The organism is Methylobacterium sp. GC_Met_3 (genome assembly GCF_026540775.1).
In the GTDB taxonomy this organism is placed as follows: Bacteria; Pseudomonadota; Alphaproteobacteria; order Rhizobiales; family Beijerinckiaceae; genus Methylobacterium.
In genome coordinates this window covers 1-43,260 of sequence record NZ_JALNUL010000036.1, presented here as the reverse complement: position 1 = coordinate 43,260, position 43,260 = coordinate 1, and the positions used below count along the sequence as shown (strand labels likewise).

At 68.0% G+C, this 43,260-nt stretch carries 45 protein-coding genes; 11 read left to right on the top strand and 34 right to left on the bottom strand.

Annotated features, from left to right (window positions below):
- The 4 genes from OXS27_RS25440 to OXS27_RS25425 all read right to left on the bottom strand — a co-directional run bounded on the left by OXS27_RS25440 (position 1) and on the right by OXS27_RS25425 (position 3,361).
- Positions 1–396: a DUF4149 domain-containing protein gene (locus OXS27_RS25440; RefSeq protein ID WP_267359702.1), complete on the bottom strand. Its 396-nt coding sequence runs from the start codon at positions 394–396 to the stop codon at positions 1–3.
- A 128-nt stretch (positions 397–524) separates the two neighbouring features.
- Entirely contained in the window at positions 525–803 is a 279-nt protein-coding gene (locus tag OXS27_RS25435) for a hypothetical protein (RefSeq protein WP_267359698.1), read from the bottom strand.
- Between the two features lie 379 nt (positions 804–1,182).
- On the bottom strand, positions 1,183–2,442 hold the full coding sequence (locus OXS27_RS25430) for an SPFH domain-containing protein (RefSeq protein WP_267359696.1): 1,260 nt from the start codon (positions 2,440–2,442) through the stop codon (positions 1,183–1,185).
- 556 nt (positions 2,443–2,998) lie between these two features.
- Complete coding sequence (locus tag OXS27_RS25425; RefSeq protein WP_243926178.1) at positions 2,999–3,361, bottom strand: DUF4186 domain-containing protein; 363 nt, start codon at positions 3,359–3,361, stop codon at positions 2,999–3,001.
- A 67-nt stretch (positions 3,362–3,428) separates the two neighbouring features.
- Between OXS27_RS25425 and OXS27_RS25420 the strand changes: the two genes are divergently transcribed.
- Complete coding sequence (locus OXS27_RS25420) at positions 3,429–4,199, top strand: DUF72 domain-containing protein (RefSeq protein ID WP_267359700.1); 771 nt, start codon at positions 3,429–3,431, stop codon at positions 4,197–4,199.
- A gap of 162 nt (positions 4,200–4,361) precedes the next feature.
- Here the strand turns inward: OXS27_RS25420 and OXS27_RS25415 are convergent, their stop codons facing one another.
- The 13 genes from OXS27_RS25415 to OXS27_RS25355 form a co-directional block, all read right to left on the bottom strand.
- Positions 4,362–5,300 carry a DMT family transporter gene (locus tag OXS27_RS25415; RefSeq protein ID WP_267359693.1) on the bottom strand — a complete coding sequence of 313 codons (939 nt, stop codon included), beginning with the start codon at positions 5,298–5,300 and terminating at the stop codon, positions 4,362–4,364.
- A 15-nt stretch (positions 5,301–5,315) separates the two neighbouring features.
- A complete protein-coding gene (locus OXS27_RS25410; protein ID WP_267359691.1) occupies positions 5,316–6,089 on the bottom strand; it encodes a ferredoxin--NADP reductase in 774 nt (257 codons plus the stop codon).
- Positions 6,090–6,106: 17 nt separating this feature from the next.
- Positions 6,107–6,445: a ferredoxin FdxA gene (gene fdxA, locus OXS27_RS25405; RefSeq protein WP_243953614.1), complete on the bottom strand. Its 339-nt coding sequence runs from the start codon at positions 6,443–6,445 to the stop codon at positions 6,107–6,109.
- Between the two features lie 23 nt (positions 6,446–6,468).
- Positions 6,469–7,329: an ABC transporter ATP-binding protein gene (locus tag OXS27_RS25400; protein WP_267359689.1), complete on the bottom strand. Its 861-nt coding sequence runs from the start codon at positions 7,327–7,329 to the stop codon at positions 6,469–6,471.
- A 90-nt stretch (positions 7,330–7,419) separates the two neighbouring features.
- Positions 7,420–8,310: an ABC transporter permease gene (locus OXS27_RS25395; RefSeq protein WP_243953612.1), complete on the bottom strand. Its 891-nt coding sequence runs from the start codon at positions 8,308–8,310 to the stop codon at positions 7,420–7,422.
- 6 nt (positions 8,311–8,316) lie between these two features.
- A complete protein-coding gene (locus OXS27_RS25390; protein ID WP_267359687.1) occupies positions 8,317–9,741 on the bottom strand; it encodes an ABC transporter substrate-binding protein in 1,425 nt (474 codons plus the stop codon).
- Positions 9,742–9,905: 164 nt separating this feature from the next.
- Positions 9,906–10,682 carry a Crp/Fnr family transcriptional regulator gene (locus tag OXS27_RS25385; RefSeq protein WP_267359685.1) on the bottom strand — a complete coding sequence of 259 codons (777 nt, stop codon included), beginning with the start codon at positions 10,680–10,682 and terminating at the stop codon, positions 9,906–9,908.
- A 166-nt stretch (positions 10,683–10,848) separates the two neighbouring features.
- A complete protein-coding gene (locus OXS27_RS25380; RefSeq protein ID WP_267359683.1) occupies positions 10,849–11,814 on the bottom strand; it encodes a HEAT repeat domain-containing protein in 966 nt (321 codons plus the stop codon).
- An 8-nt stretch (positions 11,815–11,822) separates the two neighbouring features.
- Complete coding sequence (locus OXS27_RS25375; RefSeq protein WP_149312599.1) at positions 11,823–12,056, bottom strand: ferredoxin family protein; 234 nt, start codon at positions 12,054–12,056, stop codon at positions 11,823–11,825.
- Positions 12,057–12,082: 26 nt separating this feature from the next.
- Positions 12,083–13,834 (bottom strand): fumarate reductase/succinate dehydrogenase flavoprotein subunit, encoded by a 1,752-nt coding sequence (locus OXS27_RS25370; protein ID WP_267359679.1) that lies wholly within the window; start codon positions 13,832–13,834, stop codon positions 12,083–12,085.
- A gap of 64 nt (positions 13,835–13,898) precedes the next feature.
- Positions 13,899–14,270 (bottom strand): DUF971 domain-containing protein, encoded by a 372-nt coding sequence (locus OXS27_RS25365; RefSeq protein WP_267359677.1) that lies wholly within the window; start codon positions 14,268–14,270, stop codon positions 13,899–13,901.
- A gap of 1,101 nt (positions 14,271–15,371) precedes the next feature.
- On the bottom strand, positions 15,372–15,755 hold the full coding sequence (locus OXS27_RS25360; protein ID WP_267359675.1) for a polyhydroxyalkanoic acid system family protein: 384 nt from the start codon (positions 15,753–15,755) through the stop codon (positions 15,372–15,374).
- Between the two features lie 123 nt (positions 15,756–15,878).
- On the bottom strand, positions 15,879–16,250 hold the full coding sequence (locus OXS27_RS25355; RefSeq protein ID WP_267359673.1) for a hypothetical protein: 372 nt from the start codon (positions 16,248–16,250) through the stop codon (positions 15,879–15,881).
- A gap of 16 nt (positions 16,251–16,266) precedes the next feature.
- Between OXS27_RS25355 and OXS27_RS25350 the strand changes: the two genes are divergently transcribed.
- Complete coding sequence (locus OXS27_RS25350) at positions 16,267–16,485, top strand: hypothetical protein (RefSeq protein ID WP_267359671.1); 219 nt, start codon at positions 16,267–16,269, stop codon at positions 16,483–16,485.
- Positions 16,486–16,682: 197 nt separating this feature from the next.
- On the opposite strand, the gene OXS27_RS25345 is transcribed toward OXS27_RS25350, so the two are convergent.
- Together OXS27_RS25345 and OXS27_RS25340 are read right to left on the bottom strand one after the other, a co-directional pair.
- Positions 16,683–17,984, bottom strand: a complete 1,302-nt coding sequence (locus OXS27_RS25345; protein WP_267359669.1) for a DUF5666 domain-containing protein — start codon at positions 17,982–17,984, stop codon at positions 16,683–16,685.
- Positions 17,985–17,995: 11 nt separating this feature from the next.
- Positions 17,996–18,853: a DUF6502 family protein gene (locus OXS27_RS25340; RefSeq protein WP_267359667.1), complete on the bottom strand. Its 858-nt coding sequence runs from the start codon at positions 18,851–18,853 to the stop codon at positions 17,996–17,998.
- A gap of 151 nt (positions 18,854–19,004) precedes the next feature.
- On the opposite strand from OXS27_RS25340, the gene OXS27_RS25335 reads away from it, so the two are divergent.
- The 4 genes from OXS27_RS25335 to OXS27_RS25320 all read left to right on the top strand — a co-directional run bounded on the left by OXS27_RS25335 (position 19,005) and on the right by OXS27_RS25320 (position 23,458).
- The gene (locus tag OXS27_RS25335; RefSeq protein WP_267359665.1) at positions 19,005–19,334 is read left to right on the top strand and encodes a hypothetical protein; all 330 of its coding nucleotides are present in this window, start codon (positions 19,005–19,007) and stop codon (positions 19,332–19,334) included.
- A 166-nt stretch (positions 19,335–19,500) separates the two neighbouring features.
- A complete protein-coding gene (locus OXS27_RS25330; protein WP_267359663.1) occupies positions 19,501–20,238 on the top strand; it encodes an outer membrane beta-barrel protein in 738 nt (245 codons plus the stop codon).
- 408 nt (positions 20,239–20,646) lie between these two features.
- Positions 20,647–21,309: an SGNH/GDSL hydrolase family protein gene (locus tag OXS27_RS25325; protein ID WP_267359661.1), complete on the top strand. Its 663-nt coding sequence runs from the start codon at positions 20,647–20,649 to the stop codon at positions 21,307–21,309.
- Between the two features lie 643 nt (positions 21,310–21,952).
- On the top strand, positions 21,953–23,458 hold the full coding sequence (locus tag OXS27_RS25320) for a PLP-dependent aminotransferase family protein (RefSeq protein WP_267359659.1): 1,506 nt from the start codon (positions 21,953–21,955) through the stop codon (positions 23,456–23,458).
- Here OXS27_RS25320 and OXS27_RS25315 read toward each other — a convergent pair.
- The 5 genes from OXS27_RS25315 to tauA all read right to left on the bottom strand — a co-directional run bounded on the left by OXS27_RS25315 (position 23,432) and on the right by tauA (position 28,536).
- A complete protein-coding gene (locus OXS27_RS25315; protein ID WP_267359657.1) occupies positions 23,432–24,187 on the bottom strand; it encodes a sulfite exporter TauE/SafE family protein in 756 nt (251 codons plus the stop codon). The genes OXS27_RS25320 and OXS27_RS25315 overlap by 27 nt on opposite strands.
- A 22-nt stretch (positions 24,188–24,209) precedes the next feature.
- On the bottom strand, positions 24,210–25,730 hold the full coding sequence (locus OXS27_RS25310; protein ID WP_267359656.1) for an aldehyde dehydrogenase family protein: 1,521 nt from the start codon (positions 25,728–25,730) through the stop codon (positions 24,210–24,212).
- A 112-nt stretch (positions 25,731–25,842) separates the two neighbouring features.
- Positions 25,843–26,685 carry an ABC transporter permease subunit gene (locus tag OXS27_RS25305; protein WP_267359654.1) on the bottom strand — a complete coding sequence of 281 codons (843 nt, stop codon included), beginning with the start codon at positions 26,683–26,685 and terminating at the stop codon, positions 25,843–25,845.
- Positions 26,682–27,473, bottom strand: a complete 792-nt coding sequence (locus OXS27_RS25300) for an ATP-binding cassette domain-containing protein (protein ID WP_267359652.1) — start codon at positions 27,471–27,473, stop codon at positions 26,682–26,684. Before OXS27_RS25300 ends, OXS27_RS25305 begins: the two co-directional genes overlap by 4 nt.
- Positions 27,474–27,495: 22 nt before the next feature.
- The gene (gene tauA, locus OXS27_RS25295) at positions 27,496–28,536 is read right to left on the bottom strand and encodes a taurine ABC transporter substrate-binding protein (protein ID WP_243926189.1); all 1,041 of its coding nucleotides are present in this window, start codon (positions 28,534–28,536) and stop codon (positions 27,496–27,498) included.
- Positions 28,537–28,787: 251 nt separating this feature from the next.
- On the opposite strand from tauA, the gene OXS27_RS25290 reads away from it, so the two are divergent.
- Both OXS27_RS25290 and OXS27_RS25285 read left to right on the top strand, forming a co-directional pair.
- Entirely contained in the window at positions 28,788–29,186 is a 399-nt protein-coding gene (locus OXS27_RS25290; protein ID WP_267359650.1) for a nuclear transport factor 2 family protein, read from the top strand.
- A gap of 12 nt (positions 29,187–29,198) precedes the next feature.
- Positions 29,199–30,587, top strand: coding sequence for an FAD-binding oxidoreductase (locus OXS27_RS25285; RefSeq protein WP_243926193.1), 1,389 nt, complete (start codon positions 29,199–29,201; stop codon positions 30,585–30,587).
- Positions 30,588–30,663: 76 nt separating this feature from the next.
- Here OXS27_RS25285 and OXS27_RS25280 read toward each other — a convergent pair whose 3' ends face one another.
- The 7 genes from OXS27_RS25280 to OXS27_RS25250 are packed head-to-tail and all read right to left on the bottom strand — an operon-like array spanning position 30,664 to position 38,818.
- On the bottom strand, positions 30,664–31,686 hold the full coding sequence (locus tag OXS27_RS25280; protein WP_267359648.1) for an ABC transporter ATP-binding protein: 1,023 nt from the start codon (positions 31,684–31,686) through the stop codon (positions 30,664–30,666).
- Positions 31,683–32,678 carry an ABC transporter ATP-binding protein gene (locus OXS27_RS25275; protein WP_267359646.1) on the bottom strand — a complete coding sequence of 332 codons (996 nt, stop codon included), beginning with the start codon at positions 32,676–32,678 and terminating at the stop codon, positions 31,683–31,685. Before OXS27_RS25275 ends, OXS27_RS25280 begins: the two co-directional genes overlap by 4 nt.
- 3 nt (positions 32,679–32,681) lie before the next feature.
- Positions 32,682–33,605 carry an ABC transporter permease gene (locus OXS27_RS25270; protein WP_267359644.1) on the bottom strand — a complete coding sequence of 308 codons (924 nt, stop codon included), beginning with the start codon at positions 33,603–33,605 and terminating at the stop codon, positions 32,682–32,684.
- A complete protein-coding gene (locus OXS27_RS25265; RefSeq protein ID WP_267359642.1) occupies positions 33,602–34,585 on the bottom strand; it encodes an ABC transporter permease in 984 nt (327 codons plus the stop codon). The genes OXS27_RS25270 and OXS27_RS25265 overlap by 4 nt, the downstream gene beginning before the upstream one ends.
- Positions 34,582–36,201 (bottom strand): ABC transporter substrate-binding protein, encoded by a 1,620-nt coding sequence (locus tag OXS27_RS25260; protein ID WP_267359640.1) that lies wholly within the window; start codon positions 36,199–36,201, stop codon positions 34,582–34,584. The genes OXS27_RS25265 and OXS27_RS25260 overlap by 4 nt, the downstream gene beginning before the upstream one ends.
- On the bottom strand, positions 36,192–37,184 hold the full coding sequence (locus tag OXS27_RS25255; RefSeq protein WP_267359638.1) for a GTP-binding protein: 993 nt from the start codon (positions 37,182–37,184) through the stop codon (positions 36,192–36,194). Before OXS27_RS25255 ends, OXS27_RS25260 begins: the two co-directional genes overlap by 10 nt.
- Positions 37,181–38,818, bottom strand: a complete 1,638-nt coding sequence (locus tag OXS27_RS25250) for an amidohydrolase (protein ID WP_267359636.1) — start codon at positions 38,816–38,818, stop codon at positions 37,181–37,183. The genes OXS27_RS25255 and OXS27_RS25250 overlap by 4 nt, the downstream gene beginning before the upstream one ends.
- Positions 38,819–39,772: 954 nt before the next feature.
- Between OXS27_RS25250 and OXS27_RS25245 the strand changes: the two genes are divergently transcribed.
- Both OXS27_RS25245 and OXS27_RS25240 read left to right on the top strand, forming a co-directional pair.
- Positions 39,773–39,952, top strand: coding sequence for a hypothetical protein (locus OXS27_RS25245; RefSeq protein WP_243926215.1), 180 nt, complete (start codon positions 39,773–39,775; stop codon positions 39,950–39,952).
- 536 nt (positions 39,953–40,488) lie between these two features.
- On the top strand, positions 40,489–40,626 hold the full coding sequence (locus tag OXS27_RS25240) for a hypothetical protein (protein WP_243926219.1): 138 nt from the start codon (positions 40,489–40,491) through the stop codon (positions 40,624–40,626).
- A 56-nt stretch (positions 40,627–40,682) separates the two neighbouring features.
- Here the strand turns inward: OXS27_RS25240 and OXS27_RS25235 are convergent, their stop codons facing one another.
- The gene (locus OXS27_RS25235; protein WP_243926221.1) at positions 40,683–40,880 is read right to left on the bottom strand and encodes a hypothetical protein; all 198 of its coding nucleotides are present in this window, start codon (positions 40,878–40,880) and stop codon (positions 40,683–40,685) included.
- Between the two features lie 423 nt (positions 40,881–41,303).
- On the opposite strand from OXS27_RS25235, the gene OXS27_RS25230 reads away from it, so the two are divergent.
- Positions 41,304–41,501 (top strand): hypothetical protein, encoded by a 198-nt coding sequence (locus OXS27_RS25230; RefSeq protein ID WP_267359632.1) that lies wholly within the window; start codon positions 41,304–41,306, stop codon positions 41,499–41,501.
- A gap of 43 nt (positions 41,502–41,544) precedes the next feature.
- On the opposite strand, the gene OXS27_RS25225 is transcribed toward OXS27_RS25230, so the two are convergent.
- The gene (locus tag OXS27_RS25225; RefSeq protein ID WP_267359630.1) at positions 41,545–42,456 is read right to left on the bottom strand and encodes a GGDEF domain-containing protein; all 912 of its coding nucleotides are present in this window, start codon (positions 42,454–42,456) and stop codon (positions 41,545–41,547) included.
- 148 nt (positions 42,457–42,604) lie between these two features.
- A complete protein-coding gene (locus OXS27_RS25220; protein WP_267359629.1) occupies positions 42,605–43,150 on the bottom strand; it encodes a PAS domain-containing protein in 546 nt (181 codons plus the stop codon).
- Positions 43,151–43,260: the final 110 nt, after the last annotated feature.

Genomic DNA, 43,260 nt, shown 5'->3' with positions numbered 1-43,260 from the left:
CTAGGCGGAAAGCCTCAGGATCACCGCGGACGATCCGGCGATGTGAGCCAAGGTGACCAGCACCGACCCGGTATGAAGCACGCCGAAACGTCTACGATTGCCCATGTCGGTCGCCCCGTTGATGGCCGGCATGAGGATTTGGCGCGCGAGGAGTGCCGTGACGGCGATGAGCCCCAAAATGAGAGCGGAGGTCCTATCGATGCTGGCTGTCAGCGCTGCGCCGAAGAGGGCGCACCCTATGACGAAAACGTAGAAGTGCGGGAAGGCGCGGCGCAGGAGCGGGCCTGCCGCGTCGGCGGGCAGGGCGCTAAACAAGAACGCGGCGAAGCCGAATGAGTACAGGATCATCCCGCCGAACAGGAGGGCGGTCAGGAGGATAGCTGTTTGCGAGAGCATCGGTTTCAAGCCTTATGATTTTCTGATCGCCCTTGCGGGTGGCGTTCGGTTCCCTCGGCCCCATCGATGCCGTGCTCCTTCCTCGGGAGAATACTCCCTTGCTTCACGAGCGAGGTGGGGGGCGACGCTCAGATCGAGTCTTTCAGTGTCTGTTTAGTGCAGGCAGTGAACACGTCGCTGATCGCCAAGTTGGCATGCGCGTCCATGCCCGAAGCGGCATTTAGGCAGGACAACACATCCTTGCGCGGAGCACCTCCTCCGCCGGATTTCTCCAACTGCTGCATAAGGCGGTCCCGGTCGACGCCCGGTGCGGCGCTCCAATCACGCAAAGTATCCTGCGGTTGCAAGGCCAGGGCTGGCGTTGCAACCGACGTCAGTATCAAAATCACTAAAGAGCGAACCGGCATCTTCGAGGCCCCTCGGTTAGGGTGGTCCAAGAACAATCAAAGTCCCCAACATTTGTTTGCATCACAGGGCGTAGTGACTAAGCATTGCTGAGGCGGGTTAGAACGAGAAACAATTTCTTCGCTAGCATCACCGGTGGCGAAGAGTGACTCGCCCTGGTCCTCCCTGGACAGTGAGCCATATTCCAGGTCGTGCCTGCACTATCTGTGAAGCCGAACCGCATTGACTATGCGCCTTGGCAGCGCACGTGACCTGCACGGGTACCCGGACCTATGACCGCTTTCGCGCAGCGCTGGCAGCAATCTGTAGGCCTACGTTGGGTCGAAAGCAGCTCCCCCCTTACGGATATCAAGCGCTCGGCTTGTAATCATAGCTTGGCTATCAGCCCTTCGTTGTAAAAGTCGTCGCCGGCTTCTGCTCACCACCGCCTAACCAACCGCGGACGGTGCCGAGGATATCGCTTGGAATTACCACCCACGACGGCAGGAAGCCCGATGCGCTGCCGTTCCAGCGGCCAGCGAGCGTCTGCCTTGCCTGCGCGTCCGACCGGCGGATCTCCATGTCGAGGATCCGCTCCTGGATCGGCAGCGTGGCAAGCTGCGCCTGGGCCGACTGCGCCCGCTTGTTGGCCATAAACGTATCGTCGATCGCCGCCTGGATCGCGGTATTCTCGAAGTTCAGCTCGTCGGCAAAGCCCAGCGTTGTCACGGTGATGCCCATCGGCGCGAACTGGTCGATTACAGCCTTCTCGACGGCGGCCATGATCTCGGCCTTCTGACGGATCGCGTCATCGGTCGAGCGACGGCCAAACTCCCGCGCGAGCGCTGCCTGCACAGTGCGATGGACGTTGCCGTCGACCACCTCGGCTAGCGATCGGCCGTAGAGGACCGAGGCGAAGCGCGCCTCGTCCGTGTCCTGGGCCGAGGGCTTGGTACCGAACCAGTACAGGAACTTGGCTGCGTCCTCTTCCTTTACGAAGGCGGAGATCACCACCGAGGTCGAGAGCCCGATCGAGTCGGCGGTCTCGAAGCGGAAGCCCTGATCGGCGGCCGAAGTGCCCCGGTTGGACGAGGTCGTCCACTCGCGCGAGACGGGCGTTCGGTCGACGATGATCAAACGCGCGGCTGGCACATAATAGTCTGACAGCGTGCCGGTGTTGGGCAGCTTGGTGTGCGGGATCTGGACACGCTTGGCCGCGACCTTGCTCTCGGAGAGGAAGCGCTCCGAGCCAAACTGCGCCTGCGTTGTCTTCGTGTCCCCGCTCTCCGGGATCACAAAGGCTGATTGGTTCGGTAGGATCTCGATGTACTCGCCGTAGTCGTACTTGCTGAAGTAGGCGCGCGCGGGCTCGGGCGCTGCGGCAGAGGCAAGGCCCAGGACCAAGACGGCGAGTGGCACCCGGCGGGCGGGAGCCAGCCAGATCACTGCTAGAACGGCGAGGAGTGCCAGGAACGGCAGCGTGGAGCCGCCGGCGAGGTCGGCCGCGATCTGCGTCTTCAACGGAGCGATGTCGCTGTCGGACAGCTGATCGACGGCGATGCGACCCGCGGTCATGGCGGCCTCGGTCGAGGCGAGCCGAGGCAGGCCGGCGAAAATGGCCAGGGCGCCGAGCGAGAGGCCGGCGCGGATGAGGGTGGACATGAGAAGTCTCGATCGTTCAATGCCCATGACGGGCGACGGCAATATCAGTGTTCGGGATACGCTTGCTCAGTGGGGCTTCAACGAAGCTCGGCCTTGAGCCGAGCGAGCGTCGCATGGAACTTTTCGCACCTGCGTAAAGGTTGCCGAGCGGGTCTGGTCAGGCTAGTCGCTCGCGGGTTGCAGCCCAGTCCCTCGGGTCGATCTTCCTGACATCCGGTAAGATCGGACTTTCATGCGTCCGCTTCTGGTGACCGAGGAAGATCAACCTTACGACAGAATTGGGTTGGTTGGAGAGCGTCTGCTTTCGTGGTCGCCCGCCTCCGAAGCGGACCGGCAGCTTTCGGCCAGACTCCGCCATGCCAGATCCCCGATGATCGCAAAAGCGGTCGTTCGGCTCTGCGCCCTTTGCCGCCGCTCTGCTGCCTTCAAACGCTGCTCCGAAGCGGATATACGATCCGACCACAAATGGGCAGCCCTGGAAAGCTGGCTGCAAGCGCGGCGCCGAGCGAGCGCTTAAACTACATTGGGTCTCAGTGCAGTTTGGAACCGCGGCACGTCACGTGCCTTCGACGCTCTGAGAACGCAGCCAGCGCGCGATCGCCTCGATCACATGAGCCTGCTCGGAACCGGTTAATTCCCGCCCCGTCGGAATGCCGTACCACTTGGCCAAACAGCCACGGCAGCACGTCGCCGTCGCATGCTGCGCCGTGAAGACCGGATGACCGCGAAAGGACGTCTGCTTGCCATCATTCGTCGGCGCGGCTGGCGCGAGGCGCCGTTTGACGAAGTCCCGTGCATGCTCGAGAACCGTCGGGAGACCCTTGTCGCGCAGGTAGTTCTGGTCGGCAGTCGCCAGCCGAAATCGCTGACGGAAGGCGGATTGCGGCAGGCGATCGAAAACGTCTTCAAGCGCTCGCATGCGCAACTACACTCGTTCAACCGCCGCGCATCTGACCGGCACGGCTCATCAGCCTACGCAGCAACCGATGCGCACACCAGAGTCTATCATGATTGGCACCGCGGGCTGGAGCCTGGCGAAAGCCTACGCGCCTCATTTCCCGCGAGACGGCAGCCATCTGGAGCGGTACGCGCAGCGCTTCTCGACCGTCGAGATCAACACGTCCTTCTACCGGCCGCATCGCATTGCGACCTACGAGAAATGGGCTGCTGCGGTACCGGCCGGATTTCGGTTCGCCGTGAAGGTGCCACGGGCAATCACGCATGAGCGGCGCCTGATCGATGTGGAAGAGGTCCTGGCCCGCTTCCTGGCTGAGGTGGCGGGCCTCGGACCGAAGCTCGGGCCGCTGCTGCTTCAGCTTCCGCCGAGTCTAGCGTTCGACAGGGCGTCTGCCGATCCGTTCCTGGCGACCTTCAGGCGGAGCTTTGCCGGCGACATCGTCTGTGAACCACGCCACGCGACTTGGTTTACGCAGGACGTCGATGAAGTCCTTTGCGAACTTGCGATTGCCCGGGTCGCTGCCGATCCCGCTCCCATCCCGGATGCAGGCAGGCCTGGCGGTTGGCTGGATCTCGCCTATTACCGGCTCCATGGCTCTCCGAGCATGTACCGTTCAGCATATGAGCCGCCCGTTCTCATCCAGATCGCCGAGCGCCTGCATCAGAAGAACGTCCAAGGAGGTCGGGCGTGGTGTATTTTCGACAACACCGCAGAGTTCGCGGCCATTGGTAATGCTTTAGAGACACTTGCGCTCTCTAAATCGGGCGAGCCACCACCAACGTCAATTATGGGTCGATAGGAGGTCGTCCGCTTTTCCGGCTGGCCGGCTCCGAAGCGGACTGGCTGCTTTCGGCCAAACCCTGCCATTCTAGACCGCGGCTTCGCGCCCAACCCGGACATCCTGCCGCAATGAAGTGCTTCCCGGAAGCGGACGTCTCGCTCGTCCGCGTGCATCTGCGCGTCAGCGTACCAGGCCCGCGCTCGACGACGCGCAGGCCGTTGGGGACGTTGGCACCACCTTCCTCTGCAGAGCCAGGCCGACGCCGCTCAGCGTCAGGACAAAGGCGAGCATCTGTCGAGATCCGATCGTCTCATGTAGCACCAGCGCAGCCGCGGCCGTGCCGATAATCGGCACCAACAGCATGCCCGTCGTCGCCATACTGGTCGGCAGCCGGCGTAGGGCGGCCTGCCAGCTAAGGTAGCAGAGCGCGAGCGGGCCGATCGCCATGTAGCTGATGCCGGCCAGGCTCGGCAGGCTCAGGCCCTTGATGTCGGAAGCCTCGGTGAACAAGCTGATTAGCGTCATCGCCAGGCAGCCGAGCCCGACCTGCCACGCGGTGAGTGCGATCGGTGGTAAGCCGATCGGCCTTCGCTCAAGGATCGTTCCCAGCGCGAACAGGATGGCAGCGGCCAGGGCGAGGGCGATGCCGGGCGCCTTCCGAAGGATCAGACCGGTTCCGATGCCGTCGACGAGGACGCAGATACCGAGGATGCCGAGTGCCAGGGCTGCGAACCCGCGCTGGTCCGGACGCTCGCCGCGCAGAACCCAGGCGAGAAGCACGGCCCAGACCGGCATTGAGTACGCCAGGAGCGCCCCCTCCGGCACGGTGAGCCATCTCAGGGACAGACCGGTGAAACCCATCCAGGCGAAGACGTTGATCGCGGCGGCGAGACCGAGCCGTCCGAAAAGAACGCGCGGCACCGTCAGGCGCTCACCGCGCCTGTAGGCGAGAAGGCCCAGTCCGGAGGCCGCAATGAGACCGGCGACGCCCCGCGCGAACAGCGGCGGCCAGTCCTGAAGGACCAGCTTGAGCACCGGCCAGTTCAGGCCCCAGCCCGTCGCCGTAGCAAGGAGGAAGAGCCGTCCGGCCTGCGTGCGTGTCAGATGAGGGAGTCGCACGAGGTCCGGGCTTCCTTATTTCTCGACGAAGGCCTTCTCGATCACGTAGTGGGCCGCCTCGCCGTGGTTACCTTCTTCGTAACCGCGGGAGGTCAGGAGCTCCCGGGTGTCGCGGATCATGTCGGGGCTGCCGCAGAGCATGAAGCGGTCGTTCTCGATCGCCATCTCCGGCAGGCCGATGTCGGAGAAGAGCTTGCCCGAGACCATCAAGTCGGTGATCCGGCCGCGGTTGCGGAACGGCTCGCGGGTCACGGTCGGGTAGTAGATCAGCTGCTGCGCGATCATCTCGCCCAGGAACTCATGGCGGGGCAGCGTCTCCGTGATGGTCTCGCCGTAGGCGAGCTCCTGCACCTGCCGGCAGCCATGGACCAGCACGACCTTCTTGAACCGGTCGTAGGTCTCGGGATCCTTGATGATCGACAGGAAGGGCGCCAGCCCCGTGCCGGTGCCGAGCAGGTAGAGGTGCCGGCCGGGCAGCAGGTTGTCGAGCACCAGGGTGCCGGTGGGCTTCTTGCCGATGATGATCGGGTCGCCAACCTTGAGGTGCTGGAGCTTCGAGGTCAGCGGCCCGTCCTGGACCTTGATCGAGAAGAACTCCAGCTCCTCCTCGTAATTGGCCGAGACCACCGAATAGGCGCGCAGCAGCGGCCGCCCCTCGACCTCAAGGCCGATCATGGTGAACTCGCCGTTGCGGAAACGGAACGCCGGATCACGGGTGGTGCGGAACGAGAACAGGTTGTTGGTCCAGTGGTGGACCGACAGGACGCGCTCCTCGTGAAACTTGCTCATGACTCTTTCGTCCTTACTCAGGCGACCGCCGGATCCGCATTCCCGAACGCTTCGAGCAGCTTGCCGTCGCGGCCGTCCCACGCCGCCGCGTCGCCGGCCGGCTCGGTCTTCTCGGAGATGTTGGGCCAGAGGTCGGCGTACTTGGCGTTGAAGGCCTTCCAGCCTGCCGTTCCCGGCTCCGTATCGGCCTTGATGGCATCGGCCGGGCACTCCGGCTCGCACACGCCACAGTCGATGCATTCGTCCGGCTTGATCACCAGCATTGTGTCACCGACGTAGAAGCAGTCGACCGGACAGACCTCGACGCAGTCAGTGTACTTGCAGCGGATGCAGTTCTCGGTGACGACGTAGGTCATGGCTTCACCCGTTGGCGCGGAGCTCAGAGTAGCGCGGCGAGATCCTGGCCCTCGACATCGATGGCTAGGCCCTTCATCGCCTCGGCGCTGACCTCCCCGCCCATCGCGCGGATGCTCTCCTCGCGGATCAGCGACATGAGCCCCCGGCGCAGGCCCAGGAACTCGGAGGACAGAGTCAGGGCTGGCTGCCGCGGTCGGGGCAGCGGCACCACGATCTCGGCCTTGATGCTCCCGGGACGGGCGGTCATCACGTAGACGCGGTCGGAGAGGAAGATCGCCTCGTCGATGTCGTGGGTCACGAACAGCACCGAGATCTTCAGGCGCTGCCACATGTTGGTGAGGATTTGCTGCATGATCAGCCGGGTCTGCGCGTCGAGGGCGCCGAACGGCTCGTCGAGCAGGAGGATGCGCGGACCGGTGGCCAGCGCACGCACGATGCCGACGCGCTGCTTCATCCCGCCTGACAGTCGGTCGGGGTAGTGGTTCTCGAACGGCGTGAGACCGGCGAGGCCTAGGAGCGTGCGCGCCTGTCGCTCGCGTTCGCCGCGCCTGAGTCCCTTCATCTTCAGGCCGAACTCGACGTTTTCGCGCACCGTCTTCCATGGGAAGAGTGAGTACTGCTGGAAGATCATGCCCCGGTCCGCGCTCGGCCCCGAGATCGCCTCACCGTCGACGGTCACCCGTCCCGACGATGGCTTGAGAAAACCGGCCAGGGCGTTGAGCAGCGTCGACTTCCCGCAACCGGATGGGCCGATGATCGATACGAACTCGCCGGGCTTCACCGTGAGTGACGTATTCGAGACGGCCTCGACGGCGCCTTCCATCGTCTCGTACCGCAGGCAGAAGTCGCGGACCTCGATCAGGCCCCGGCTCGGCTCGGGCATGGCAGGCTCCTCGATTGATGGGGGCGGGCATCCGCCGCGTGAGGCGACGCACCACGGAGGGAGGCGCGGTCGTCGGGCTCGTCGGGTATCCTACCGGGCGGAAGCCCAGGGCATGACGAGGCGGCCCACGAGCCGGATCGCGAAGCTCGAACCGAGCCCGAGCAACCCGATCGTGATCATGCCGAGCGCGATGTCTGGGTACTGGACCAGGGAGTAGGCCTCCCAGGTGAAGTAGCCGATGCCGAACTGGCCGGAGATCATCTCGGCGGCGATCAGCGAGACCCAGGCCACGCCCATGCCGACCGTCAGCCCGGTGAAGATCTGCGGCAATGAGGCTGGCAGGTAGACCTCGCGGAACACCGCTACTTCCCTGGCTCCGAGACACCGTGCAGCACGCACCAGCACCGGGTCGACCTGCACCATGCCCTGGAGGGTGTTGATCAGAATCGGGAAGAACGAGCCGAGGAAGGTGATGAAGATGATTGATCCCTCGTTCGTCGGCCAGAGCATGATCGCCATCGGAACCCAGGCGATGGCCGGGATCGGCCGCAGCACCTCGCAGATCGGGAAGGCAATCTCGCGCAGGAGGTGATAGCGGCCCATGAGGAGGCCGAGCGGGACGGCGACACCGCCGGCCAGGAGAAAGCCGAACAGGATCCGGCGGCAGGAGATGAGTACGTGGTCGCCGAAGACCGGGTTGTGCAGAGCGATCACCGCCCGGCCCACGACGTCCATCGGCGTGGGTATGTTCAGGAACCGCACGTAGAAGGTAACGCGGTTGGCAGTCAGATACTGCCAGAGGGCGACGAATAGGATGAGCGACGCGAGCCCGATCAGCGCGGCGCGGAACTCACCATGGTGCAGGCGAAGCCAGCGGCGGGTGCGTCCGGTCGTGGGTTGGGAAGACGCGGACGGCGGCGCGAGGGTCGCCGTCCGCGGCGGCTCGGGCTCGGCGGTGGACCGGAGGGCGACAGCTTCCATAAGGGTCTAGCCTCCCGTCACAGCGGCCTTGAGGGCCTCGTCGTAGGGCATCACCTTGCCGCCGCCCTGAGCCGCGGTTTCGGCATCCTGCTTCAGCAGGAAGGGCGCGATGCCGCCCTTGCTGTCGACCACGTAGAAGGCCTCGCGGGCGAACAGCTTGATGCCGCGGGCGGTGTCGAAGACGTAGGCGACGTCGACGGGCTGCCCCTTGGTCTTCATCTCGTTCAGCGCGCCGAGCGTGCAGGCGGCGCTGGAATAGGGCTGTATCGCGCCGCCTTTCACCCAGATCTCGCCGGCCTTACGCGGCTCGGTGATCGGCTTCTTGCAGAACGTGTCCTCGCCGCTCACCTCGTAGTTGGCGGTGCTCGCGCGCTGCTGCTCGTAGTCGAGACCGCGCTCGGCGAAGACCTTGCGCAGATACGCGTCGTCGACCCACGGGCCGACGTCGAACTCCTTGATCCGGTCGAGCTTCTGCAGGACCTTCACGTCCTCGCGTGCGGCGTCGATCAGCTGCGGCTTGATTGTGGGATCGATGGTCATGATCCCACCGGGCCCGAGGAAGATGTAGACCACCTCCTTGTCGGTGCCGGTCCACGCCGCGATCTGCTCGGCGGCGCGCTTCGGGTCTGCCTTGACCCAGGCGTCGGCGTCGAGCACCGCCTTGACGTAGGCCTCGACGATTTCGGGGTATTGCTTGGCGAAATCGGTGCGCACGACGACGCCGTGCCAGGTCGGCAGCTTGGTCTCGACACCGTCGAACACCTTACGGGCGAAGCCGCGGAACGGCAGCAGCTCGGCGAAGGGGACGAAATCGGCGTGCGCGTCGATCTTCTTCTCCTGAAGGTTGGTCGAACCGACCTCCGGGCTCTGGCTCACGAGGCGGAAGTAGGTGGCTGGGTAGCCCTTGTCCTGTAGCGCCTTCAGAACCATGCCGTGGGCGGCAGAACCGAAAGGCACGCTGACTACCTTTCCTTTCAGGTCCTCGAAGGAGAAGTATTCGGAGTCCTTGTTGACGACGATGCCATTGCCGGAACCGTAGAGGTTGTACGCCGCGACCGCGATCAGCTGCGACTTGCTCTCGGGATTGTTCTGGAAGGTGGCGCCGTTGACGACCAACGGGTAATCGCCCATGGCGCCGAACTGAAGCTTGCCGGCCATCATGCCGTTCGTGACCGGCGGCCCAGAGGTGAAGTTCTGCCAGTCGAGCTGGATGGTCTTGTCGGCGTACTTCCCGGTCCTGGGCAGGTACTTCTCGAGCAGCTTGAGCTGTCGGATAACCACCCCCACGGTCGCGGTGTTGGTCGTCGTGTCCTGCGTACCGATGCCGACAGTTAGGGTCTCAGCGCGGGCCGGCGTACCGATCCCGGTGCCGGTGAGTGCGAGAAGCGCGAGAGCGGATACTGATCCGAGCCCGGGGAACCGTCTTGCCATCGCCCGCTCCGTCATGTCGGTCCGATGCCGCAACGACATCGAGGGCATGATCGGACTTGGAGACGAGTTCGATCAAACACTGAGAGCGCGCGCGGGTCGATTAGTTGCGCAAAAAGGTTGTGTCGGCCCGGATGTGCTGTCGATTTGAGCGGGAAGCTTCGGATTTAAGCGCATTCCTCGCCGCCACGCATCTGCGCTAGGATCTCAGGGCGCAGCACGACGATCTGCGTGCGCCGTGTCGCAACGACCCCTTGCTCCGAAAGGCGCTTCAGGCTGATCGTTACCCATTGCCGGGTGGCGCCGACCATGTGTGCGAGGTCGGCGTGGGTAAAAGTCGCCGCGATTACGGTCCCGTCCTCCTCCGGCACGCCGTAGAGATCGCACAGGTGCAGGATGAGATGGGCGAGACGCTCCGTGATTGAGCGAGTCCCGAGCATCTGGGCTAGGGTCGAGTAGCAGCGGCCCTTGAAGGTCAGGCCGTCGATGACCCCGATCGCAAGCGTCGGGATCTGCGTCACGAGCTGCTTGAGGGCCTTGCCCGGCAGGTGTAGCACGCTGGAATTGCTCGCCGCCATGCCCGACCACTTGTGAAGGCCGGTGCCAAATACGTCGGGACCGCCGACGAAGTTGCCGGGGTACCAGTAGGCCAGCGTGATCTCGCGACCGGAAGGCGCCGCGTAGAAGACCCGGATGCGGCCGCTCTCGACGATCCAGATCCCGTCGTTCGGCGTCTCCTGCGTGAACAGGGTCGCGCCGCGGTAGAGTACACGGCGTCGCCCCTTCTCCATGACGAGGGCAAGCTCGCGTTCGGTCAATCCGTCGAGCAGCGGGCGCTGGCCAGCGCCAGGCCTGGGTGCCGCCTCGGACAGCAGAAGGGCGTTCGCCTGGGTGTGCAGCCCCGCCGGGGCCTGAGACGGGCGTATCGGCGCCGTGGTCTGCATCGCCATCTCCTGCGTCTTGCAGGGATGTCGCCGCAAACCCTGTACCAGCTCTAAACTATCCCTGATCGCATGCGGCGTCCCGCTGTCGGCGAGCCGTCCGTGAACGCCCTGCGGCGTCTCACCCAAAGGAGAGGGGCGCCGCATCAAACGTCGTCGGTTGGATTGGTCAGGGGCGTCCCTGGCAGCGCCCGATGGCCCATTGGATGAGCTTGCGGACGTCGGGATCTGGATCGTTGGAGGACGCCTCAAGGGCAGCGAGACCGCGTGGGTCGGCGATCTCGCCGAGGGCCGCGGCGGACTCCTTGCGCAGGTTACTCACCTCCGAAGTCAGTGCGCGCCCCAGGACTTCGACCGCAGCCGAGGCTTTGATCCGGCCCAGAGCGTTGGCGGCCTTGATACGGACCTGCCAGACGGGATCGTTCATCGCCGTGATCAGGGGGGGCGTCGCCTCGGGCAGCCGGATCTTGGCGCACGAGACTGCTGCCTCCTCGCGCACCTGCCAGTTGTCGTCAGACAAGCCAGCGATCAACGTGGAGACGCCTGGGCCACCGGGTCGCAGGAAGACCAGCGCCGCCATCGTCGCGCGCCGGACGGTCGGGTCGGGATCGCCTGCGGTGGCGATCAGCGCAGGCAGCGCTTCCTCGGCCTTGAGATAGCCGATGACGCCGAGGCCCTCGCGGCGAACCTCAGGCGCCGAACTCTGGAGCGCCTTCAATGCGGCCGACAGGGCATCCGGCAGGAGGAGCTCGCGCAGCGCCCGCAGGGCGGACGCCTGCACGAAGGGGTCAGCGTGCTCGGCGCGCTCGATCAGCAGCGGACCGCAGGTCGGCTCCTTCTTCTCGGCGAGGGTGTCGGCGGCGGTGCGCCGCACGGCCTCGTCGGCGTCCTCCAGGGAGCGCACCAGGCCCTCGACGACGTCCGCGCCGTCGTGCTCGTCCAGGGCCCTGGCGGCGGCAGCACGAACGGTGGCGTCCGGGTCGCCGAGACCCTTCAGAAGCAGGACCTTCGCCTCGGGGCCGACAGCCTCGGCGAGCTCCATCATAGCGACGCGCCGGACGACCGCATCGGCGCTGGCGCAGCGCTCGGCCACGTCATCGAGGTCGTCGTCGAAGGAATCGAATACGGGGCTCATGGTCGGCCTCAGCGCAGCAGGTACGGGATGTTGACCTTGACTGCGTTCGTCGGGCAGTCGACCTCGCACGGCATGCAGTACCAGCACTCGTCGTACTTCATGTAGGCCTTCTGCCGCGTCTCATCGATCGCGAGGATGTCGAGCGGGCAGACGTCAACGCAGACGCGGCAGCCCTTCTCGGCGATGCACTTCTCGTCGTCGATGACGACCGCGGCACTGCTGGCCTGATTGATGATCGGCATGGATCGATCTCCGGTTCTTGGGAGGGCTACTCGGCGGCGGCCGGCGTCTTGATGCGGAGCTGGTGGTAGGCGCTCATCTCCTCGGCGGCGACCGGCACGATGAACGGGTCGACCGCGCGCTTGGCGTGGGCCATCCGGCCCTGACCGTCCTTGAACAGGACGGTGTGGCAGTTCCAGTTCGCGTCGTCGGTTTCGGGGTGATCGACGCGCAGGTGGTAGAAGCCCCAGCGGCTCTCGGTGCGATAGAGCGAGGCCGCGGCAGCCATGTCGGCGCAGTCGAGGATCGTCTGCATCTCCAGAGCCCGGTGCAACTCGTGCGGGTCGCGGGCGCAGAGCAGGTCTAGGTCCTCGCGGATCTCGGCGAAGCGGCGCTGTCCAAGTTCCATCTTGGCCGTCACCTTCGGCGGCTCGAGGTAATCGTTGACGAGGCGGCGCGTCTTGAACTCCATCTCATGAGGCGTGAGGCCGTCGTCGCGCCGGGTCGGGGCCAGGACCCGCTCGCGCTCGGCGGTGATATCGGCCTCGTCATGGCCCACCAGGGTGTTGGCCGAGCAGTAGGCGGCTGCATCAGCGCCCGCGATGCCGCCGTTCACGAAGGCGCCGAGCATATAGTTATGCGGCACGCTCGCCATGTCACCAACGGCGTAGAGACCTGGAACCGTGGTGCGAGCATACTCGTCGACGAAGACGCCCGAGGCCGAGTGACCGGAGCAGAAGCCGATCTCGGAGATATGCATCTCGACTGGCCGGCGGCGATAATTGGTGCCGCGCCGTTCATGGAAGCGCCCGCGTGAGGGCCGCTCGTTCGAGTGGAGGATGGTTTCGATCTCCGAGATCGTTTCCTCGCGCAGATGGTCCATCTTTAGGAAAACCGGGCCGTTTCCGCCCTGCAGCTCACGCCAGAACTCGAGCATCATCTGGCCCGACCAGTAGTCACACTCGATAAAGCGCTCGCCCCGGTTGTTGGCCGTATATCCGCCGAACGGGCCGGTGACGTAGGCGCAGGACGGCCCGTTATAGTCCTTGATCAGCGGGTTGATCTGGTAGCACTCGAGGTTCGCGAGCTGTGCGCCGGCATGGTAGGCCATCGCGTAGCCGTCGCCGCAATTCGCCGCATTCTCGTAGGTGCCGAAAAGGTAGCCCGAGGCCGGCAGGCCGAGCCGCCCGGCTGCGCCGCAGGCAAGGATCACCGCCTTCGCCTTCACCACCAAGAATTCGCTGGTGCGGGTGTTGACCCCGATGGCGCCCGCGATGCGCCCGTCCGGACCTTTCAGCAGGCGGGTCGCCATGTAGCGGTTGGTCACGCCGATCTGGAGGCGGCGGAGCTGCCGGTAGAGAACCTTCTTGACGTTGTGCCCCTCGGGCATCGGCAGCACGTAGGTCCCCATGTGGTGGACCTTGCGCATGTTGTACTCGCCCGATCCGTCCTTCTCGAACTTGATTCCGAGCTTGTCGAGGTACTGGATCATTGGGAACGACCCCTGCGCGTAGGCCATCACCGCCTTCTGGTTGACGATGCCGTCGTTGGCGACGGTGATCTCCTTCACGTACTGCTCGGGCGTGGCGTAGCCCGGCACGACGGCGTTGTTCAGGCCGTCCATGCCCATGCTAATCGCGCCCGAGCGCTTGACGTTCGCCTTCTCCATCAGGACGACGCGGAGCTTTGGGTCGGCCTCCTTTGCCTTGATGGCGGCCATCGGGCCGCCGGTGCCGCCGCCGATCACCAGGATGTCGGTCTCGATGATCTCGGTCTTCGTCGAGGATTCGAAGGCGCTCATGGTAAGGTCTCGCGTCAACGGAGTGGCGACGCTTGCGCGTTCGCCGAGGAATCGGATCGGCAATTCAGGCGGCCTGCGCCGCGGCTGGCGGGCTGTCGACGGACTCAGCCGCGAGGGCGCGCAGGTAAGCCCACGGGAAGATCCCGCGGGCATGGCCGTCGGTGAACGCGATATGGATGGCATAGCCGCCCATGGGTTCGACGCAGGTGACCGCGATGTCGGCGAATGCGTCGGGGAAGCGTTCCACAGCCCGATCGCGGGTGCACCATGCGCACCGGCAACGAAGGCGCAGATGCTCAGCGGGCAGCGTCGCGGTCAGTCCGTCGCGCCAAATCAGTCTGAGCGAGGTTCCGCCGCGTGAGAGGGTCGCGGTGTCGGGGATTGCGTCGGGATCGAATGGAGGCGGGCTCGGAAGCTCGATCGCGCGGTTTGTCATACGCTCCTCCTCAGATCTCTTCGTCACTGAAGCTCAGGAGCGGTCTATCGGACAGCAATTAGTTGCCCGGAATTTCAGTCAGGCGGCAGCAGGAGAAGCGCATCACTCGTTCATGGTGCGCTCAGCGTGGCGTTGAGTGAGCTGTTCGCGGTCCCGGGACCAGACGCAACGCCGCCGACGCCGCTTCAGATCGGCCGGCGGAAGGATTGATCATCCTGGGAGCACTCCCCTCGACTTATCCGAGCTACGACCGACGCCTCAACCGACAAGCAGCCGTTCCGCTTTGCGCCCAATCCAGTCATTCAGCTGGATGTGACCACGTCCTGTAAGTGGACGCTACCGGATGCGATCTAACATTCGCATAAGGCCGGCTTATAGAGCGTGCTCGCGACTGATCACGTCCTAACTACAGCGCCTCACGGCTCGGCCAGCTGCCCTAAGGATACGCTTCCGTCTACGGTTTGTGCGAGCCTCATTGACGTGGGACATTTGCCCACATAAGGTTCGGGCGTGGCACGCTTTCCTTGGTCGTCTTCGCATGAACACCGGTTCGATAAAGCCCCTGACGGTTGTGAGTTTGAGGCAGTGGTCCAGCTCTCTTGGCTATCGCACGCTGACGAGAGCCCAGGTTGAAGCTAGGCTCATTGAGCATGCATTTTACAACGAGCTGATCATCGAGACGGCGTATGACCCGCCAAAGTCAGCACAGGCTGTGCGGGCTCGATTGGATCGCTGCACAGATGCACTGATGGATTTATTTGAGAGGCGGTGAAGCATAAGCTGATGAGCTCAGCGGTTTCTTCCTCACCACACCAGGATTAACTACGAAATAAAATGCGGTAGAAGCAGATGATTATGAAAAACAGAAACGGTTGTCGCCTCACAGTAGGTGAAATGTTGTGCGCCATTGCGGTCTGCGGCTGGGCAGCAGCTTTCGCCGCGCTTGATCGCCCGCCTCATCAAGCGCCGCCGATTGTTTCATACCTAACATTTACTGGATACCACGCGCGCTGATGGTAAACCCTTAGTCAGACCGGGAAGCTAGAAGAACTACGACCGCGGGCCGTTCGGACGGCTGCGGCACCGGCCAGCCGTGAGTGCCTAGCCAGCGCAGTCGCACACCTGAACCCGCCTGTCTCGGTCGGGGTGGCCACTCTCACACCAGGTGTCGCCCTCGGCGGACAACAGGCGCGCCGCGTAGCGTATGGCCACAGCCTCGATCGCCGGCGCGAACACGCCGATGATCCAGGGCATTTGCGCCTCGAACCACAAGCTGTCGTCGGCTACCGCGAAGTTGCCACTGACATGTTGCCCGAGCGCGCGAACGGTAAATGCCCGGCCATCCTGAGACCACTCTGCTACTTCGACGGCAATATGTTTCTTCCTTAGGCGCTGCAACGCCCAATCTAACTGCTCATCGAGTCGGCGGCGAACTTCAGTGGTGCCGAAATTGTGGGGGGCCGCAATGGTGATGTGCCTCGGCATCAATCTTCTCGTACTGAATGCCCACAGGCTGGTGAGCACATGTGAAGCGCTGTTCACCAAGGCCGGGCAGGCAAGAGGACATGGTGGTCGTCCCCAGCCTGCCCACTGCTCCCAGCAATGCGATCAGCTCTGAAAATCTAAGAGGAGAGCCGAGGCGTTGGAGCTGTTGTAGCTGTTGCCTTTTGCCCCATAGCTCGCGTTGCTCGTCTGAGATGCTTGGAGCTGCTGGAGGAAAGTAGAGAGAATATCGCTAGACGACGAGCCGGTCGACGATGTGCTGCTCGATGAGCTGCCGGACGCGGCATCGCCCGGCGGTGGACCGGGCGGCGGGCCTGGAGGCGGTCCATCGGTGTCGGAGACGCCACTCGTGGAGGCTGAGGCGGTCGTGCTCTGGCCATGGCTGGAGAACAGGTTTGTCAGCTCGGTAGCCTGATCGCTCGTGAGCGCACCGCTGCTGACCTGATCGGCAATCAGACTGTCGATCCGGCTCTTCATCGAGGACGGATCGAGCTTGGAACTCGTCGAACTGGTGCTGTCAGAGCCGGAGCTGCTGGAGGTCGATGACGTGCTGTCCGACGAGAGGCTCGAATGGATCGAGCTGAGCGCACTCGTCAAGGCAGTTGCGTCAGTGCTGCTGAGCGCGCCCGACGACACCTCACTGCTGATCGTCGAGGTCATCTGGTCTTGGCCGGTGCCTCGGGGCGGCGGAGGCGGCGGGCGTTGCGCGTAGAGCTGCGAGGTGGACGTGGAAGAGATACTACTCACGGATGCACTCAGGGTACGGAACTGCCGGAGGCGCCCGGCTGCGGGTCCGTGTGCAAATTACCCACGCGTCAGTTAAGACAGCGTTTCGCTGCCGGAATACACAACTGGCTTACATCCGGACCGCTGCCACGAACGACGCTGTGCTGATGGCCAACCTGAAGATTACCTCGGCCGGCCGGGTCCGCCCCCACCTGCGGCACCAGGGCCGCCCGGTCCGCCACCAGGCCCACCCGGCCCGCCACCAGGCCCCCCGGGCGCTCCGCCAGGAAAGCCCGGGCCGCCAATGCCTCGGTTGCCCAAGTTGCTAGATCCACCTCCGAGGCTGTTTGGGTTGTTGGAACCGCTCCCGCCCGGCGCATCGTCCGTCTCGGTTCGGGGGTCTACGCGAAAGACAGGTTGCTCCCCGCCCTCGGGCTTGGCACCGAAGCGCCCCGGCGCCTCCTCGGGCAGGCCGCGCAGGTCGAGCTGATCCCGCTCGCGCTCGAAGCGCGGGCCGTCCAGACGCGGTTCTTCGGGCTCCCTGCGCCCGTCGAAGCGTAGCCGGTCCACTGTGAGGCCGCCGCCCCGCGTTACGTTCGCGGTGATCACGGCGTGCACGCTGCCTGTCCGCGGCACTGAAGGCTCCGCCTTACCCGTGACAGCCAGGCCCGAACCGAGATCGAGCTTGGTACCCGCGCGACCGATATAGCCCTCGATGGATACTCGCTTCAGCCCCGGCGGGAACGGTAGCCCGACCTGGGCGAGGTTGGTCACACCGAGCACGCCATTGGCCGCAGCGCCGGTGACGACGGCGCGCTTGCCAACCGGCAGTGCTTCAGCGCCGGTCAGCCGCAGCCCGCCGATCATGACTGCGGCGCCGTCTCTGCGCACTGGACCAGCGACGCGGTCGGGCCCCGAGCTGCGCGGTTCGATCAGGCTGGCGACGATCACCCCGTCCGTCCGGCGCAGTCCGCTCACAGCGACCCGCGTGCCTGGCTTCCAGTCGCCAGTCAGCTCCGCCGTAGAAACCCGCTGGCCAAGCACGACCAGCCGCCCCGGCGCTGCCCAATCCACCGGCCCGACCACCTCGCTCGTCACCTCGATGCGCTGGGTTGCAAGACCTGCATCCTCGGGGCGAGCCACGACCTGCACGACCTGACCGATCTTCAGATCCGCTGCGGTGGCCTGCTCCCCGTCGATGCGCACGGCCACACCCGGTTGATAGGCAATGCGCAGGTCGTTCACGATGATCGAGCCGAACTGGCGGATCGTGCCGATTACCCCGGTACCACCGATGCCGCGGTCGCCTTCGCCCAGCGGAGACTCGGTTTGGGGATCCGTCCGCATCATGCCGGTACCGCCGATGCCCTGGTCGCGCGGCGCAGCCTGTCCTTGTGCCGTGCTCGCTGCGAGGGCGCTCTGCAGCAGTGGGGCCACGCCGGCGAGAAGGCGCAGGACGGACCGACGAGTAGGCGAGGTGCGCACCGGCCGGTCCCTCAGCGCTCGTCCGCAGGTTGGGCAGAGGGTGTCGCTTGAGAACTGGCCTCCGTGTAGATGTACAGGCCGAAGTTCCAGCGGTGATCGCCGCCCGGATCGGTCTGGCAGGCTGCGTGCGCTTCCCGGTTGGCCTGCTGCAGGGCCTCCATGGCGATCTCGCGCGCCCGCGCCTCGAGTTTGGTCGCGAGATCCTTGGAGAGCCCGTCGTAGTGGACGGCCCGCTCCAGGAAGCGCGGCCTGTCCCCGACGATGTTGGCCACGGCGGCCGCGATGTGGTCGTGCAGGTTGCGGCCGAAATAGTAGAGCTGCGGTCCCTCCGCGCCGTCGCCCCGCGGCACGTAGGCCGCCTCCGCCAGCACAATTCGGTCCTGCGCGTCCGTGAAGGCGAGGCCGCGGTCGAGCCATTCGTCGAGGACGGCACGCGGCCGCACGTCCCGGGTGATGCCCGAGACCAGGGTCTCGAAGGAAAACGTGCTGCCCTCGGCGGTTCGCGGCAGCGGCAGGGGATGACCCTGCGGATCGGTGAAGGCCGGGTCGGCGATCCAGCGGGCGATGATGCGGCTCGTGCGCGAGACTACGGTCGGCACGGCGCTGACCGGTGCGCCGGCACCGCGCAGACGCCGCACTTCCTTGCGGTGGATGCCGGTGAGCAGGGAGACGCGGCTGTCCGTCTGCTCCTTACCGGCGAGAGCGAAGTCGTACTCGGCGACGTTCACGTAGAGCTCACGCAGCAGGTCGGTGAGGGCCGGGAAGGTGATGCCGCGTGAGACCAGCAGGCGCACGAGCGGGCGGAGCAGCCGCGCTAGGGGCGCGTGCAGGCTGGCGCCGTTTCGCGGTATATCGGCAGTCTCGGACATGCCCTCATCGATATAGGAAGTGCTGTGGGAGACAATCCCACAGCGTGCGAGAACGCACGCACGCTCACGCTTTCCGGATTGACGTGGGATTTTTGCACACGTATCTCGTTGTCGTGGTCAAATTTCCCACGAATGCGGCGGAGCCGATGGCATGACGCTCGAAACACGCATCCTCATCGCGCAAGCGCTGCCGCCGATCAGACTCGCAGCCGTGTCCGCACGCCGCGCCGGCCATGACCAAGTCATGCTGCGGTTGCGACGCCTCATCTGCGTCGCCGCCGCCCTTGCCCTGCCCGCCCTCGGGATTACTGTCGCGGATACGGTCCACCGCGCCGGCGGAACGAGGGCGTCGCAGACCGCCGCTCCCGTCAACCCCTCAGACGGGACGGCGGTACCTTCGGGTGTCGTCACGCCCAAGCGCGCCGTGCGGGCCGTTCGGACGGCCGCGGCACCTGCCAGCCTCCCGCAGGTGCGCTCGTGATCACTCTTTCCGCGATCGGCCGCGACCCAGCGCGGCCGGCGGCAAACTGCGGCGGAGCCCCGATCCTCGATCTAGCGCTCTGCCTCATCCTCTCCGTGACCGTCGTTGGCCTGCTCCTGATGGCCCTCTGACCTCGCGGCCTGGCCGCTTTAAGACGAGATCTCTCATGACGACACCCTTCCGGGCCGCGCTCCTCGGCGCCGCGGCTGGCTTCATCGCGTTCAAGGCCCAGGCGGCGGACCTTCCCCACCGCGTGCCGCCGCCGCCCCCGCCATCGCTGCCGATCTTCACCTGGACCGGCTTCTACGCCGGCCTGAACGCCGGCTACGCCTTCCGCACGGGGAGCGGTGGCTACACCGACCCGACCTACGGGGTGGTGACGGGCGGCGGCCGGTCCGGTGGGTTCAGTGGCGGTGGCCAGGTAGGGTACAACTATCAGTTCACGCCCGGATCCGGCCTCGTGGTCGGCGTCGAGGCAGACATCCAGGGACTAGCAACCGCCAAGGCCGACGCGGCCTATCTTGGCACGACGCCCTACTACAGCGTCCGACCGAGCCTGGACTACTTCGGCACCGTGCGCGGGCGGGTCGGCTACGCCTTCGATCGGGTTCTCGTCTACGGCACCGGCGGCTTCGCCTACGGCGGTGGGTCACGATCAGCTTACGCCTCCGCCTACCCTTACACGCTGCCGGACACGACCCGGGCGGGCTACGCGGTCGGCGGCGGCATCGAGTACGCGTTCACGGAGAAACTCTCGGCCAAGGTCGAGGCGCTCTACCTCCACCTCGGGCGTGGTGCTGCGGCGGCGACGTACTACAGCGCCGGCACATCGGCCTACTACGGTACGGGGCGCGAGGATGCCGGCTTCGCCCTCGTCCGGGCCGGTCTCAATTACCGTTTCTGATCTAAAGGGACGACGTCGCCGGATCAGCCTGGACGGCCCGGTATCCTCGGAGCCGGAAGACCCCAACGCCCGCCACGTCTGTATCCGCTGGGCCGACGGAATGGTGGTCGGTCCCCGCACGGTGGTGTGTCGCAGTCGCGACATGCCCGCACAGCCGCGCAAGGGATCGACACGACCAGCCACGCGGCGGGTACGGCGAACGGCCGACCTCCCCGACAAAACCGAACACCATCCTCAACGCCTCGCGCCAAGCCGCTGAGGCGATTGTCCAGGCACGGGATAGTCATGCACGCTCGGTGGGTTCACACGCTCGTCGAAAAATGGCGAGTCAGGCGCTTGGTCCGCCGGCTTGCGGATGCGCACTGGTCCCAAATCCGGACTAATCTCGCCGCCGCCGCTGAGGGTAGCGTGCTGCTCGCCGGCAACTCGCATGCAGCGCTGATGGGCACACCGCAGATCGCTGGCCGGCCACCGTATATCAACATCGCTGCCGGAGGCCTTACCGCCCGCGGCTGCGTTGCACGGCTAGCGGGCCTCGATCCACCAGCCCGAGCAGCCGCTGTGGTGCTGTTCCTGGGTACGAATGACATCAAGCGCCGCTATCATCCGGAATGGGCGACCACAGGGCGACGGTTCGAAGCTGATGTGCGGCGCATCCTGTTAACCTTTCAGGAGTGGGCTGAGCATGTCTTCGTCGTCGCCATTCCCCCCCTAGGTCCCAGTGTGACGGATCGCGATCCTGCTGCCATAGCGACCTTCTCGGATCGCCTTGTACGGATTTGTGCGGAGGGCGATTACATCTTTTTCGACCCGTTTGCGGCAATCCGCGCTCCCGGCGGATGCCTCGCAACATCAGGGCTCTTCGCTGACGGCATACATCTCGCCGAATACTCAGTGTTGACAGCCGAAGTCGACCAGTTTGTTGGGTCCGTTCTTGATAGCAAGCGCTGTCCCAGCAGTGGGCGAGCGGTAGGCACGCTCAGCGCGGAAAATTTGTACCATAATCTGGACAGCCATATAGTGCCGCTAACGGCTGTCGGTCCGGGCACGGGTGCCTATGCTGCGCGTTAACAGGATAAGGGCGTGCTCAACCGCGCCGGCTTAAAATACAAGTTCGGCTCGTACTAAGCGACGCCGCAACCGAGCTTGGCCCAAGCATCCCCAGCCCGATCAAACTGGCCGCTTAGTCAGGAAGCGCCCCAGAACCTCTTCCGGGGGGCTTTTCGTGTGTGTCGCGGTCCTAGCTCAACCATGCCGATCCGGCGCGCTGTCGGGCGCTGCGGACGGCCGCACGGGCGCATCATTTACGAGTGACAGGTAGCGCAACTTGCTACTTACGAGAAACAACCGTTTTCCCGATAACCGTAGAGAATATATCTTGTCCGGCTAAAATGGCTGCAGCCGTGTCGAAAAACTGTGTCGACTATTTAAACGTCTACAAAACTTGTTGTCCAGGCGTCGGTAGCAAGACTGCCGCGACGTCCGGTTTCGTGCATCGCGCTACCAAAACCAGCCAGTCGGCTTTCGGCCAGGCTACGCCACGCCGGAGCGCCATGGCGCGCAGAACCGGACGTTCGGCTTTGCGCCCATATCGGCCGTCCAGAGAGCTGTGACGCCGTCCCCAAAGCGGACTTCGCGACGCGAAGCGCCGATCCTGAGCCGCTGGCGCCATCCTTGCCTCGGGTGACGTGTCCCCGAGCAGGAGCCGAACGCCGTGGCTATCACAGATCATGCTCTCGCCTGGACGCAGCTTTTCGGCGAACTCGACCGGAGCGGCTTGGCGCTGCACCTGCAGATCCGCCGGGCGATCGTCACCGCCATCGAACGGGGGCTGTTCACCGCGGAGGCCCGGCTGCCTTCGACGCGCCAACTGGCGGCCCTGCTCGGGGTCGCCCGCAACACCGTGGTGAACGCGTACCAGCAGCTCATCGACGAGGGCTTCCTAATCGCTCACGAGCGCAGCGGGATCTTTCTGGCGCCGGATCTGATCGTCTCCGAAGCGCGTGGTCCCTCGCCGCAACGGACCATCGCGTGGTCGCGGCGCTTCGCGGTCCGCCCCGCGCAGCTGCGGCAGATCACCAAGCCGCGGGACTGGCTCGACTACCCCTATCCCTTCCTGTTCGGCCAGTTCGATCCGTCCCTGTTCCCGGCCAATGACTGGCGCGAGAGCGTGCGGGCGGCCTCCGGGGTGTCCGAGATCAACGCCTGGGCGGGCGACCTGATCGACGAGGACGATGCCGATCTCGTGGAGCAGCTCCGCCTTCAGGTGCTGCCGCGGCGGGGCATCTTCGCCAGCGCCGACGAGGTGATGGTCACCATCGGCTCGCAGCAGGCGCTCTCGCTCCTGATCCAGCTGCTGGTCGGCCGCACTACGCCGGCGGGTGTCGAGGACCCCAGCTATCCCGATACCCGCAACATGCTGACCCTCGCCACCGACGACCTCGCGACGCTCGCCATCGACCGGCACGGGGTCGTGCCCGATGCCGTCTTCGCCAGCCGGGACGTGGCGTTCGTCACCGTGGGGCATCAGTGCCCGACCACCGCGGTGATGCCGCTGGAGCGACGCCGCGCCCTCCTCGCGGCCGCGCGGCGCCACGACGTCGTCCTGGTCGAGGACGATTACGAAGCCGACCTCGCCCTGGCGGACGAGATCCCGTCCCTCAAGAGCCTCGATGCGGATGGCCGCGTGATCTATGTCGGCAGCTTCTCGAAGGTGCTCGCCCCGGGCCTGCGGGTCGGCTACGTGGTGGCGCCCCGGGCCGTGATCGCGGAGCTGCGCGTGCTGCGGCGGCTGATGCTGCGCCACCCGCCCTCGAACAATCAGCGCGCGACCGCGATGTTCGTGGCGTTCGGGCATTACCGCACGCATCTGCGCCGGACCGCCGGCGTTCTGGAGGAGCGCGCCGTCCGGATCGCCGGCCTGCTACCCCGCCTCCTGCCCGCGTTCCGCTGGCGGCGCGACCCGGGGGCCACGAGCTTCTGGGTGGAGGGGCCTGTCGGCCTCGATGCCCGGGATCTCAGCGTGCGCGCTCGCGCCCGGGGCGTCCTGATCGAGCCGGGCGATATCTTCTACGCCGACCCGGAGGCCGGCCGGGCCTGCTTCCGCTTGGGCTTCGCCTCGATCCGCACCGACCGGATCGAGGCGGGCCTTACCCGCCTCGCGGAACTGGTCACGCCGGCCGGAATCCCGGCGTCACAGGGGATGCCCGAGCAGGTCTGAAACCGCCTGCACCACGCTCGTGACGGCGACGGTGCAGAGCAGCAGGATCGACAGGGCGCGATGCCCCCGTCCGGCTCCGAGCCTGAGAAGCGCCTCGCCGAGCCGGCTGCCGGCGACGATGAGCGGGATGCCGATCATCACCGGGATCGCTAGAAAGCCCCCGAAGAGCCCGGCAGTCGCGAGGCTGATGGCGCTGGCGATCGACGTCGCCAGGAAGAACACCAGCAACGAGGCGCGTCCCTGCTGCGGCGAGAGCGGCGTCGCGAGGTAGTAGGCGACCACGGGCGGACCCGGCATCGCCGCGAGCCCGTTGCACAGGCCGGCCGCCAGCCCGACCGCCAGGGTCGCGCCGCCGCGCGGAAGCCCGACGAAGCGGAAGCCGCGCAGGAGCGCGACGGTCCCGCAGCCGCAGACCAGCGCGATGCCGAGCCGGGCAGCGTCCGGGCTCGCCGCAGCCAAAGCGGCCACGCCGAGGGGCGATCCGACCACCGTGCCGGCGACGAGCCAGCGGAGCGAGGGCCAATGGCAGGTCCGGCGCGCCCGGGGCAGGTCGGATAGGCTCGCGCAGAACTGCAGGGCGACGGCGAGCGGGACGCACTGGCTCGGCGGGAGCGAGAAGCCGAGCAGCGGCACGGCCGCCAGGGCGAACCCGAAGCCCGTGAAGCCGCGGATCAGCGCCGCGGCGAAGATCGCGGCCGCGATCGCGATCAGGGATGCCGGTTCAGGCATCGGAAGAGCGGGAGTCACCACCCTAACGCATGTCGACCACGATGGTCTTCTTGCGGGTGAAGTGCTCCAGCATCGACTCCAGGGAGGCCTCCTTGCCGAGACCCGACTTCTTGAAGCCACCGTAGCTGAGGTTCGGCTGGATCGTCAGGTTCTGGTTGACCTGGACATAACCGGCATCCAGCGCGTGCGACACCCGCAGCGCCCGGCGCAGGTCCCGGGTCCAGACCGTCGCGGCGAGGCCGAATTCCCCCGCATTCGCGGCCGCCAGGACGTCCTCCTCGTCGGAGAACGGCACGATGCAGGCGACCGGACCGAAGATCTCGTCGCGCATGAGCGGGCTGTCCTCAGTTAGACCGGTGAACAGGACCGGCTCGACGAACAGGCCTTCGGCGAGATCCGGCGCGGCCGGCAGGCGCCCGCAGCGTACGGCCCGCGCGCCCGGCGTAGCCTCGCCCTGGGCGATATAGTCCATGATTTTGGCGTGCTGCCGGGCATTGATCACGGTGCCGATATCGGTGGCCTCGTCCAGGGGATCGCCCATCCGGAGGTTCGCGACGGCGGCGGCCAGCCGCTCCACGAACCGGTCGTGCAGCCCGGCGTCGACGTAGATCCGGCTCGAGGCGGTGCAGCTCTGGCCCTGGCGGGTGAAGCGCATGCCGGCCACCGCGCCCGCGACGGCCCGGTCGAGGTCCGCGTCCGCAAAGACCAGCATCGGGCTCTTGCCGCCGAGCTCCAGGCTCACCGGGATCAGCTTGTCGGCGGCCTCGCGGTAGATCGCCTCGCCCACTGCCTGCGAGCCCGTGAAGGTAACCTTGGCGACGTCGGGGTGCCGGACCAGCGGCGCCCCGCAGGCGGGACCGGTGCCGCAGATCACGTTGAGGACGCCGGGCGGCAGGAGGTCGGCCAGGAGGCGCGCCGCCTCGATCGTTGCGAAGGGGGCCTCCTCGGAGGCCTTCAGCACCACGGTGTTGCCGGCGACTAGGGCCGGTCCGATCTTGAGCGCCATCAGAACGAGGGGCACGTTCCAGGGCAGGATCGCCGCCACCACCCCCAGGGGTTCGCGGGTGGTCAGCGCGAGCATGTCCGGGCTGAACGGCAGCGTCTCGCCCTTCAGTTCCGTGGCGAGACCGCCGAACATCGCGAGGATGTCGGCCGCGGTGGCGATCTCGGGGCGGCACTCGGTGCGGATCGCCTTGCCGGTCTCGGCGGCCAGAAGCGGGGCGAGATCCGGAGCCGCCGCCGCGATCCGGCGCCCGCCCTCGGCCACCAGCCGTCCGCGCTCGCGGGCCGGGACCCGCGCCCAGGTCCGTCCGGCGGCGCGGGCCGCCGCGACCGCAGCCTGGACATCCGCCGGGCCGGCCGCCGGTGCCTCGGCCAGGGCGTGCCCGGTGGCGGGATCGAGGACGGTCAGGCAAGCGCCGTCCACCGGGCCCACCAGCGCGTTCCCGATCAGGTGGCGGCCGGCCAGCGCAGCCAGGAGGTCGCGCACGCCCCGGGGGAGGCGTGCCCGCCCGGGCGTCGGGCTCTCGGCTTCGTTCGGCATCGGCGGCTTACTCGCGGCTGGGCTGGGGCGTCCCGCCGTCGATAGGGGCGCTTCGGGCGTCGCGACAGGTCCAGCCGGCGGCGAGTGAACGGGCCAGGGCGGGCGGGTGCCCTCAGGCCTTCCCCTTCCAGGGCACCAGCACGCGCTCGAGCCGGCGGAGGCCCACCTCGAACAGGGTGGCGAACAGGCCGATCAGAAGGATCCCCATCACCACCACGTCGGTGCGCAGGAAGTTGGAGGCGTTGAGGACGAGCTGGCCGAGGCCGGCCTGGGCCGCCACCATCTCGGCGGCGACCAGGGTGGTCCAGCCCACCCCCATGCCGATCCGCAGGCCGATCAGAATCTCGGGTAGCGCGGCCGGGAGCACCACGTAGCGCAGCACCTGCGCACGGCTCGCCCCGAGGGCGCGCGCCGCGTTGATCTGGTCGGCGGAGGCCGAGAGAACGCCCGAGCGGGTCGCCAGCGCTACCGGGGCGAAGCAGGCGAGGACGATCAGCAGCACCTTCGACACTTCGCCGATGCCGAACCAGATGATCATCAGCGGCAGGTAGGCGAGCGGCGGCAGCGGCCGGTAGAACTCGATCAGCGGGTCGAGGATGCCGCAGGCGATCCGGCTCGTCCCCATGGCCAGCCCGGCCGGGACACCGAGCAGCGTGGCGAGACCGAAGGCGCCGAGGACGCGCATTAGGCTGTCGCGGACGTGGATGCCCAGGGGCGCGCCGTCCAAGTCGCCGTTCCAGGCCTGCCCGAGAGCCGACAGGATCGCCTCCGGCGGCGGCAGGAACAGCGGCTTGATCCAGCCGATATGGGTTGCGACCGCCCAGAGACCGAGACAGGCCAGCACCGTGGCGGTGCTGACGATCGGCACCAGCGCGCCGCTGCGGCGGGCAGGGCGCCCGGGACGGGTCCGCCGCGCGCCGGCAACGGCCGTCGCCTCAAGGGGCAGGCCGCTCATCGCGAGCCCCCGAGCGCGGGATCGGTCCGGTGATGGATGCGCCCGAGCACGCGCTCCCGCACGGCGATGAAGTCGGGGTCCGACTTGACCGCCCGGGCCGGCCGCCCGGCCACGACCGCGCGCGAGAACGGCAGGTCGATCGCCTCGACGATGCGGCCCGGCCGCGGGCTCATGATCAGGAGTTTCGTGGCCAAGAACACCGCCTCCTCGACGTCGTGGGTGATGAAGAAGGCCATCTTGCCGGTCCGGTGCCAGACTTGGAGGATCAGCTCTTGGACCTGCTCGCGGGTGAACGCGTCCAGGGCGCCCAGCGGCTCGTCCATCAGCAGGGCGCGCGGGTCGCCGGCCAGAGCCCGGGCGATGCCGACCCTCTGCTGCATGCCGCCGGAGAGTTCGTAGACCTTCCGGTCGGCGGATTCGGCGAGGCCCACGAGGCCCAGCATCTCCAGGGCGATCCGGCGCCGCTCGGCGCGCGGGACGCCGCGCAGCTTGGGGCCGAACGCCACGTTCTCGGCCACGCTCAGCCAGGGCATCAGGGCGTGGCGTTGGAACACCACCCCCCGGTCGGCCCCCGGCCCCCGGACCGGCACCCCGTCGAGGAGGATGCTGCCCTCGGTCGGTTCGAGGAAGCCCGCGATCGCCGAGAGCAGGGTGGTCTTGCCGCAGCCGGAGGCGCCGAGCGCGACCACGAACTCCCCGGGCCGGATCGTCAGGTTCACCTGCGAGAGGGCGACGATGCCGGCCTCGCCCTCCCCGGAATGGACGCTGACGTTGCGGATCTCGATCATGCCGCCCTCTCGAAGACACCAACTACTTCCGGGCCGCCGCCACGTAGTCCCCGGTGACGAACCGGCCGTAATCCGGCGCCAGAGCCTGCACGCGGCCCTGCGCCTTCAGGAACCCGGCGGTCTCGGTCAGCGCCTTGGTGGCACCGCCGCCGAGCCAGGCCGGGGAGGCCTGCGCGTCCAGGGCCGGGAAGCGGTAGCTCGCGAGACTCGCCGGCACCTCCGCGGGATCCGCGCCGGTGATCTTGGCCACCGCACTCACCTCGGGCGAGCCGGCGGCCCAGGGCTTGGCCGCGTAGGCGGCGTCCTCGGCGGCGATCAGCTTCACCAGGGTGACCAGGAAGTCCCGGTTCTGGGCCGCCCAGGCCCGATCGACCACCAGGCCGTCGAAGGTCGCCTTGCCCCTGCGGGCGATGTCGCCCGCCGAGAGCACCACCGTGCCGGACTTCTTCACCCGGGCCAGCACCGGATCCCAGATGAAGGTCGCGTCGATGTCGCCGCGCTCCCAGGCGGCGGCGATCTCGGGCGGGCGCATGTTGAGGATCGTCACGTCCTTCTGGCCCAGCCCGGCCTCCGCCAGGGCGGCGATCAGCTGATAGTGCGAGGTGGAGACGAACGGCACCGCGACGGTCTTACCGCGCAGGTCGGCCACGCTCCTGATGCCGCTGCCGTTGCGCGCCACGAGCTGCTCGGCGTCGGCGATCTCGTCGAGGATCCAGAACAGTTCGATGTCGAGCCCCTGCGAGGCCGCCGCCGCGATCGGGCTGGAGCCCGCCTCGCCGATCTGGACGTTGCCCGACGCCATGGCGCGGATGACGTCGCCGCCGCCGCCGAACTTGCGCCAGGTCACCGTGTAGCCGGTGGCCTTCTCGATCGCCCCCGAGGCCATCAGGGCGCGGAACGGGACCACCATGTCCTGGTGGGCGAAGGTGACCGATTTCTCGGCGGCCCGGGTGGAGTCGGGCGCGAGGATGCCCAGGATCACTGGCGTCAGCGCCGCCAGGGCGGCCAGGGTCGCTCGCCCCACGGAGCGGCGCGGGTTCGGTCGCGGTCTTACGCTGTCCATGTCCACACTCCCCCTCGGGCAACCCGAATCGATGCGACTCGGCGTGCCGGCGACAGGGTCCGATAAGGCAAGCCCCGTGCAAAGGGGCCAGGCGCCATCCAAATCCCCTCCGACTGGCCCCACCGCGCCCGACACGCCCGCCAACTGGATGCGTCTTTGGTAGCGCTCTGGATCTCGCCGGCCGGCCCGCGGCGGCGCTAGCTCGCCGCGAACGATTGCTGCCTGCGGGCGCGCGAGGGGAGTGCAGGTCCATGAATGAAGCAACGACCGAAGCGGAGCGCCACGCTGTGCTGGAGCGCCTGTTCGCGGCCTTCAACCGCCACGATGCCGACGGCGTCATGGCCTGCTTCACACCGGGGGTCGTGTTCGACACCGCGGCCGGTCCCGAGTCGCACGGGCGCCGCCTGACCGGACAGGACGCCGTGCGGGCGGCCTTCCTGGGGGTCTGGACCGACATGCCGGACGTGGCCTGGACGGTGTCGCGCCACACGCTGGCGGGGGAGCGCGCCACGTCGGAATGGCTGTTCACCGGCACCCGGGCCGATGGCGGCCGGGTCGCCGTAGAGGGGGTCGACCTATTCGTGTTCGAGGGCCGGCTGATCGCCCGCAAGAGCGCCTTCCGCAAGGACCGCCCGGTCCAGGCGGCCTGAGGGAGGCGGTTCGTGAGCCTGACCCCCGATCCCGTCCCGCGCCCGACCGGCGCGCCCTACGATCCGACCTACGACCCGCTGACCAGCGCCACCCCGGGGACGGACCGCGCCTACGCGCCGACCTACTGGGTGGCCACCGCCGGGCCGCCACCAGCGGATGACGGCCCGATCACGGGGGACGTCGATGCGGACGTGGTGATCGTCGGTTCGGGCTTCACCGGCCTGTCCTGCGCCCTCAGCCTCGCCCGCGACCACGGCATCAAGGCCACCGTGCTGGAGGCCAACCGGGTCGCCTGGGGCTGCAGCACCCGCAACGGCGGCCAGGGCCAGAACGCCTCGGGGCGGCTCAGCCGCTCGCAATGGATCGCCCGCTACGGCCGCGAGACTGCGCTCCGGATCCACGCCGAAATCCTGGAGGGCTTCGAGTATTTCACCGGTCTCGTGCGCGAGTTCGACCCCGACCCTCAGCCCGGCGGCCACATCTACGTCGCCCATCGGGCCCGTACCTTCGCCAAGCTCTCGGCCGAGTCCGCGGTTGCCAATGAGGTCTTCGGCTACGGCACGCGGATGCTCGGCGCGGACGAGCTGCGGCGGGACTGGATGGACGAGGCCGGGGCGGTCGGCGCGCTCCACGAACCGCTGGGGATCGGCATCCATCCGGCCAAGTTCGCCTTCGGCTATCTCCGCGCCGCGCGGGCGGCCGGAGCCAAGGTCCATCCCGCCAGTCCGGTGCTCGGGATCGACCGCGACGGCGGCGGCTTCCGGGTGCGGACGCCCCACGGGACCGTGCGGGCCCGCGCGGTGGCGATCGCCACGGGCGGCTATACCAGCCAGGGGCTGCATCCGCGCCTGCGCAGCCGGATCATGCCGATCCTGTCAAATTCCCTGGTCACGCGGCCCCTGACCGCCGACGAGATCGCCGCGACGCTGCGCACGACGACCTTCGTCACCGACACGCGCACCCTGCGGTTCTACTATCGCCGGCTGCCCGACGGCCGGGTGCAGATCGGCAGCCGCAGCGCGATCACGGGGGCGGACGCGACCCACCCGCGCCACCTGCGCCTGCTGGTCGACGGCCTGCACCAGAAGTTCCCGGCCCTCGAAGGCATCGCGATCGACTATTCGTGGTGGGGCTGGGTCGATGTCAGCCACGACATGATGCCCCGCATCGTCCAACCCGAACCGGGCGAGCCCCTGTTCTACGCCCTGGGCTACGGCGGCAACGGCGTCGCGTTCTCGGCCCAGGCTGGCCGCCGGCTCGCCGGGCTCGTGGCCGGGCGCAGGCCCGCGAGCCTGCCGATCTTCGAAGGGGCGCTCCCGGGCCACCCCTTCGCCCCGTTCCGGCGCATCGGGCAGCGGATGCTGTATCGCTGGTACCACCACCGCGACGAGGCGGCCTGAGCCGGCCGCAGCCAACGGACCCGACGGGCCGCCCCGAACGTTCGGGGCGGCCTTTCATATCGGGAACCGTGCGAAGTCAGGCGGCCTGAGCCCGGTCGAAGTCCGGCGCCTCGATCTCGCCGACCCGGTGACAGGCGACGTAATGGCCCGGGCCGGTCGCCAGCAGGGCGGGATCCTCGGCGCGGCAGCGCTCGACCGCGAACGGGCAGCGCCCGGCGAACCGGCAGCCGGCGGGCGGATCGATTGGGCTCGGCGGCTCGCCGCGCACGAGGTAGCGCGCCTTCAGGGCGTCCCGCGCGGGACCGGCCGGCACCGCCGCCGAGATCAGCGACCAGCTGTAGGGATGGCGCGGGGCGGAGAAGAACGTCCGCGTCGGCGCCTGCTCGACGATGCGGCCGAGATACATCACCGCGACCTCGTCGCAGAGGTGCTGCACGACGCCGAGATCGTGCGAGATGAAGATGTAGGCGAGGCCGCGCTCGGCCTGGAGCTTGGCCAGGAGGTTGAGGATCTGCGCCTGGATCGCGACGTCGAGGGCCGACACCGCCTCGTCGCAGACGATGATGTCGGGCTCGGTCGCGAGCGCCCGGGCGATGCACAGGCGCTGGCGCTGCCCGCCCGAGAACTGGTGCGGGAACAGGCTCCGGACGTCGGCCGGCAGGCCCACCGCGGCGAACAGCTCGTCGAGCCGTGCCGCCGCCTGCCTGCGCGACAGCCCCTCCAGCAGCCGCAGGGGCTCGACCACCAGATCCCCGGCGCAGCGCCGGGGATCGAGGGAGGCGAACGGGTCTTGGAACACCATCTGGATGTGGCGGCGGGCCTGCCGGAGCCGGGCGCCCCGGAGGCCGAGGATGTCCGCGCCGCGCAGGACCACCTGACCGGCGGTCGCCGGGACGAGGCGCATGATCCCCTGCGCGGTGGTGGACTTGCCCGAGCCGGATTCCCCGACGATGCCGAAGCTCGCGCCGCGGCGCACGACGAAGCTCACGCCATCGACCGCGTGGACCCGCCCGCCGCCCGGGACCGGGAAGTGAACCTTCAGGTCGTTGACCTGCAGGAGATCCGCCCTGGTCGGGGCCGATGCGGTGTTCGCCATCATGCTGCGCGGGCCTCCGGGTGCCAGCAGGCCACCGCCCGGGCCGGGCCGGCCTCGGCGAGGGGCGGCTGGGGCTTGTCCAGGCAGGTGGCGTCGGCCCGGCCGCAGCGGTCCGCGAAGGCGCAGATCGCCGGTCGCCGGCCCAGCGGCGGGACGAGGCCCGGGATCTCCCGCAGCGTCCCCACCCCCGCATCGGCCGCCGCGCCGAGGCGCAGGTGCGGCGTGCAGCCCATCAGACCGATCGTGTAGGGGTGCTGGGGCGCGCGCATCACCGACCGGGTGTCGCCCTGCTCGATGCAGCGACCGGCGTAGAGTACCGCCACGGTGTCGGCGATGTCGGCCACCGCCCCGAGGTCGTGCGTGATCAGCACGATGGCGGTGCCCATCTCGTCCTGCAGGGCCTTCAGCAGGTCGAAGACCTGCGCTTGGACGGTCACGTCGAGGGCCGTGGTCGGCTCGTCGGCGATCAGGAGCTTGGGCCGGCAGGCCAGCGCCATGGCGATCATCACACGCTGGCGCATGCCGCCGGAGAGTTCGTGCGGATAGGCGTGCAGGCGCCGTTCGGCCGCGGGGATCTGCACGGCCCTCAGCATCGCCAGCGCCCGCTCCAGGGCGGCGCGGCGCCCGAGGCGCTGGTGCAGACGCAGCGCCTCGGCGATCTGGTCGCCCACCGTGTAGACCGGATTCAGGGCCGTCATCGGCTCTTGGAAGATCATCGACAGGGCGCTGCCGCGCAGGGCCCGGAGCCGGGCCGGCTTGGCGGCCGCAATATCCTCCCCGGCGAGCCGGATGCGGCCGCCGGCGCGGGCGAAGCCCTCCGGCAGCAGGCCCATGATCGCCAGGGCGGTCATGCTCTTGCCGCAGCCGGATTCGCCGACCAGCGCGACCGTGCGGCCAGCCTCGACGGAGAAGCTCAGGTGCTCCAGGACCGGCACGGGGCCGCCCGGCCGCGTCAGGGTGACGGTCAGATCCTCGACGGCGAGAACGGGGCCCATCGCTCAGCTCCGCTTGCGCAGGCGCGGATTGACCGCGTCGTTGACCGCGTCACCCACGAGGCTGACCCCGAGGACCGCGAGGAAAATCGCCGCGCCGGGCAGCAGCACGGTCCACCACGCCTCCAGGGCGTAGGCGCGGTTCTGGCCGATCATCAGCCCCCAGCTCATCACGTTGGGGTCGCCCAGCCCGAGGAAGCTCAGCGCCCCCTCGAACAGCACGGCGGTGCCGATCGCCAGCGTGGCGGAGACCACGATCGGCGGCGCGGCGTTCGGCAGGATCACCCGGCCGATCAGGTAGAGCGGTCCGGCGCCGGCCGCCCGGGCCGCCTTGACGAAGTCGAGGCCACGCAGGCGCAGGAACTCGGCCCGGGTCAACCGGGCGGTGGGTGGCCAGGACACGATGCCGATCGCGATCGTCGTGATGGCGATCCTCTGGCCGAACAGGGTGACCAGAACCATCGCAAACAGTAGGGTCGGCAGCACCTGGAAGAACTCGGTGACCTTCATCAGCGCCGCGTCGACCTGGCCGCCGAAGAAGCCGGCGAGCGCCCCGAAGGTCACGCCGATCACCACAGTGATCAGCGCCGCCGAGAACCCGACCAGCAGGGTCGCGCGGCCCCCTTGGAGCAGGGCCGCGAGGATATCCTGGCCGAGGTAATCGGTGCCGAGCAGCGGGTCACCCCCCGGCGGTTGGAACGGGGCGCCGACGATCTCGAACGGGTCGACCCCGTAGAGGTGCGGGCCCGCCAACGCGGCGAACAGCAGGCCGATCAGGATGACGGAGCCCAGGAGCCCACTCGGGTTGCGCAGGAACAGGCGCAGGGCGGCGAGGCCGGGATTCGAGGCCGGGCGCGGCATCGGCGGCGCCGCCTCGGATCGCACCGGCTGGGGCCGCACCGCGGGCTCGGCCGCGACGAGGGCGCTCATGCCGGCCTCCCGGCGCGGATCCGCGGATCGATCAGGCGATAGAGGAGGTCGGTGACGAGGTTGGCCGCGATGACCAGCAGCGCCGAGCAGAACAGGATGCCGAGCAGCGTCGGGTAGTCGCGCCGCAGGATCGAGTCGAAGGTCAGCCGGCCGAGCCCCGGCCACGCGAACACGGTCTCGACCAGGATCGCGCCGGCGAAGAGCTGGCCGAACTGGAGCCCGACCATGGTGACGAGGGGGATCAGCGCGTTGCGCAGCGCGTGCTTGCCGATCACGATCCGCTCCGGCAGGCCCTTGGCCCGGGCGGTGCGGACGTAATCCGCGTTGAGCGCGTCGATCATGCTGGCGCGCATCAGGCGGCTGTACTGCGCGACGTAGACGATGCCGAGGGTCAGCGCCGGCAGGATTAGGTGCTGGGCGACGTCCAGGGCGTAGGCCAGGCCGTGCCGCGGGATCGCCACGTCCTCCATCCCGGCGACCGGGAGCACTGGCCACAGGGAGGCGAACACCACCAGCAGCATCAGCCCGGTCCAGAACACCGGCGCGGCGTTGCTGGCGATCGCCACCAGGGAGACCGCGTGGCTCAGGAAGCCGTTCGGTTTGCGCGCGCCCAGGATCCCGAGGCCTGCGCCGATCAGCACCGCGAGGGCGAGGGAACTCAGCACCAGCAGGGCGGTGGCCGGCAGGCGACCCAGGATGAGGCGCGAGACCGGCTCGTTGAAGAAGAACGAGTAGCCGAGATCGCCCCGCGCCACCTTGCCGACATAAGTCGCGAGCTGCTCGGGGAGGCTGCGGTCGAGGCCGTAGCGGGTGCGGATCTCCGCCATGATCTCCGGCGAGGCGCCGCCCATCTCCCCGGCGATCACCTGGGCCGGATCCCCCGGCGCCGCCTGGATCAGCAGGAAGTTCAGCACCACCACGGCCAGCAGCAGGCCGACGGCGTTCGCCGCCGTCGCGCCGAGCCTGCGCAGGCCCGTCATCGCTCGGCCCCCGCGGCGCCCTGCGCCCAGGCGACCTCGTCGAGGGGGGAGAGCGGCCCCCAGATCGACAGGGGCAGGTTCGTCAGGCGCTTGTCGTAGACCGCCTTGTAGGGGGTGAGGTTGAGATAGGCGATCGGCGCCTCGGACACGACGATCTTCTGGAATTCGTCGTAGAGCGCCTTGCGCTTCTGCAGGTCGGTCTCGACCGCGGCGGCGTTCAGCAGTTCGTCGACCTTCGGGTTCTTGTACTGCTGCGTGTTCGACCAGATCACGCCCTTTCGGATGTTGGTCGACAGGTAGGTCCGCGCCACGCCGATCACCGGGTCGCCCCAGTTGAAGACGTTGTCCATGGTCAGGTCGAAGTCGAAGTTCGAGACGCGCTGCGCCCAGGTCGGGAAGTCCGGCGCGGCCCGGACCTGGAGGGCGATGCCGATCCGCTTGAGGCCGGCCCGCAGGTACTCGGCGACGTTGCGCTGCTGGTCGTTGTCGTTGGGGATGTAGTCGATGGTGAGCTGGAGCCGCGTGCCGTCCGGCCCCTTCTTCAGGCCGGCCTCGTCGAGCAGGGCGTCCGCCTTGGCGATGTCGAGCTTGTAGAGATCGACGGCCGGCTCGTAGAACGGCGAGCCCGGCACGATCGGGCCGGTGGCGGGCTTCGCCACGCCGCCGAGCAGCTTTCCGGTGATGAAGTCGCGGTTGGCCGCCAGCGCGATCGCCCGGCGCACGCGCACGTCGTCGAGGGGCTTCTTCCCGCAGTTGAAGGCCAGCCAGTTGATCGGGCCGATCCCCTCGAAGCCGCGATCCGTCACGGTGAGGGTTTGCACCTTGGCCAGGCGCTCGATGTCCCGCACCGAGGACAGGAACGGCAGCATGCCGATCTCGCGCCGCTCGGTGGCGATGACGAGGCTGTTCTGGTCCGGCAGGATCCGGTAAACGAGCCGCGCCAGCTTGGGCCGCCCGGAGATGAAGAACCGATCGAACCGCTCGAGCTGGATCGACTCGCCCTGCTTGTACTCGACGAACTTGAACGGACCCGATCCGACGGGCTTCAGGTTGGCCGGATGGGTCTTGATGTCCTGGCCGTCGCCGTAGACGTGCTTGGGCAGGATCGGCATCAGGCCGGGCGACATGGCCAGCAGCAGCGCTGGGTGCGGGCGCGCAAGCCGGATGACGACCGTATGGGCGTCGGGGGTCTCGACCGTCGAGACCGGCTCCAGCATGGTCTGGAACGGATGGTTGGCCTTGATCACCCCGATCGAGAAGGCGACATCCTCCGCGGTCAGCGGGTGGCCGTCGTGGAAGACGGCGTCCTCCACGAGGTGGAGCGTCACGCTGAGATTGTCGGGGGCGATGGCCCAGGATTTCGCCAGATAGGGTTGCGGGTTCCACTGGTCGTCGTAGCGCAGCGGGCTCGCGAAGATCTGCGTCGAGACCATCCCGGTGGCGATGCCGGACTGCACGGCGCCGTTGAAGTGGCGCGGCACTTGGTTCGTGCCGATCACCAGGGGCGCGTTGGCGTCGTCGGCCAGCGCCTCCGGCAGGCCGAGGATCGGGGCCGTCAGGGGCGCGGCGAGGACCGAGAGGCCGGCGCCGAGGAGCGTGCGTTTGGTCAGGCGCATCGGGTTCGGTCTCCGTGTGGGGTTTGCGGGGGGCGCAACGCGGCGTCGAGGCGGCTGGCCAGTGCCGGGCCGGCTTCGGAATCGGTCGCCGCGATGCCGACGAGCTCGGCCTCGTCCGGAGCAGGCTCCGGCAGCGGCGACAGGCTCCAGCGGCGCCCGACCACCTGCAGCAGATGCATCCCGGGCCTGTCGGCCAGACCGAGACGCCCCTTCAACCGCAGGAGCGAGGCCGGCATGCCGGCGAGCGCACGCTCGAGCCCGGCGCGGTCGAACGCGCCCGCGCGCCGGTAGAGCAGGCGCTGAAAAGCGTCCTCGTGCGTGACCGCCTCGGCCCGCGGTCGGGTCGATCCCCGCCGGGCCCGGTCCGGACCCGCGCCGCCCAGATCGAAGAAAGCCGCCGGCAGCGCGGCCGCCACAGTCTCGACCACCGGGATGCCCGGCGCGAGGGCGGCGAGCGTCGCCCGGGCGGCGGCGCGGCCGGCTTCATCCACGAGGTCGCGCTTGTTCAGCACGAGGAGGTCGGCGGCACGGATCTGGCGGGCGAGCGTGTCGCCCAGGCGCGGATCGGCGGCAAGGCCCGGCAGGCGCTCGGCATCCGCCAGCACCACGACGCCGCGCAGGACGAGGCCGGGCTCCACCAGGGCGATCTCCGCGATGGCGCCCGGATCGCCGACGCCGCTCGCCTCGATGACGATGTGATCGAAGGGTTCGGGCTCCGCGAGGACGCGCATTAGCGTGTCGAGGAAGCCGTCGGCGAGGCTGCAGCAGACGCAGCCATTGGTCAGCCGCAGGGTCTGCCCGTCATGGTCCTGGATCAGGCCCGCATCGACGTTGATCGCCCCGAAATCGTTGACCAGCACCGCGTAGCGGCCGTGCGAGCCGGCGAGCAGCCGGTTCAGCAGCGTCGTCTTGCCGGCTCCGAGGAAGCCGCCGACGACCGTGAGCGGGCACCGCGTCGCGGGCGCGGGAAGTCGGCGCCTCATGCCGGCGGCACCGTAAAGACGCGGCCGCCCAGCACCGTGGCGTGGATTGGAACGTCCTTGAGCGCCTCCGAGGGCACTTCGTACGGATCCGCGTCGAGGACGGCGAAATCGGCGAACTTCCCGGCCTCGATGGAGCCGACGCAATGATCCATCCGGAGCGTGTAGGCGGCCCCGAGCGTCACGGCGTGCAGGGCTTGGGCGACGCTCAGCCGCTCCTCGGGGCCGAGCACGCGCCCCGACGAGGTGGTCCGGTTGACGGCGCACCAGGCGGTGAACAGCGGCCCCAGCGGCGTCACCGGCGCGTCCGAGTGGATCGCGAGCGGGATGCCGAGCCGCGCCGCGCTCCCGGCGGCGTCGATTTGGGCCGCCCGCTCCGGCCCCATCGTCAGGTCGTGATGGGCATCACCCCAGTAGTAGAGATGGTTCGAGAACAGGTTGAGGCACAGGCCCAGGGCTTTGACCCGCCGCAGCTGCGCCTCGGTCGCCATCTGGCAATGCTGGAGGGTGTGCCGGTGGTCGGGACGAGGACGGGCGATCTGCGCCTTCTCGACCGCGTCGAGTGCTGCCTCGGTGGCCTCGTTGCCGTTGGTGTGGATGTGAAGCTGGATGCCGGCGGCGTGGTAGACGCCGACGATCCGGTCGAGATCCTCGGGGGCGACGTACCAGAGGCCGTTCGGCGCGCCGTTATGATAGCCCGGCGGCAGGAGCCGAGCGGTGAAACCCTGGATCGAGCCGTCGACGACGATCTTCACGATGCCGAAGCGGAGGCGATCGGTGCTGGCGGCGGCGAGGCGGCCGATCCTGGCGACCCCGTCTTCCGGGGGGCACGAGACCGAGGCCAGAGCCGGCACGATCCGCACCGGCAGGCCCTCGACGCAGGCGGCGCCGTAGACCGCCACGGTCGCGTCGGTGAGGTCGTTGTGCAGGTCGGCGATGGTGGTGATGCCCTGGAGCTGCGCGGCCGCACCGAACCGGGCCACGTCGGCGGCGTCGAGGGTCCCGCTCATCGGGTTGTAGCCGAGCCCCCGGAACAGGCGCAGCCGGGCGGCGATCCCCTGAAGTTCCCCGGACGGGGTGCCGTCCGGCAGCTTCGGCACGCCGTCGATGGCGGTGTTCTCATCGAAGCCCGCCATCTCCAGGAGCAGGCTGTTGACGTTGGTGATGTGCAGGCTGGCGTGGTGGACCATCACCGGCCGGGTGGTCGAGACCCGGTCGAGGTCGTGCCGGGTTAGGCGCGCGCCGCCGAGATGCAGCGGATCGAAGCCCCAGCCGTAGAGCAGCTGGTCCGGGTCGGCGATGGACCGGTCCGCCTCCGAGAGCCGGTCCACGACGGCGCCGATGTCGCGCAGGCCGGGCACGCGGCGTCCGTCCGGGCTGCGGCGGTCGCCGGCGCCGACATAGGTCTGACGCCAGAGGGTCCCCTCCATCACGTGGGCGTGCCCCTCGACGAAACCGGGGAGGATGACCTTGTCGGCGAAGCGCCGGTCGGCAACCGCGTCGAGCCCGTCGAACTCGGCTTGCGTTCCGACCATCAGTACGCGCCCGTCGCGCACGGCGATATGCGTCGCGTCCGGCCGCGATGGATTCATCGTGATGATCCGCCGGGCCTCGAAGAGGGTGATCTCGCTCGGCATGGCTGTCCTCGGCACGACGCCTAGGATGTCGGCCGTTCGCCCAGGCCGCTAGCGCCAGACGGCGGGGATGAAGGGAGCCAGGGCGCGGCGCCGCAAAAAGGCACCCCGAATGACGCGGCGATGCGGGTGCTTCCGGGGACGACTTGGCCGGTGCAGCGTCGCACAGCGTGCGAGCCAACCGCACCGGAGCCGCGCGGGATGAAACGCTTCCCCGCGTCATTCAACATGCGGGGCATAACCGCGGGCGGTGCCAGCGCATTCAGCGGAGGTGCTTTTGATTTCTCGGCCACGGTCTTGCGGCAGGCAGCCGTCCGCTTCCGCAGCCGATCCGCTCCAGAGCGGAACTTCTGCTAAGGGCCAGCTCCCGTCGCGTTGGCGGGCGCTGCTGAATGGCCGGGTTGGGTGGTTTCCTGCCAGTCCGGTTTCGGGTGGCGCAACCTGAATAGCGGACGCTCAATCCGAGCGAGCGGCCGCGACAGCTTTGCGCCATCAGCAAACCTTCAAGCGAAATCATTCGAATGGCCGCTTGGAACCCGACAGCTGACATTGAGATAGAATGATCGCTCCGGCGGCCACAACATCCTAACATCGTGACACATAAACGAGCCGCGTCCGGGATCCTCGTCGCGCACCCGAGAAACAGGGGACGGCATGCCCGGGGACCGGATCGTCAACGTTCAAGCACCCAAGCCCGATGTTGCTGCGGCGCAAGCGCAAGCGGAGCAGGGAACATTGGTTCGTGGCGACCTATACGCCCGTCGCCCTCAAGTCCGGGTCGCGCGAGGATCTCGGAGGGACGCACACGATCCCGACCGAGCACGGCAACCTTACCTGGCGCACCTACGAAGGCGCCCTCTGCCTCCAGGTTTCCGGCGTGCGGCTCGCCTCCCACAGACGCGGCCCCGGGACGGGTTCGACCTGGCTCGGTTCGAGGCATACCTCGTCGGCGGGGCGTTGCTCGACTCGCCCGCCTACACGGGCCTCGGCAATGCGAGCCGGCGCACGCCGCTGGCCGCGATGGCCCCGAACTCCCGGGATGCGACCCGCGGCCTGGACCTGACGGAAGGCGACCGCCTCCTGGCCGGGGTCGAGGTCGCCGAGATCGCCAAGGACGGCCGTCCCGAAGCCGCGTAGGACCTGCGGCGGTTCATGGACGACCGCGTGCGCGTCATTGGAGATCTCGTCCTGGTACGGGCTTGCGATCCCCTCGTGAAACGCCGGCCGAAGGGTTTGGCGTTCCAGCCGTTCCCGCAGTCCTGCGAGGCCTTCTATCGGATCGCGAACGACCACGATCCCTTCGGATACCGTCCGGACGCCTTGCCGGAAGGCCTGGCCTGGGGGGATGGGAGGCCATCGGACGGGCGCCCCGTCGGCCTCGGTCCGTGGGGTGGCTCGCTCGCCGATGCACCGTTCGGCGCGGACACCGCGAGGCTGTTGGCCGGGTTCGCCGCTACCGCCGCGCTCGGGGTCTTCTACGAGATCGAGGGTCGCTTCGGCCATCGGCTGTCCGAACCGGCCAACGCCCGGCCGTGGAACTCATGCCAGGCTACGCGGACGAGGCCTGAAGGTGGTCCCGGAAGGGCTGCCTGGGAGGGATCGGGGCGGTCGAGGCCGAGGCGGCCGTCGATGCCGCCCATCGCCTGACGGAGGTGGTGGCGGGATGTCATGGCGTGCAAGCGACGTGGAACGAGATGATACGGGAGGCACGGTTCCTGGTCCGCCGGTTCAGGGAGTACGAGTGGCCGCGCGTGGTGCCCTCGACCCTGCCCGACGTGGATGCCGAGGCGCTGGAGGGGCTGGTGATGTGATCACCCGTTTCCGGGTCGGGTTGCGCCCTTCGAAGCGACCGTGACGACCCCGTCCCTCAGCCGGGGCCGACGACCATCTCGAAACGGAGGCCGTCCGCGTTGATGCTCCGATCGAACCGGCCGCCGAGGCTGCGCTCGACGGTCTGCCGGAGCAGCCGCGATCCGAACCCGGTGCCCGCAGCCTTGGCCACCCCGGTCGGGGCCGGCCCCTCGTCCCAGGTGATTGCCGGAAGATGATGCCCGGCGCCATGCAAGTGGCGATCTTGAGGAGGTTGCCCTGCCCGGGGCGGACCTCTGTCCTCCCCGCCTCGATGCCCCGGGTCGCGCGCGGCACCGGCCGGTCGACGCGCATCCCCTTCCGTCCCTTCAACCGTTCGGAGAACCTCGCTTGGTAGAAGGGTGTCTCGGTCAGGGGCGCGACAACCCCGGAGGACGGTCCGGCCTCGCCCGACATGTTCCGGGGCACGAAGGATGACCGCACCCGTTCTGTGTCCGAGCCGTGCTGACGTAGCGGGCTTCATGGCCGTCTCGCGGCCACACAGCACGAGGGCACGGATGCTGGACGAGGCATCGGCTATGTCACCCTGCCGGCCATCGACACGGAAGAGGCGCTCACAGCCCTCGTCGCCGAACCCGGAGGATTCGACGCCGCGTTTTCCGACGTCGTGATGCCGGGCATGAACAGCATCGACCCGGCGCATGGGATCCATTGCCGGTACCATGACCCGACGGTGGCGCCGGCAACGGGATACAGCCACGACCAAGCGCAGAACCGCACCTTCGGCTCCGGGCTGTTGCACAAGCCGCACTCAGCCGAGGAACTCCCGCGGGTTCTGCGCAAGGTCACCGTCTGGCACCGGAAGCGCACGACCTGAAGCCGGCCCTACCGCGGGGGCGACCTGGACGTCCGGCCGGCGGCTACGCCGCGGCCGGGACCATCGAGGACGCCGCGGATACCGGAGGGACGCACGTCGCTTGGCCAGCGTGGATGCGGACCCCGCCGGGACCGGCCGCCTTCGCGTCGTACATGGCTCGGTCGGCCTCCCGCATGGCCGCCTCCGTGTCGGTCCACTCACCGGGCACGAGGATGCTGGCGCCCATGCTCACGGTGACTGGAACACCCGCGCAGGCGAGCCCTTCCGACACGATCCGGTGGAACGTCGCAACCCTCCGGCGAGCCTCCTCGACCGACCCGGCGACGAGGGCCGCCGCGAACTCGTCGCCCCCGAGGCGACCGAGGCAATCCTCGGGACGCAGGGACGCCGCGGCGCTCCGGACGAGGATGCGCAACGTGTCGTCGCCCGCCGCATGGCCATGCCCGTCGTTGACCCCCTTGAACCCGTCGACGTCGACGAGCACGAGGGCCAGGGCACCATGCCCATGCGCGACGGAAGCGGATAGCGCGGCGACGCGCCCGTCGAACGCTCCGCGCACCAACGCCCCGGTGAGGTAATCCCGCCGGGCCGCGGTCCGCTCGCGGTCGAACGAGCGGCGCAGAGCATGCATCAACGCAACGACGAACGCGTACGTGCCCAGCCTAAGCGCCCCCCGGGCAGCAGCGACAGCGGTCGGTACCTCCCCGTCGGCCCCGTGGAGGTAGATGTTGAGGAATGCGGCGACCCCGGCGACGGCGCAGGCGGCAACCGGGCCGAGACGCCATCCGGCTAGCGCGATCAGCGGGATGTATGCCGGCCCCATGCCGACCGCCGGGAACGCATGGTCGAGGCCGACGAGCGCCAACGCGGATACGGCGAGGGCGAGCCATGTCGAACGCCTCGACCAGCCGTCGAACCAGTCGTCCGACCGTCCCGGCCCCATCCCCGCTGCCATCCGTGACGTTCCATCAAGCCCGAAGATTAAAGGGCTCCCGGGGGGACGATAGGGACGAAGACTTAAGGATTTCCTGGGCGAGCCTCGTCATCGGTCCCGAACGGACGGTCGATGTCCTTCAAGGCATCGCTTTCGGCATCGCCCAAGCCTAATGCAGCGCTTCGTGTTGGCTTATCCGGGCTGCCAGTGCCCGGCCGACCTTGAACAGGGCGTTGCGGACGTCAGGCAGGGCTTCCTTCCCGCCATCGTCCTCGATCAGCGAGTGAGCCAGGATGAGGTGGTCGGCGACCAGGTCGAGCTGGCAGCATGGCATGGTATTCCGGTGCGGCGCCGGGGGCACGAAACGCTCGACGTTGCCGTATGCCCCGATCGTGTCCATGGCACCCGCCGCTAGTTCGGTGACCGTGCCGAGATGGCCGACGAAGCCGTCCCCGATCATGCCGAACGATGGAACGCCGCCCGCTCCGACCCAGCGCGACGAGCCGTCAGTCCTGAGCAGACGGTACCGGACGCTGAACTCGGCCGCCTTGCGAACCGCGTCGGCCATCGTGTCCTCCACGACGGGCCTGTCCCCCGGGTGGACACGGGCTAGCCATCCGCAACCCAGCGCATCACCGATCTCTTGGCCCGTCAGCGTCGTCCATTCACCACTGGTGTAGACGCATGCCCCGGCCGCATCCGTCACGAAGATCATCCGACCGCCTCACCTCGACCCGAATATACCCTCGATCCTAGCGTTCGATGCAAAACCGACAAGCCGCTCGGTCACCTTGCATGCGGCGGAACGCCGATCCGTCAAGGGAC

Bases quoted from the DNA above. Each gene is read 5' to 3' on its own strand.
- OXS27_RS25255 (WP_267359638.1), bottom strand. From the start codon at position 37,184: ATGAGGCGCCGACTTCCCGCGCCCGCGACGCGGTGCCCGCTCACGGTC.
- OXS27_RS25275 (WP_267359646.1), bottom strand. From the start codon at position 32,678: ATGGGCCCCGTTCTCGCCGTCGAGGATCTGACCGTCACCCTGACGCGG.
- OXS27_RS25400 (WP_267359689.1), bottom strand. From the start codon at position 7,329: ATGCCCGAGCCGAGCCGGGGCCTGATCGAGGTCCGCGACTTCTGCCTG.
- OXS27_RS25315 (WP_267359657.1), bottom strand. From the start codon at position 24,187: ATGCCTGAACCGGCATCCCTGATCGCGATCGCGGCCGCGATCTTCGCC.
- OXS27_RS25280 (WP_267359648.1), bottom strand. From the start codon at position 31,686: ATGATGGCGAACACCGCATCGGCCCCGACCAGGGCGGATCTCCTGCAG.
- OXS27_RS25365 (WP_267359677.1), bottom strand. From the start codon at position 14,270: ATGACAAACCGCGCGATCGAGCTTCCGAGCCCGCCTCCATTCGATCCC.
- OXS27_RS25380 (WP_267359683.1), bottom strand. From the start codon at position 11,814: ATGAGCCCCGTATTCGATTCCTTCGACGACGACCTCGATGACGTGGCC.
- OXS27_RS25360 (WP_267359675.1), bottom strand. From the start codon at position 15,755: ATGCCGAGGCACATCACCATTGCGGCCCCCCACAATTTCGGCACCACT.
- OXS27_RS25410 (WP_267359691.1), bottom strand. From the start codon at position 6,089: ATGAGCAAGTTTCACGAGGAGCGCGTCCTGTCGGTCCACCACTGGACC.
- OXS27_RS25340 (WP_267359667.1), bottom strand. From the start codon at position 18,853: ATGTCCGAGACTGCCGATATACCGCGAAACGGCGCCAGCCTGCACGCG.
- OXS27_RS25300 (WP_267359652.1), bottom strand. From the start codon at position 27,473: ATGATCGAGATCCGCAACGTCAGCGTCCATTCCGGGGAGGGCGAGGCC.
- OXS27_RS25385 (WP_267359685.1), bottom strand. From the start codon at position 10,682: ATGCAGACCACGGCGCCGATACGCCCGTCTCAGGCCCCGGCGGGGCTG.
- OXS27_RS25310 (WP_267359656.1), bottom strand. From the start codon at position 25,730: ATGCCGAACGAAGCCGAGAGCCCGACGCCCGGGCGGGCACGCCTCCCC.
- OXS27_RS25425 (WP_243926178.1), bottom strand. From the start codon at position 3,361: ATGCGAGCGCTTGAAGACGTTTTCGATCGCCTGCCGCAATCCGCCTTC.
- OXS27_RS25290 (WP_267359650.1), top strand. From the start codon at position 28,788: ATGAATGAAGCAACGACCGAAGCGGAGCGCCACGCTGTGCTGGAGCGC.
- fdxA (WP_243953614.1), bottom strand. From the start codon at position 6,445: ATGACCTACGTCGTCACCGAGAACTGCATCCGCTGCAAGTACACTGAC.
- OXS27_RS25395 (WP_243953612.1), bottom strand. From the start codon at position 8,310: ATGGAAGCTGTCGCCCTCCGGTCCACCGCCGAGCCCGAGCCGCCGCGG.
- OXS27_RS25270 (WP_267359644.1), bottom strand. From the start codon at position 33,605: ATGAGCGCCCTCGTCGCGGCCGAGCCCGCGGTGCGGCCCCAGCCGGTG.
- OXS27_RS25265 (WP_267359642.1), bottom strand. From the start codon at position 34,585: ATGACGGGCCTGCGCAGGCTCGGCGCGACGGCGGCGAACGCCGTCGGC.
- OXS27_RS25355 (WP_267359673.1), bottom strand. From the start codon at position 16,250: ATGAAGAGCCGGATCGACAGTCTGATTGCCGATCAGGTCAGCAGCGGT.
- OXS27_RS25230 (WP_267359632.1), top strand. From the start codon at position 41,304: ATGAACAGCATCGACCCGGCGCATGGGATCCATTGCCGGTACCATGAC.
- OXS27_RS25435 (WP_267359698.1), bottom strand. From the start codon at position 803: ATGCCGGTTCGCTCTTTAGTGATTTTGATACTGACGTCGGTTGCAACG.
- OXS27_RS25335 (WP_267359665.1), top strand. From the start codon at position 19,005: ATGACGCTCGAAACACGCATCCTCATCGCGCAAGCGCTGCCGCCGATC.
- OXS27_RS25225 (WP_267359630.1), bottom strand. From the start codon at position 42,456: ATGGCAGCGGGGATGGGGCCGGGACGGTCGGACGACTGGTTCGACGGC.
- OXS27_RS25420 (WP_267359700.1), top strand. From the start codon at position 3,429: ATGCGCACACCAGAGTCTATCATGATTGGCACCGCGGGCTGGAGCCTG.
- tauA (WP_243926189.1), bottom strand. From the start codon at position 28,536: ATGGACAGCGTAAGACCGCGACCGAACCCGCGCCGCTCCGTGGGGCGA.
- OXS27_RS25260 (WP_267359640.1), bottom strand. From the start codon at position 36,201: ATGCGCCTGACCAAACGCACGCTCCTCGGCGCCGGCCTCTCGGTCCTC.
- OXS27_RS25330 (WP_267359663.1), top strand. From the start codon at position 19,501: ATGACGACACCCTTCCGGGCCGCGCTCCTCGGCGCCGCGGCTGGCTTC.
- OXS27_RS25440 (WP_267359702.1), bottom strand. From the start codon at position 396: ATGCTCTCGCAAACAGCTATCCTCCTGACCGCCCTCCTGTTCGGCGGG.
- OXS27_RS25305 (WP_267359654.1), bottom strand. From the start codon at position 26,685: ATGAGCGGCCTGCCCCTTGAGGCGACGGCCGTTGCCGGCGCGCGGCGG.
- OXS27_RS25220 (WP_267359629.1), bottom strand. From the start codon at position 43,150: ATGATCTTCGTGACGGATGCGGCCGGGGCATGCGTCTACACCAGTGGT.
- OXS27_RS25430 (WP_267359696.1), bottom strand. From the start codon at position 2,442: ATGTCCACCCTCATCCGCGCCGGCCTCTCGCTCGGCGCCCTGGCCATT.
- OXS27_RS25375 (WP_149312599.1), bottom strand. From the start codon at position 12,056: ATGCCGATCATCAATCAGGCCAGCAGTGCCGCGGTCGTCATCGACGAC.
- OXS27_RS25390 (WP_267359687.1), bottom strand. From the start codon at position 9,741: ATGGCAAGACGGTTCCCCGGGCTCGGATCAGTATCCGCTCTCGCGCTT.
- OXS27_RS25250 (WP_267359636.1), bottom strand. From the start codon at position 38,818: ATGCCGAGCGAGATCACCCTCTTCGAGGCCCGGCGGATCATCACGATG.
- OXS27_RS25370 (WP_267359679.1), bottom strand. From the start codon at position 13,834: ATGAGCGCCTTCGAATCCTCGACGAAGACCGAGATCATCGAGACCGAC.